Origin of the sequence: Urbifossiella limnaea (genome assembly GCF_007747215.1) — a bacterium.
In the GTDB taxonomy this organism is placed as follows: domain Bacteria; phylum Planctomycetota; class Planctomycetia; order Gemmatales; family Gemmataceae; genus Urbifossiella; species Urbifossiella limnaea.
This window is the reverse complement of sequence record NZ_CP036273.1, coordinates 6,821,692-6,879,232: the sequence shown is the minus strand read 5'-3', so window position 1 is coordinate 6,879,232 and position 57,541 is coordinate 6,821,692. Positions and strand designations below refer to the sequence as shown.

Sequence of the window (57,541 nt, the reverse complement as noted above, 5' to 3'; positions counted from 1 at the left end):
CGGGGGGTAGTACCGCGGCGGCGATGTGGTTCCCGGCCTCGGTGCGGGATACGGCCCCCCGGAACCCCGCGGCTGCTGCGCGACGACCGGGGTGACGAGCAGGGCCACGAGCAACGAGGTGCCAGACCAGAACCGCGTCATCACCGCCTCCGTGCGTGGAACCCCGTCTCGCCCGCGGGTCCCGGCCTCCTGCCGGGACCCCGCACGGGCGCGTCACCAGTTCTCGAACACCGGGGCGACCCGGGTGCCCTCGCCGACTTCGAGCTGGCGGGCGACGACGATGACCTCGGTGCCCGTCAACTCCCGCGTCACCTGCCGGCCGCCGGCCGGGGTCACCGCGGCCACCTTGACGAGCGTGCCGTCGTTCACCTGCACCGCGACCGGCACGCCCTTCGTCACCCCGTCCTCGACGACCAGGATGTACGATTGCCCGGCCTTCCCGTAGACGGCGCCGGACGGGAGGAGGAAGGCGTCGGCGAAGTTCTCGAGGTCGAGCCGAACGGTCGCCGTCATCCCCGGCACGAGCCGCGTGTAGCGGCCGTCCGGCCCCCAGTCCGGCACGACGGCGTCGCCCGGCTGCCAGCCCACCCGCCGGGGCTGCCCCCCCGCCGCGGCGAGCCCGGCCATCCGGTCGAACGGGACCATCAGGGCGAGACCGGGGCCGACCGCCGCCCGGGTCCGGGCCGTTTGAACCTCGGCCGGGGAAGCGTTGAACACGTCAACTTCGACGCGCATGGTCTTATCGGCCGGGTCGATGAACGGGCTGAACCGGGTGACGGACCCGCGGGCCGTCACCCCCGGAAGCTGGGTAAACTCGACCAGCGCTTGCGTGTTGTTCGACACGTAAGGGGCGGAATTGTCCGGGAGCTTCATGACCACCGTCACCAGGTCCGTCCGGGCCACGGTCATGAGCGGCTCGCTCCCGCCGGAGACGTACTTCCCGGGGTCGGCGGTGCGGGCCACGATCACGCCGTCGAACGGGGCGTGGAGGCGCGCGTACCCGAGTTGGATGGCGGCCGCGTCTCGGTCCTTCCGGGCGACATCGACAAGCGACCGCTTCAGGTCCACGTCCGCCGCCGCCTTCTCGAGACTCGCGGCCTTCCCCGACACGTCCACCTTCGCCTTCTCGACATCCGCCTCGGCGGCCTCGACCGCCCGCTCGGCGGCGTGGTAGTCGAGCTCGACGGAATCGACCCGGGCCTTGACCACCGAGTTCCGGGCGAACAGTTCGGCCACCTGGTCGAAGTCGGTCTTCCGGGCCGCCCGCAGGTCATGCGCGCGGGCGACGTCCACCTGCTTCTGCCGGACGGAAACTTTCGCCGCGTCCACGGCCGACCGTGCGACCTTCAACTCCCCCTCGGCGGCGGCCACCTCGCGCTCCCGCTGGTCGATCACCGCGGCCTTCAGCTCGACCGCCTGCCGCAAGTCCGGCACGTCCACCTCGACCAGCACCTCGCCCGCCCGGACCGGCTCGCCGATGTTCTTGGCGACGTACCGGACCTCACCGGATACCCGGGTTCGCAGGCCGGCCAGGTAGTACGGCTCGACCGTGGCGAACTGCTGCGTCGTGATGCGGAAGCCCGGGTCCCGCTTCGGGCGGACGACCTTCACCGACCGCGGCCCGGCGGCCGGCCGGTCGCCGTGCCCGCTGGCCTTCGGGTCGCCGGCGACGACCGGGTTGGGGAGGAACCCGGTGAGGACCGCCCCGCCGGCCAGCGCCCCGCCCAGCCCGATGGTCACGAGGAGCGCGGTGACCAGCCGCCGGCGGGTGCGGCCGGACACATGCTGAGCTGGGTGCGCGTGCCCGTGCCCGTGCCCGTGCGGGCTGTGCAACTCGACAGGGCCGGCTGGGGCCGGCGCCGGACTCGGCACGTCGAAGCTCACGCGGTCGGTCCCGTTGGGCGAATCGGTCGGGGTCATGTCTCCGTCTCCGGCGGCGTTAGCCGTGGTGATGGCCGTGGCCGGGATGGTCGTGGTGGGGCGGGGCGTGGTGGCCGTCGTGGTGAGCCGCGGGGTGGTGCTTATCGCGGATCAGCAGAGTGTACAGGATCGGCACCACGAACAGCGTCAGCGCCGTGGCCGACACCAGCCCGCCGACCACCGTCCGGGCCAGCGGGGTCAGCGCCTCGCTCCCCCGGCCGAGCCCGATCGCCATCGGCAGCAGGTCGAGGAACGTCGCCAGGAACGTCATCAGGATCGGCTTGAACCGGATGACGGCGGACTGGGTGATGGCCTCGCGGACGGTCCGCCCCTGCTTGCGGAGTTGGTTGGCGAAGTCCATCAGGAGCACGCCCTGGGAGACGATGATCCCGACGAGGAAGATCACCCCCATCTCGGACTGGATGTTCAGCGTGGTGCCCGTCGTCCACAGCGTCACCAGCACCCCGATCAGCCCGAGCGGGACGGTCGCCATGATGATGAGCGGCATCACGAACGACCGCATCAGCGGCACCATCAGCAGGTAGACCAGCAGCGACGCCAGGCCCAGCCCGACGCCGAGGCTGGCGAACGACTCCCTCATCCGGGCGTACTCGCCCTTCAGCTCCACCTTCATCCCCTTCGGCAGCTCCAGCCCCTCCAGCCGCTTGCTGATGTCGGCCGCGACGCCGCCGATGTCGCGGTTTTCGGTGTTCACCTGCACGTCCACCACCCGCTTCAGCCCGTCGTGGTTGAACTCGACCGGCTGGGTGGTGGACCGGATGGTGATGAGGGTGCTCAGCCGGACCGGCGTCTTGCCGCCCTGGTTGGTCCCGGTGGCGACGACGTTCTGCAGGTCCTCGATCTTGAAGTACGGGTTGTCGGGGTACTGGACGGCGACGAAGTACTGGTTGCCGCTCTTCGGGTCGATCCAGAAGTTGCGGGTCAGGGCGATGCTGCTGTTCATCGCCGTCACCACCTGCATCACCACGTCCTTCGCCGCGAGCCCGACGGCCGCGGCCCGCTCGCGGTTCACCTCCAGCACCAGGTACGGGGAGTCGTTCCGCTGGAGGACCCGGACGTCGGCCGCCCCGGGCACGTCCTTCACCAGGGTCTTGATCTTCGCGGCCACGCCGAACTTCTCGTCCGGGCTGCCGCCCATCACCTGGATGTCGATCGGGGACGACGCCCCGAAGTTCAGGGCGGCGGACACCATCCCGCCGGTGTCGAAGCTGAACTCCAGGTCGGAGAACAGCGGGTCGTCGGCGAGCCGCCGGCGGAGGCGGACGGCGTACTCCTGGGCGCTGGCCGACCGCTCGGGCGTGAGTTGGAGGCGGATCACCGCGTCCTGCTGCCCGGCGTTCAGCGAGTACGCGGCCGACCAGTCGTTGTTCAGCCCGATCTCGGACACCACCATCGACAGCTCGTGCGGCGGGATGACCTCGGCGATGGCGGCTTCCACCTCGGCGATCCGCCGCTCGGTGGCGTCCAGCCGGAGGTTCGACGGCCCCCGCACCTGGAGGCTGATCTGCCCGGCGTCCACGGCCGGGAAGAACTCCTGGCCGATGAACTTCGCCAGCCCGAGCGACCCGGCGAACACCAGCCCGATCCCCACCAGCACGAACAGCCGGTGCCGCAGCGCCACGTCGAGAACCCCGCCGTAGAGCCGGGCGGTGCCGTCGAGGACGGCGTTGATTCGGCCGTAGGCCCGGGCGAACAGCCCCGGCGGGCGGTCCGGCGGGGAGTGGCCGCCGGGGTTGTGGTTGTGGTGGCCGTGTCCGTGCCCGCGGAGCATCTTCGAGCACAGGGCCGGCACGAACGTCCACGACAGCACGAACGACGCGAGCATGGCGAACGCCACGGCCATCGTGAGCGGCTTGAACAGGAACCCGCTCACGCCCGGCGTGAGCGCGACCGGGGCCAGCACGATGATGAGGGCCAGCGTGGCGACGACGACGGGGAGCGTGAGTTCGTTGCAGGCGTCGTCGGCGGCCTGGGCGGGGGTCTTCCCCATGCCGAGGTGGCGGTGGGTGTTCTCCAGCACCACGATGGCGTTGTCCACCAGCGGGCCGATCGCCAGGAACAGCCCGCCGAGGGTCATCACGTTGATCGTCTGGCCGCTGGTCTGGAGCCCGATGATGGCCCCGAGGATCGCGAGCGGCAGCGACATGGACGCGATCAGCGTCATCTTCCAGTCGCCGAGGAAGACGAGGATCATGATCGAGACGAGGATGGCGCCGATGATCCCCTCGTGGACCAGGCTCTCGATCGCGTTGCGGACGTAAGCCGACTGGTCGATGACGTACTCCAGCTTCGTCCCCTCGGGGAGCTCGGACTCGACCATCCCCGGGAGCGCCGCCCGCACCCCGTCGGCGACGGCGAGGCTGCTCGACCCGGACTGCCGGTAGATCGGCACGAACACCTGCTGCTTGCCGTTCACCCGCACCCGCGACTTCTGGATCACCGCGTCGTCCACCGCCTCGCCCACGTCGCGGAGGTAGATCTGCCGCCCCGGCTCGAACACGATGGGGAGGTCGTTCAGCTCGTCCACCGTGCGGACCATCATGTTGGTGTCGAGCGACACCTGGTTGTCACCGAAGTACGCCGTGCCGGGGGACACCATCATGTTGCCGCGGTCGAGGGCGTTCACCACGTCCACGGCCGACAGCCGGCGGTGTTCGAGCTTTTTCGGGTCGAGGTAGATCATCACCCGCCGGTCCTTGCCGCCGACGACCACCGGGGCGACGGCCCCGGGGATGGCGCCGAGGCGGTTGCGCACCTCGACCCGGGCGAGGTCCTTCACCTCCTGCTCGGCCATCCTGTCGTTGCTGACGGTGAGGATGCCGAGCGGCAGGGTGCCGGTCGGGTCGAACGGGAGGACGACGGGGGGGAGGGTGTTGGTCGGCAGGTACGGGCGGGCGGCGTCGGCGAGCGTGCTGCTCATCGTGATCGCCGTGTTCGGGTCCACGTCCTCGCGGAAGTAGAGCTTGACGACGCTCACCCCGGACACGGACCGCGACTCGACGTTCTTCACCCCCGGCGACTGGTTCACCCACCGCTCGATGCGGTCGGTGAGTGTCCGCTCGATGGAGCGGGCGGGCATCCCGTTGTAGTACGTGAGCACCTGGACGGCCGGCACCTTGAACGCCGGCAGGATGTCCACCGGGATGGACACGAGGGCGACCGCCCCGAGGACCATGATGAACAGGGCGAAGACGACGACCCCGTACACGTTGCCGAGGGCGAGCTTGACCAACCCCATCCGGGAGTCCTCGTGTTCGGGCGGGAGCGGGATCGGGTCAGGGGGTGATCGCGGGCGGGGCCGGCGGGTCGGGTCGCGGGAGTTCGGTGAAGACGGCCATCACCTGCCCACGACACCGGGGCCACCCCTCGCGGGTGTACCGGCGGAGCTCCGCCGGCCGGCACTCGTCGCTCCGCCCGCAGGCGTCACAGCGCAGCAGGCGACGGCGTGGAGCAGGGTATCCGCTGGCGAGAGACCTCATGGGCTCGTCACCCCCGGCCGCCCCGGCTCGTCCAGGTGGAACGGCGGGAGGTCATTCGGCCCCTTGAGTACGGCGGTCGTGAGTCGGGCGTGAGCCGGGTCGGCGTACCGCCCGCCGAGCCGGTCCTCCCCGACCCCACCCGGCTGCCACACCACCGTCACGACGTAATTCCCGGCCGGCGCACCGCCGGGAAGCTCCGCGGTCGGCAGCCCGAACGACCCGTCGTCCCGGACGACGGCCCGCGGCCGCGGGCCGGCCCTGCCGGACGGGTCGTGCGCGGGGTGGAACACGACCACCGCCCCCGCGGCCGGCCGGCCGTTGACGAACACGTGGCCGCGGACCGGGTACTCCGGCCGGGGGCCTGGGGCGCTCCCGGGGGGGTAGACGCATCCGGCCACCCCGACCGCGGTGGTGAGCAACAGCAGGCTCGGAAGCCGGCGCATGGGAGACCTCACCGGCCGACCCTAGCAGTGTCCGTGCCGGGGCCGGGGATTCGTCCTGCAGTAGCGAGAGGCCTTGAAAACCTGCGACCCACGTCGCTGGCGGAGTGGGGCAACCCGCGCTCGGTTAAGCCTGCTTGGCGGAAAACTCACCGCCGAGGGGGGAAAAGCCGCCGCGCGGGCGGATAATCCGCCGGCGCATGTGCAGTACTTAACCACCGACATGGACGGCTTTTTGGTCATTACCCGGGGGGCAAGATCCCGAGGTCCCGGAGCTTCAGACGAAGGGTCGAGCGGTTGATCCCGAGGAGTTCGCTGGCCTGCCCTTGGTGCCCGTTGGTGTGGCGGAGCGCGCGGGTGAGGAGCTCCCGTTCCACCACCGCCATGACCCGCGCGTACACGTCGTTACCCCCGTCCCGAAGGTACGTCTCGATCGAGCCGATCAAGTCTGGGGGCGCGTCCCGCGACGTGGGCAACGCCCCGGCAAGTACATCCGGTGCCGGCGGGAACGGCCCGCCGGCCGGACCGAGGCTGGGCAGGTCGGCCGGGAATACGGTCTGACCGGCGGCCTGGTAGACCGCCATCTGGACCTCGTTCTGAAGCTGCCGGACGTTCCCCGGCCAGTCGTGCCGCTGGAGCAGGTCCAGGGCCTCCGGGGAAAAGTCGCGGACGTCGCGGCCCGCCGCCCGGGCGTGGCGGAACAGGAAGTGGTGGGCCAGCTCCGGGATGTCCGCCCGCCGGTCGCGCAGCGGCGGCACCCGGACGGTGGCCACCTTGAGCCGGTAGTACAGGTCGCCCCGGAACCGGCCGGCGGCGATAAGTTGCTCCAGGTCCTGGTTCGTGGCGGCCAGCACCCGGACCCGGGTGCGGATGGGCTGGCTCCCGCCGACCCGCTCGAACGTCTGGTCCTGCAGCAGCCGGAGGATCTTCGCCTGCGCCGGGAGCGGCATGTCCCCGATCTCGTCCAGCAGGATCGTGCCGTCGCCGCACTGCTCGAACCGGCCGACCCGCCGGTGGTCGGCCCCGGTGAAGGCCCCCCGCTCGTGGCCGAACAGCTCGCTCTCGACCAGGGCGTCGGGGAGGGCCGCGCAGTTGATCGCCAGGAACGGCCGGTCGGCCCGCGTCGAGTGCTGGTAGAGCGCGCGGGCGACCAGCTCCTTGCCGGTCCCGGACTCGCCGAGGATCAGGACGTTCGCGTCCTGCGGGGCGAGCCGGCCGATGAGCTTACACATCTCCTGCACGACCGGGGTGCGGCCGACGATCCGGTCGGCGGCCGGGTCGTCCGGGAGGGCCGCCGGCTCGTGCATCAGCCGGGCTGCGTCGAACGCCCGGCCGAGCAGCCCGCTCACCTGCTCCAGGTCGAGCGGCTTGGTCAGGTAGTCGAACGCCCCCCGCTTCATCGCCTCGATCGCCGTGTCGGACGTGCCGTGGGCGGTGATGAACACGACCGGCCGCCGCGGGTCGGCGGCGCGGACCCGCTCGAACAGGTCGAGCCCGGACCCGTCGGGGAGTTGCAGGTCGAGCACGACCACGTCCGGCCGGTCCCGCTCGAACCGCGCCCACCCCTCGGCCACCGACCCGGCGGTGACCACCTCGACCGCGGGGTCGGTGAACACCCGGCGGAAGGAGTGGCAGATGATCGGCTCGTCGTCAACGACCAGCAGCTTCGGCACGAGCCTCCTCCGCGGCCGGCAGGGTGAGTGTGAAGCACGCCCCGCCGCCGGGCCGGTTGACCCCCGTCAGGGTTCCCCCGTGGTCCCGGGCGACCCGCCGGGCGACGGTCAACCCGAGCCCGGTGCCGGTCGGCTTGGTGGTGGCGAACGGGGTGAACAGCCGGTCCGCGACCGCCGGGTCGATGCCCCGGCCGGTGTCGGTCACGGTCACCCGCGGGGCGGAGCCCGGCCCGACGCCCACCCCGACGGCGACCTCGCCGCCCGGCGGGGTGGCGTCAATCGCGTTGTACAGCAGGTTGGTCAGCACGGATAGCACCTGGTCGCGGTCCACCGCCGCCGGCGCGGGCGCGGCCGGCAGGTCGAGCCGGACGACGAGCTGCTTCCGCTCGGCCCGGCTCGCCGCGACTGCGGCGGCCTCGCCGACCAGGGCGCGGAGGTCGTGAGCGTGGCGGTCCGGGGGCGGCGTCCGGGCGTAGTCGATCAGGTCCTGCACCGTCCGCTCCATGCGGACGATCTCCTGGCGGATCAGGCGGAGGTCTTCCCCGTCGAGGGGGGTAGGGTTCCGGGGGCGGAGGGCCGCCTCGACCAGGAACTTGATCCCGGTGAGCGGGTTGCGGACCTCGTGTGCGACCCCGGCGGCGAGCTGCCCGACGGCGGCGAGCTGCTCGGCCCGGAGCAGCTCCCGCTCCTGGTCCTGGAGCCGCCCGCACACCTCCTTGACCCGCCCGACCACCCGGTCCAGCCGCTCGTCCAGGTCGCCGAAGTGGTGGGGGAGCTCGACCGTCATCTCCCCCACGTCCTGGCCGAGGTGCGCCTGGACCGCCTGCACCCGCACCGACAGCCGGGCGACCCGGCGGGTCACCCCGCGGGCGGTGGCGAACCCGCTGAGCACCCCGCCGAGGGCGCCCGCCAGGCCGAGGCCGACCAGCACGCGGCCGGCCCACGTCGCCTGCGCCTCGCTCCGCTCGACGCTCCGGTCCATCCGCTCCCGTTGCCGGTCGGCGAGTTCGCGGCAGGGGACGAGCAACCCCTGGACCGGATGGGCGTCGGCCCAGCGGATGAAGTCGTCCCCCGCCCGCGGGGCCGCCCCGGGGCGGTCGTCCATCCCGAGCCCGGCCTCGTACTCCCGGTAGCCCCGCCCGATCGCCTCCAACAGTTCGAGGTCGTCGGGGTGGCACTCGTGGCGGGCGTCGGCGAGGGCGGCGGCGACCAGGCGGCGGTCCTCGGCCACCTGCCACCGGCGGGCGGGAGACGGGTCGGCGGCGAACATGACGGCGTGGAACCGGAGTTGCCGCAGCCAGACCTGAAGTTCGCCGGCCGCCTCCATCCGGGCCGCGTCGTGCCGGACTGTACGGGCGAGGTCGGTCTGAAGGCGGTTGATGGCGATCGTGCTGCCCAGGCACGCGGCCGCGAGCAGCCCGCCGAGGGCGACGAGCGGCCCGGAGTAGCGGCTGAGAAGGAACTGCCTCATCCGCAGGTTTCCCGACGAACTCCGAGTCTCGTAGACATCGGGTTTATTGTACCCGACCCACGCAGCTATCGGCGCAGGGATCCAAGGACGTGCTTACCCGTCGACCGGGACGACGGCCTCGATCCCGGCGGCCACCTCCCACAGGTCGTCGAGCGGCTGCGTGTGGGCGATTTTGCCTTGCACTCTTGTCACGTCGAGGCCTTCGCCCGGTCGGTCACGGCGCCCCGATGCCGCCGGCCGGGGTCGGAGCGGTGTGTGGGGTGTGCGGCGATGACACAGGTGTGTCACCGCCAGCGGTACCGTGCGGGCCGGCGTCGTCGGCCGTGCGGTACAGCATCCAGTAGACGACCGGGACCAGGACCAGGGTAAACGCGGTCGAGACGACGAGGCCGAAGATCAGCGCCCACGCCAGCCCGCTGAACACCGGGTCGAGGGTGATCGGCCACGCCCCGAGCATCGCCGCCCCGGCGGTCAGCAGGATCGGCCGGAGCCGGACCGCTCCGCTCTCGACGAGCGCGTCCCGCAGCGACCCCCCGCGGTCCCGGACGTGCTGCACGAAGTCGAGCAGCAGGATCGCGTTCCGGTCGGCGATCCCGGCGAGGGCGATCATCCCGATCATCCCGGTGGCGGTGAAGTAGACCGGGTTCGCGTGCCCCCCGACGGTCGTGCCGGTCACCACGTTCAGCAGCCAGAACCCGGGCATGATCCCGATCACGGTCAGCGGGATCGAGATCATCTGCACCAGCGGGATGAGGTAGCTGCCGGTCTGGTAGACCATCAGGATGTAGATCAGCAGCAGCGCGCCGGCGAACGCGAGCCCGAGGTCGCGGAACACGTCGAGCGTGATCTTCCACTCGCCCTCCCCGGCCCACGCCACCTCGGCGCCGTTCGGGGTGGGGTGGTCGCGGAGCTGGAACATCAGCCCGATCACCGCCTCGCCGGGGGTGCGGCCGGCCGTCTCGGCGGTCACGAACGCCACCCGCTGCATGTTCTTCCGGTAGATCGTCGCCTCGGCCGCGGCCTCCTCGAACCGGCCGAGTTCGCCGAGCCGCACGATCTCCCCCGCCGGGGTCTTCACCCCGAGGCGCTCGAGCTGGCCGAGCCGGGCGCGGTCGGCCTGCGGGAGCCGGAGCACGATCACCAGCGGGTTCAACTCCCGCGGCAGGTGCCCGGTGCCGGCGCGGAAGTCTTTCGGGTCGCCCTCCCCGGGCGGCATCCCAGCCAGCGCGATCCGCAGGGTGTTGGCGATCTGCTCGGCCGTCACCCCGGTCAGCGACGCCTTCTCCCGGTCCACCTGGAAGACGAACCGCGGCCGCTCGGCCTCGAACGTGTCGTCCACGTCCACCACCCCGGCCTCCGTCTCGAACAGCCCGCGGACGTGCTTCGCATCGGCCCGGAGCTGGGCGAGGGTCTGGTCCGGCTTCGGGTACACCTCGGCGACGAGGGTGCTCAGCACCGGCGGGCCGGGGGGCACCTCGACGATCTTCAGCCGCGCCTGGTGCCGCCGGGCCACGGCTTCGAGCCGGTCGCGGACGCGGAGGACGACGGCGTGGCTCTGGGCCTCCCGCTCCTCCTTCGGGATCAGGTTCACCCGCAGGTCGCCGCGGTTCGGCTCCCGGCGGAGGTAGTAGTGCCGGACCATCCCGTTGAAGTCCATCGGCGACGCGGTGCCGGCGTAGCTCAGCAGCTCGGCCACCTCGGGGGCGGTCCGCAGGTCGTCGGCCAGGTCCTTGAGGGCGGCGTCGGTCTGCTCGGCGGTGCTCCCCTCCGGCAGGTCGATGAGGACGAGGAACTCGTTCTTGTTGTCGAACGGGAGCATCTTCAGCGGCACGAGCCCGAGGGCCGGGAGGACGACCGACCCGGCGAGCAGCAGTCCAGTGAACCCGATCAGCCCCCAGGCGGCGGCGCGGGAGTTCAGGAACGGGGTGAGCACGGCGCGGTAGGCGCGGTAGGTGAGCGTGCGGTGCGGGTCGGTCGGCTCGTGCCCGCCCTTGCCGTACACGCCCTTCAGGACGTGGTAACTGAGCCACGGGGTGACGGTGAACGCCACCACCATCGACATCAGCATGGCGACCGGGACGTTCAGCGCCATCGGCCGCATGTACGGCCCCATCATCCCGGTGATGAACAGCATCGGGAGGAACGACACCATCACCACCAGGGTGGCCACGATGATCGGCGGGCGGACCTCGTTGACCGCCTCCAGCACGGCCTCGCGCGGCGGCTTCCGCCGGAGCCCGAAGTGGCGGAAGATGTTCTCCACGTCCACGATCGGGTCGTCCACCACCAGCCCGAGAGCGAGGATCAGGGCGAACAGGGTGACCCGGTTGATCGAGTACCCGGCCAGGTAGTTGACGAGCAGCGTGAGGGCGAACGTGAGCGGCACCGCGGTGACGACGATGACCGCCTCGCGCCAGCCGAGGGCGTACATGATGAGGGCCGCGACGATGACGATCGCCAGCCCGAGTTCGCGGACCAGCTCGCTCACCTTCTCGTCGGCCGTCTCGCCGTAGTTCCGGGTGACGCGGGCCTCGACGTCGTGCGGGATGACCGTCGCCCGCAGTTCGGCCAGCCGGGCCTCGATCGCGTGGGCGACGGCGACGGCGTTGCTCCCCTTCCGCCGGGCGACGCCGACGGTGACCGCCGGGAAGTCGGACCCGGTCGCGGCCTCGGGCGGGGCGCGGGCGGCGCCGGGGCCGAACGCGATGCGGGTGTACCCGGTCGGCTCCTCCGGGCCGTCGGCCACCTCGGCCACCTCCTTGAGGTAGACCGGCTTCCCGGCGAACACCCCGACGACGAGCGTTTCCAGCTCGCGGGCCGACTGGAGGTACGGGCCGCTGTCCACCGCGACCTCCCGGCTACCGGCCCGCAGCTCGCCGGCCCGGAGGCCGACGTTCGCCCCGCGGAGGACGCGGTCCACGTCCAGCGGGGTGACCTGGCGGGAGGCCATCCGCTCCGGGTCGAGCGTGATCCGCAGCTGCCGCCGGCGGCCGCCGACCACCTCGGTCCGGCCGGTGTCGGGCACGCCCTGGAGCGCGACCTCGACCTGCTCGGCCACCCGCCGCAGGGCGAAGTCGTCGGCCGTCTTCCCCCACAGGGTGACGGCGACGAACGGCACGTCGTCGATCTCGACCGGCTTGACCACCCACCCCGTAACCCCGGGCGGGACCACGTCGGTGTGCATCATGATCTTGTTGTGCAGCTTGACCAGCGACCCCTCGCGGCTCTCCCCGACGTGGAACCGGACGGTCACGACGGCCTCGCCGGGGCGGGACATCGAGTACACGTACTCGACCCCGTCGATCTGGTAGAGGAGCCGCTCCAGCTTGGACGAGACGAGCTGCTCGACCTCCTCGGCGCTGGCCCCGGGCATGCGGACGAACACGTCCGCCATCGGGACGACGATCTGGGGCTCCTCCTCCCGCGGGGTCAGCGCGAGGGCGGCGACGCCGCCGGCCAGCATGACCAGGACGAGGAGGACGGACAGGTTTCCGGTGAGGAACGCCTCGACCACCCGGGAGACGAACCCGCCGTCGGTGCGGTCGGTGCTCATGGCGGACTCCGGGGGTGGTTACTTGGAAGGGAGCGCGACCCGGTCGCCCGCGGTCAGGCCGGAGAGGATTTCGGTCGCGTCCACCCCGCCCCGCTTCCGCTCCTGGCCGACGCGGACAAAGCGGCGGCCGAGGGTGCCGTCCGCCCCGGCGACCTCGACCAGGTCGAGTTGCCCGATCCGGCGCACCGCCGCCGACGGCACCCACAGCCGGTCGGCGGTCCCGGTCCCGATTTCGACCCGGCCGAACATCCCGGGGAGGAGCGTCTTGCCGGCCGGGGGTGGCGGAAGGGTCAGCTTGACGAGGACCGACCGGGTCGCCTGCTGGGCGAGGGGCACGACCTCGCGGACGGTGCCGATGACGTGAAGGTCGGGAGCCTGGACGTAGACGGGTAGCGACTGCCCGACGGCGACCGCCTTGGCCAAACTCTCGGGGATGTTGGCGTGGAGTTCGAGGTCGGCCGGGTCGTAGATCACGAGCAAGGTTTTCCCCGGGGAGGCCAGGTCGCCCGGCTCGACGAGCCGTTCAGAAACCAGCCCGGGCCCGGACGCGGTGAGCTTCGTGTAGGTGAGCTGGACGGCCAGCCGGGCGATCACCTCCCGCCCCCGCCCGGCCTGGGCCTCGGCCACCCGGAACGCGCCCTCGACCTTGCCGAACTCGTCGTCACTGACGGCCCCGCTCGCCCGCGCCTTTTTCGCCCGCTCGAAGTCGGCCCGGCGGGTCACCAGGTCCGCGTCGGCGGCCGTCAGGGCGGCCAGCGCCTCCCGCTGCTGGGCGGCCAGCTCGCGGTCGTCGAGCGTGACGAGGGGGGCGCCGGTCTGGACCCGGTCGCCGGGGCGGGCCTTCACCTCCAGCACCCCGGCGAGGAGCTGGCTCGCCACCTCCGTCCGCTTCTTCGGCTGGACGCTGCCGACGGCCGCCTCGGTCTGCGGCTCGGTCACCCGCTCGGCGGCGACGAGCGTGCGGCCGGCGGCCGAGGCCCGGGGCGCGGGCACCTCGCCGGGCCGGACCTTGTCCCGAAACGCCCCGCCCATCCAGGCGAGGAACAGGACGAGCCCGGCCACCCCGGCGGCGGCCGAGGCGAGTGAGCCGAGCGTGGACCGCCACCGCCCGGCCGCGGGCGGGGGCGTCGGCGCGGGGTGTGGGATGGTCACGGCGTCCTCTCGTCCGGGGTCGGGTCGGGCGTCGTCGGGGGCGTGCGTTCGGGCCGCGACCGCGGCTCGCACGCGCCGCCCATTCAGGTGGGCACGCCGGCCTTCGGCAGCACCCAGACCTGGAGGACGACCCAGAGCACGAAGATACCGAGCAGAACGAGAAGCTCCACGGCTCGACTCGCGGTTGGGGAAGCCCCGCTCGGGGCGGGGCCGGTCGGTTGTTCGGACACGTGCGGCACCTCCTACGGCTGCTTCCGTGCCGGAGCCGGGGCGGCGGGCAGCGGGTGGTTCTTCATCACCTCGGCGTGGCCGTTCTCGATGAACTTCGTCACGACCAGGGCGTGCGCCTGGATCAGCTTGGCGACGTACGGGTCGGCCGAGGTCTCGGTCACCTTCGCCCCCTTCGGGGTCCGCTCGACCGTCATCGTGATCTTGTCGTAATGCCGGAAGATCTCGGCGAACAGCGGGTCGCGGTAGTGGACGCCGTTCCCGGTCTTCACCCGCGCGTGCATCGCGGACACGTGCTCGCGGATCTTGCCGGCGACGGCCGGGTCGTCCGACTCGGTGAGCGTCACGACCCCGCCGTTGACGTCCTTGACGGTCCGGCGGATGTCCTTGCGGTGTTCGAGCAGGTAGTGGAACCCGTCGCGGTCGGCGGCGAAGGCCGGGTCGCCGGCCTTCCCCTTGCCCGCCTGCGGGCCCTTCCCGGCAGGCGGTCCCTTGCCGGGCGGCTGGGCGGCGGCCGGCCCGCCGGCGGTCGCCATCAGCACCCCGGCGGCGAGGGCCAGGAGGGCTGCGAAGCATCGTCGGGCGCTCATGTGCGTCTCCGGGTGGGAAGTCGGCATCAGGTGCGGTCGGGGATCAGGAGCAGGGCCAACCCGCCGGCCGCGGACAGGACCGCAAGCGCCGGGGCTACGGCGATCGCGAGGACGGCCCCGAGCACGGCGAGCCCCCCGGCGGCGACGCAGAGGCGGCGGTGGGCGAGGCGGCGGGCGTCGCGGGGCGGGGTGACGGAGCAGGTGAGGTTCGGGTTCGACACGGCCGGGGTCTCCTACGCGGGTTCGGCACGGCGGCGGGATGGTGGCGTAGCCGGAACGGGTTCGTCTGAAGGTTCGATCCGCGGCGGCGCGGAAAGTTACGCGCCGCCGCCCGGAATAATTCCGTGTAACCTCTCGGGGAGGCCGCGGATCATACCCAGGACCGCCCGCCGGGCGGGTGGGGTTCCGTCACACGGAGGGGTTGGGCGATGAAGCGACTGGCGTGCGCGGGGGTTCTGGCGGCGTTCGCGTTCGGCGGGGTGCTGTGGGCCGCCGACCACACGACCGACAGCCTGGACGTGGTGAAGACGAACGTGACGGCCGGGAAGGCGGTGATCGTGGACGTGCGGGAGGCCGGCGAGTGGGGCGACGGGCACCTGAAGGGGGCCAAGCACGTCGCCCTGTCGAACCTCAAGGCGGGCGTGCCGGCCGAGAAGCTCCGGGCCACCCTCCCGCCCGGCTCGATCGTCTACCTCCACTGTGCGTCCGGCCGGCGGTGCCTGGCCGCGGCCGACCTGTTGAAGGGGAAGGGGTACGACGTCCGCCCCCTGCGGGACGGGTTCGACGGGCTGGTGAAGGCCGGGTTCGAGCCGGCGAAGTGACGCGGCCGTAATCTACCGCGGGGTGGTATCCCACCGCCCCGCCCACCCGGCCCCGCCGATGACCGACCCGCCGGCTCGTCCCGACGACCCCGACCTGCCCCTGCTGCTGAAGGCCCGGGGTGGGGATTTCGCCGCGTTCGAGGCCCTCGTCGGCCGGCTCCAGAACCGGGTGTACGGGCTCGCCTACCGGATGCTCGGGGAGCCGCACGACGCCGAGGACGTGGCCCAGCAGACGTTCCTCAGCCTGGTCGAGCACCTGAAGGAGTTCCGCGGCGAGTCGGCCGTCGCCGGGTGGGTGCTGCGGATCGCGGCCAACCACGCGCTCAAGCACCTCCGCAAGCGGCGGGGGCTGCCGACCGTCCCGCTGACCGACCCGGCGGGTTCGGACGAGGGCTACGCCGAGGTTCCGCACCCGGACTTCATCGCCGACTGGCGGGCCGACCCGGCCGACCTGGCCGAGCGGCACGAGGTGCGGGCGGCCGTCGACCGGGCGCTCGCCGGGCTGGACGACAAGTACCGGGCGGTGTTCGTGCTCCGCGACATCGAGGGGTTCTCGGTCCGGGAGGCGGCCGACCTGCTCGGGATCTCGGAGGCGAACGTGAAGGTCCGCCTCCTCCGCGCCCGGCTCGCCCTCCGGGAGATTCTGACCCGGACGTTCGGCGACGCCGCCACCCGGGTGACGCCCGACCACCGCCACGGCTGACCCGCGGGGCTGCGATGAGCTGCGAGGAACTGCTGAAGGCCCTGAACGAGTACGTGGACGCCGAGGACGCCCTCGCCGTCTACCGCGAGTTCGCCGACCATTTGGCCGGGTGCAACCCGTGCCAGCTGGTGGTGGACAACATCCGCAAGACGATCCGCCTCTACAAGGCCGGGGAGCCGTACCCGATGCCGGCGGCGTTCTCGGACCGGATGCGGGACGCCCTCCGGGCGAAGTGGGCCGAGGCGTTCCCCGCCGCCGGTCAGTGAGCCGGGACGTAGGCGAACCCGCGGGCCTGGAGGTTCACCACTGCGGTCACGGCCGACGCGGCGACGGTCACGCCCGGCCGGACGGTCGCCGGGTCGTACCCCTTCCGGGCGAGCGACTGCCCGCACACCAGCACCCGCACCCCGTTCCCGGTCAGCGACCCCAGTAGCTTCTCCGCCGGGTGCGGGTGGCCGACCGCCACACGGTACGCCGGATCGGTGAGCGCGACGGCGGCCGCGTCCCCGTGGAGGACGATCACGACCTCCAGGTCGGACGCCTTCAGCCCGGACGCGACGGCGAGGTTGAGCAGCGTCGCCGCCCGCTCCAGCCCCGGCGGCGGCTTGGCCGGGTCCTTACCCGCGGCGGTCACGTCGAACACCACCTTCGTGCCCTTCACCGGCGGCTCGGCCGCACCCGGGAGCGGTACCACCGCCCCGTATCCGGGGATCGCGGGCGTGAGTGACGCGGGCCGCCCCGGCGGGGCGGGCGCGGCGTCCTTCGCCCGGGTGAAGACGACCAGGTAGTTCTCCTTCAGCACGTCCTTTACCTCGCCCTCTTTCACGAACCCGGCCGACGCGATCTCCCGCTCGAACACGCCCTGCCCGGCCCGGACGTGCTTGAGCACCCAGTCCGTGCTCTTGCCCGGCTCGCGGACGAAGTCGATCACCACCAGCTTCCCGCCCGGCCGGACCGCCCGGTGGAGCGACGCCAGCGTGCGCTCGGGGAACTCGAAGTGGTGGTAGGTGTCGCACACGAACGCCACGTCCACCGACGCCGGCGGCAGGTCCACCGAGTCGGCCGCGCACAGCACCGGGGTGACGTTCCGCAGCCCGGCCTCGCGGCTCGTCTTCTGGACGTGTTCGAGGAACTTCGGGGCGATGTCCACGGCGAACACCTGCCCGGTCGGGCCGACCGCGTTCGCGAACAGCCGGGTGAACAGGCCGGTCCCGGCGCCGACGTCGGCGACGACCATCCCCGGCCTGAGCCCGACCGCGGCCACGACCTTCTCCCGGGCGACGTAGACCTCGCGGCTCTCGCCCTCGAACTTGGTCTGGAACCCCTTGACGTCCGGTTCCTTGAACGGGTCGTTGATCCCGGGGGCGACACTTCGCTCCTGGGCGAAGGCCGTGCAAGCGGCCGCGAACAGGGCGGCGGACAGAATTATTCGACGGCGGGTCATTGGGAGGCTCGCTGCGGGGTGGGGCACCGGATGGCGGCGACCACGTGGGGTGATGTCGGGCCGGCGACACGGCGCATTATGCACCGAATGCGGCCGCTCTGGCATCCGGGCAGGGGCCGCGACCGGATTCCCGCGGTGGAGAGTTCAGACCAAAGGGGGCCTGTGCATGCCGATAGCGTGGTGGAAGGATGCAGCCCAGGTTCAACACATCTTGAACCACTGACCCGGCAGCGGATTTCATACGTTGATGGCCCGCATGCGGCGATGACAGAGGTGCCGGTCGAGGCGGCGGCGGGTCGGCCGAGCCGTCCCCGGCGACCCGGGCGGTGCCGGCGACCGACCCGGGGCACGGGCCGGTCCGGCACAACCTGGAGGTACAGCTGCGGGGTACCCGGGGGTGGGTCGGACAGCGGCAACGGCGCTCCTCCTGGGCCTTTGCCGCAAGTGTGCGTGACGGCGAGCCCTGCCCGGTTCAACGGCTAGCCCGGCCGGCACTGCGGCGCGATCGACGCACCAACTCCTCGACCAGTTCCTCCGCATCCCGGCCGGCGTCGCTCGCGGCGAGGAACGCCCGCACGTCGCGCCGCACGGCGGCGCAGTGCCGCGCGGCGTCGAGGTCGAGCCCGGCGACGGCCGCACCAGCGCGGCGAGGGTCGCGGCGGTCAGCACGGCTCACAGGTGTGGGCCTCCGCCGTCGAGGCCGCGGTCGCCCAGTCGAGCGACTTCTCGATCACGGCCCGACGATCGCTGAGCCGCGCCGCCACGAGGTGCATCCCCGACTTGTTGTAAACGATACGCTCGGGCTGGATGGGGTACTCGAACTCGTCGGCGGCGAGCTTAACCCGCACCTCGCCGCCCTTGTACCGGCGGGTCAGCACCGTCCCGACCCCCGGTAGCCGCGGGTCGAGGACGGCCGCGATCGGCGCCGTTCGGGCGGCGGCCTCGGGCTACTCCCGAGGCGCCGTGAGGCGGAGGTCGGCGTCGCGGGGCAGCTCCGCGGCCCGGGCTCTCGCGCGTTCGGTCAGGTCGCCCCCGGCGCAGGCACTGTTCGACGAGACCACCGCGGTGGACGCCGACGCCGCCGACGAGGAGGTCCCCGAACGGCTGGGCGAGTATCGCCTCCTGGGGCTGCTCGGTCGGGGCGGGATGGGGGCGGTGTACCGGGCGGTCCACGCCCGGCTCGGCCGTGAGGTGGCGCTGAACGTGCTGCCGCCGGACCGCGCGGCGGACGCGGCCGCCGTCGCCCGGTTCCACCGGGAGGTCGCCGCCATCGGCCGGCTCGACCACCCGAACGTCGTCCGGGCGACCGACGCGGGCGAGGCGGCCGGGCGGGTGTGCCTGGTGATGGACCTCGTGCGCGGGGCCGACGCCGGCCGGCTGGTGCGGGCGTGCGGCCCGCTGCCGGTCGCCGACGCCAGCGAGGTCGCCCGCCAGGCCGCCGCCGGCCTCCAGCACCTGGCCGGCCACGGCATCGTCCACCGGGACGTGAAGCCGTCGAACCTCATGGTCGGGCCGCGGGGCGAGGTGAAGGTGCTCGACCTCGGCCTGGCGCTGGCCGACGCCGGCGGGGCGTCGGGCGCCGGCCGCCGCGCCCTCGTCGGCACCTACGACTACCTCGCCCCCGAGCAGGCCGGCCCCGACCGGCGGGTGGACGCCCGGGCCGACGTGTACGCGCTCGGCTGCACGCTGTACCACCTCCTCGCCGGCCGCCCCCCGTTCGCCGGCCCGGCCCACGCCACGGTACGCGACAAACTCCTGGCCCACGCCGCCGCCCCCGTTCCCGAGATCCACGAGGCGCGGCCCGAGGTGCCGGCCGGGCTGGCGGGCGTGCTGCGGCGGATGCTGGCGAAGGACCCGGCCGACCGGTACGCCTCCCCCGCCGACGCCGGGGAGGCGCTGGCGCCGTTCTGCGCGGGGAGCGACCTGCCGGCGCTGCTCGACACGGCCTGCCCCGGCCTGTGGGACTTCGTCCCGCCGCTCGCCCCGGGTGACACGCCGATGCCGGAGACGATCTCACTCGCCGTCCGTCGCCCGGCACGCCGCCGGGTCGCGGCCGTGGCCGTGGTCGCGGCCACGGTCGTCGCCGCCGTCGCGGGGGTGGTCGCGTCGAGGCCCAGGAAGCAGGCCGACCGCCCATCCGCGCAGGTGGACGCCCCCGCTGTCGTCGCCCCGGTCGCTCCCGACCCCGCGGAGGGCCAGGAGCCCGGCCCGGCGGCGGACCGGAAGCCGGCCGTGTACCCGGTGGCGCTGCTCGGGTTCGAGGAGCGCGGGGCCGGCGCCCGCGACCTCGGGCCGAAGGTGTCGGACCTCCTGTTCGCCCGGCTCGCCGCCAAGCCCGGGGTCGTGCTCGTGGACCGGGGCGACCCGAAGAAGGTTCTCGACGAGCAGGCGATCGGGCTGTCGGGGGCGGTCAAGCGCGACGAGGCGGCCGGGGTGGGGCGGCTGACCGGGGCCAAGCTCCTCGTCACCGGGTCGGTGGTCCACGCCGACCGGCGGCTCACCCTGGTCGCCAAGGTGATCGGCACCGAGACCGGGCGGGTGGCCGGGGCGGCGGCGGTCGGGAGCCGGGGGGCGACCCGCCCGGCCCGGCAGTCGCCGGCGAGGCGACGGCGAGCCTGAGGTCGGCCAGGGCGTTGGCCTGGTGCCCGTGCAAGGTGGGCAGGAGGTCGCGGACGGTGGTCCGCCAGTCGTGTACGATGGACGACGCACTCATGGACTCCTCCGGTAACGGCGTGTAGTAACGTCACGTTACGGCAGGATCCCGGAGCCCACGGGTGTCTCACCCGAGGCACGCCGAATAAGTGTCGGGCCGCCAGCCCCCGGGGGAGCGGGTCGCGGCGAAGCACGCGGGGTGAGGGGGCGAACCACCCACGGAGAAGGCCGATCGAGGCCGACCACCACGGACCACTGTCGGAGACGCCCCATGACCCCCACCCGCCGCGGGTTCTTCCTCGCCGGGCTCGGCCAGCTCGCCCTGGCGCACCTCGCCGACGCCGCGCCGGTCGCCCACCACCCGGCGAAGGCGCGGCGCGTCATCCAGGTCGTGCTCAACGGTGGCATGAGCCAGCTCGACACGTTCGACTACAAGCCCGAGGTCGAGCGGCGGCACGGGCAGACCGTGGACATCGGCCTCAAGGCGACCGCGACCGGCACCCCCGGGCCGCTCATGAAGTCGCCGTTCAAGTGGAAGCAGCACGGGCAATGCGGTCGCTGGGTGACCGACGTGTTCCCGCACCTCGCCGGGTGCGTGGACGACCTGGGCTTCCTCATGGCGCTGGCGTCGCGGTCGAGCGTTCACGGGCCGGCCAGCTACCTCCAGACCACCGGCTTCCTCCTCCCCGGGTTCCCCGCCGCCGGGTCGTGGGTCAGCTACGCCCTCGGCCGCCTCACCGACGACCTCCCCACGTTCGTCGTGCTGCCGGACGCCCGCGGCCTGCCGTACAACGGCAGCGGCAACTTTTCCGCCGGCTTCCTCCCCGCGGTCCACCAGGGCACCGTCGTCCGCCCCGGCGGGCCGACCCCGATCCCCGACCTGGCCGCGGCGCCGGGCGCGCGGTTCGTTACGCCCGACGCCAGCGCCGACGGGTTGCACCTGCTGCGCGCCATGAACGACCGCTACGCCGCCGACCGGCCCGGTGACAGTCGGCTGTCAGCACGGGTGGAAGGCTACGAGCTGGCGGCGCGGATGCAGCTCGCCGCCCCCGAAGCGTTCGACCTGGCGCGCGAACCCGCCCGGCTGCACGCCCGCTACGGCACCGACCGGCCGGCGGCCGGGGGCGCGTTCGCGCGCAACTGCCTGCTCGCGCGCCGGCTCGTCGAGCGCGGGGTGCGGTTCGTGCAGGTGTGGAGCGGGGCCGGCGGGCCGTCGAACAACTGGGACAACCACACCAGCATCCCCGCCGAGTTGCCGCCGGTCGCCCGGCAGGTCGATCAGCCGGTCGCGGCGCTGCTCCAGGATTTGAAGGCGCGCGGGCTGTGGGCGGACACGGTCGTCGTGTTTACGACCGAGTTCGGGCGGATGCCGGTGACGCAGGGCGGCGTCGGCCGCGACCACAACGGCGGCACGTCGGTGACGTGGCTCGCCGGCGCCGGCGTGAAAGGCGGCACGGCCTACGGCGCGAGCGACGACTTCTCCCACCTCGCCGCGGCCGACAAGACGACGGCCCACGACCTGTACGCGACGCTGCTCCACCTGCTGGGGGTCGACCACGAGCGGCTGACGGTGCGGCACAACGGCATCGACCGCCGGCTGACCGACGTGCACGGGCACGTCGTGCGGGCGATCTTGAACTGACGCGACCGCTGGCGGCTTCGCGTCGCCCAGCGCAAAGCCGCAAGCGGCAACACGGGTCACGGCACCCACACCATGCTCGACGGGCTCGTCTGCCGCACCGGCTCGCCGTGCGGGGTCAGCCGGCCGGACTGCGCGTCGATGCGGAACACGACCACGTTCCCGCCCGGCATGTTGGCGCACAGCAGCCACCGGCCGTCCGGCGTCGCCAGCAGGTTCTGCGGCCCCTTCCCCAGACTCGGCTCGATCGCCACCAGCGACAGCCTGCCGTCGTCGCCCACCTTGTACGCGGCGATGCTGTCGTGGCCGCGGTTGGTGGCGTACAGGAACCGGCCGTCGGGCGTCACCTTCACGTCGGCGCAGTAGCTCGTCCCCTTGAACTCGCCGGGCAGCGTCGGGATCGTCTGCTTCTCCGTGAGGGAGCCGGTGGCGGCGGCGTAGTCGAACACCGTCACCGAGTTCAGCAGCTCGTTCACGACGTAGACGTGCTTCGCGTTCGGGTGGAAGGTGAGGTGCCGCGGGCCGGCGCCGGCCGGCGACTTGGCGAACGGCGGGTCGTTCGGCGTCAGCTTCCCCGCGGCGGCGTCGAGCTTGTAGCAGAGCACCTTGTCGATGCCGAGGTCCGCGGCGAAGGCGTACTTGTTGTCGGGGCTCACGACGATGCAGTGGGCGTTCGGCCCCTTCTGCCGCTGCGGGTTGACGCTCGACCCCGCGTGCTGGTGGAACGACGCCGGCGGCCCGAGCGAGCCGTCGGCCGCGAGCGGGTACGACGCCACGCTGCCGGTCAGGTAGTTGGCCACGAGGGCCGTCCTGCCGGTCTTGTCCACGTCGAGGTAGCACGACGCGGTGCCGCGGGTCGTCTGCCGGTTCAGCGGCTTCAACTCGCCCGAGCGGCCGACCAGCGCGAACGCCGCGACCTCCTCGTGGTCCTTGCCGCCGAACGTCTTCGCGTGGATCGACAGGAGCGTCTTCCTGTCCGGCGTCAGGGCCAGGTAGAACGGGTTCTCGACGCCGCCGGTGCGGCGCAGGGCGGTGAGCTTGCCGGCGGCCGTGTCGAACGTGTAGGCGTGGATGCCGCCCTTGTCGCCGGGGGCGAACGCGGTCACGAACACGACCGGGTCGGCGGCGCGGGCGCCGCCGCCGGCGACGAGCGCGAGGGAGAGAAGGAAGCGCGTCATCGGGATGGGCTCCTGGGTTTTCGCCGCGAGCGGCGAAGTCCCAGTCTCGGCCCCGCGGCGGGCCGCGTCAACGGGCGCGGTCGCGGGCCCACTCCTCGGCCAGCCGGGCGAACAGGAACTCGTCGCCCCACCCGCCCTTGAACCAGACGTTGCGGACGAAGTGCGCCTCGCGGCGGAACCCGAGCCGCTCGAAGAGGGCGGCGGCCGGGCGGTTCCGGGCGTCCGTGGTGGCGACGACGCGGTGCTTCCCGAGCGCGCCGAACAGGTAGTCGAGCACGGCCCGCAGCGCCTCGGCCGCGTACCCGCGGCCCTGGTGAGCCGGGTCGAGCGTGACCCCGAGTTCCGCCTGCCGGTCGTCGAGGAAGTGGAGCCCGCAGTCGCCGACCACCCCGCCGTCCGTCGTGATCGCGAGCTGGAGCCACGTGCCGGGCGTGTCCGGGACGACACCCAGCTGGGCGGCGACGAGGCGGGCGGCGTCCGCGGGTGAGAACGCCTCCCACGACTGGTAGCGTGCCACGTCCGGCAGCGACCGGTACCCGGCGATCGGGCCGGCGTCGGCCGGCGCCAGCGGGCGCAGCACGAGCCGGTCGGTCCGCAGGACGGGCCCGGTCAGCATGCTCAGTCCTCCGGCAGCCCGACCAGTTCCTCGGGCGTCAGCCCGGGCATCGCCACCGTCCGGCCCTGGTCGCGCACGAGCACCGACCACGACCCGTCGGCCGCGTCCACCCGGTAGGCCGCGTCCGCCGGGCCGGCCGCGGCGGCGCGGACGAGGCGCTGCACCGCCTCGTTCGCGTCGCGGCGGTCGCGGTTCCGCTCGGCCAGCAGTTCGGCCAGGCGCTGGTCGGCGTCCGGTGCGCCGGCGTCGGCCGCGCGGCGGAGGTAGCGGATGGCCCCGTCGCGGTCGCGCGCCCCGCCGACGCCGGCGTCCAGCATCCCCGCCAAGGCGACGGGCGCGAACGGGTCGCCGGCGTCGGCGGCGCGGCGGTACAGTTCCCGCGCCGCGGCCGGGTCGCGCGGCACGCCGCGCCCCTCGGCGTGCTGGAACGCCAGCATCCGCAGCCCCTCCGGGTGCCCCGCTTCGGCCGCGGCGCCGAAGTAGTTCGCGGCGGCGTCCGGGGCGTCGTGGCCGAACATGAGGATGAGGCCGAGCGCCACCCGCGCCTCGGCCGACGCCATCTCGTGCGCCGCGTGTTCGAGTTCGGCGCGGACGCGGACGATGTCGCGCTCGGCCTCGTCCACGCCGGCCTGCCACGCCTGGAAGAACCAGTACGCGGCCAGGCCCACGTCGTCGGGCGTGGGGGCGCCGTCGAGGTGGAAGTGACCGAGCAACCGCATCGCGGTCGGGTCGCCGGCCTTCGCCAGCCCGGCGGCGGTGGCGCGGGCGGCGCGCAGGTCGCCGGCCTCGGCGGCTCGCACGGCGTCGTCGATCGTCGGCATGAACGGCCCTTTGCGGTCGGGCGGCTATTCTAGTCCGGCATGGGTGCCGCCGCCCCTTCGCGCTGGTTGTTCTCCCCCGCCGCCGACCTGCTGGCGTTCGGCGGCAGCGCCGCGCTGTCGTTCGCGCTGCTGGCCGTCGGCTGGCGCCTCGGCCTGCTCGACGGCGACAAGGCCGACACGCCCGAGTGGGCGTGGGTGGCCGCGGTTCTGCTCGTCGACGTGGCCCACGTCTGGAGCACGCTGTTCCGCGTGTACCTCGACCCGGCCGAGTTCCGCCGCCGGCCCGGCACGTACCTGCTGGTGCCGGCCGCGGGGCTGGTCGGCGGCGTCGCCCTGTACGACGCCGGGCCGGCGGTGTTCTGGCGGTGCCTGGCGTACCTCGCGGTGTTCCACTTCGTCCGCCAGCAGTACGGGTGGGTGATGCTGTACCGGGCGAAGCTCGGCGAGCGGACGTGGCGCGGGCTCGACGCGGCGGCGATCTACCTGGCGACGGTGTACCCGCTGGTGTACTGGCACGCCCACCTGCCGCGGCGGTTCGCGTGGTTCCTCCGCGGCGATTTCGCCGAGCTGCCCGCCGTCTGTGCCGAGGTGCTGGAGCCGGTCTACTGGCTGACGCTGGCGGCGTACTTCGCCCGCAGCGCGTGGGGCGGCTTCGCCAACCCCGGCAAGGACGTGGTGGTGCTGACGACGGCCGCGTGCTGGTACGTCGGCGTGGTGTGGTTCGACTCCGACTACGCCTTCACGGTGACGAACGTGGTCATCCACGGGGTGCCGTACTTCGTGCTCGTGTACTGGTACCGCTGGGGCCGGGGCGAATCGCGGCCGCGCGGCTGGCACCTGCGCACGGCGGCGGCGTTCGTGGCGGTGGTGTGGGTGCTGGCGTTCGCCGAGGAGCTGCTGTGGGACCGGCTGGTGTGGCACGACCGCGACTGGCTGTTCGGGGACGGCTGGGACGCGCGGCAGTGGCGGTGGCTCGCCGTACCGCTGTTGGCCCTCCCGCAGCTGACGCACTACCTGCTGGACGGCCTGGTGTGGCGCCGCCGCGGCAACCCGGGGTTCACGCTCGCGGGCCGCTGAGCGACCGGGTATAACCAGGCAAGAAATTCGCTTCCCGCCGCCGCGCAGCCCGCTACCCGGGGCGCGAGTCCGGCGGCCGACCCCGCCCGAATCGGGCCCCGGGGGGCCGCGACGGCATCTTGATTGCCTTTCACCTGTCGGTCGGTCGCACTGCACGGAGAGTTTCGCCACACGAATAACCCCACGAGGCCGGCGATGGACGCACCTCCCGACCGCGGCCGCGTCCGCGTGCTGCTCGTCGCCCCGACCCGGGCCGTGCGCGACGCCCTGGCCGGCGACCCACACCTCGCGGTGACCGAAACGGCCGACCCCGGCGACGCCCGCGCCCGCCTCGCCGCCGGCGGGTTCGACCTGGTTCTGGCGCACGCCGCGACCGACGGCGTGGCCCTGGCGCACGCCGCGCACGTCCGCCGCCGGCCCGTCCCGGCCGCGGTCGTCGCCGACGCCCCGGACGTACGCACCGCCGTCGCCGCCGTCCGCGCCGGCGCCGCCGACTTCTTCGTGCTCCCGGACGATGCCGAGAAGCTGCGGGCGTTCGCGGCCGCGGTTGCCGCCACGGCCGGGGCCGACCCGTTCCGCGGGATCGTCAGCCGGCACCCGAAGATGCTCGAACTCTTCGAGCTGATCCGCGACGTCGGCCCGACCGCGGCGACCGTGCTCATCCAGGGCGAGACCGGCACCGGGAAGGAAGAAGCCGCCCGGGCCGTTCACGCGGCGTCCACCGGGCGCGGCGGGCCGTTCGTCGCCGTGCACTGCGCCGCGATCCCGGAGACGCTGCTGGAGAGCGAGCTGTTCGGCCACGAGAAGGGCGCCTTCACCGGCGCCGACCGGCAGCGCGTCGGCAAGTTCGAGCTGGCCGACGGCGGCACCCTGTTCCTCGACGAGATCGGCGACGTGCCGCCCCTCATGCAGGTGAAGCTGCTGCGGGTGCTGCAGGAGCGGCGGTTCGAGCGCGTCGGCGGCACCGAGTCGGTGCGCGTGGACGTGCGGGTGGTGGCGGCGACGAACCAGTCGCTGCGGAAGCTGGTGCGCGCCGGGCGGTTTCGGGAAGACCTGTACTACCGGCTCAACGTGGTGCGGCTCGACCTGCCGCCGCTGCGGGCGCGGGCCGAGGACATCCCCGCCCTGGTGGAGCACTTCTGCCGCAAGTACGCCCGGCCGAACGCGCCGCCGAAGGCCGCCTCGCCCGCGGCGCTGGACCAGCTGGCGCGCTACCCGTGGCCGGGGAACGTCCGCGAGCTGGAGAACGCGGTCGAGCGCGCCTGCGTGGTCCACGCCGGCGCGACGATCGAGCCGGCGCACCTGCCGCCGGAAGTGACCCGGGCGGCGACGGGGCCGGTGCCGGTGCGGGTGGACCTGGCGAAGCCGCTCAAGGACGTGCTGCGGGACGTGACGGCGCGGATCGAGAAGCGGTACATCCGGCGGGCGCTGCGGAAGACGCGCGGGCACGTCGGCCGGGCCGCGAAGCTGTGCGGGTACTGCCGCCGCAGCCTGACCGCGAAGATCGCCGAGTACCACATCGACCGCCGGGCGTTCGCGGGGAGTCGGTAGCGGCGGAGCCCCGGGCCGCCCAGTTCGTACAATTCACCGGTACGTCGGTCGGCCCCACGAACGCACCCGGTGTCGCGTGCCCCCACCCCCGAGCCCGACCGCCCGCAAGCGCGTCGCCGTCCTCGGGTCCACCGGGTCGATCGGCGTCAGCACGCTCGACGTGGCCCGGCACCTCCCCGACCGGCTGGAGGTCGTCGGCCTCGCCGCCCACACGAACGCCGCTCAGCTCGCCGAGCAGTGCCGCGCGTTCCGCCCGCGCTACGCCGTACTCTGTGACCCCGCGGCTTTTACGGCCGCCGTGCGGTCGGACTTCCCGCGGGAAACGGAACTGCTCGGCGGCCCCGACGGCGTGGCGAAGCTGGCGACCGCGGCGGACGTGGACGTGGTGGTGTCCGCGGTCGTCGGCGCGGCCGGGCTGCACGGCACCTGGGCAGCCCTCGACGCCGGCAAGGACGTGGCGCTGGCGAACAAGGAGACGCTGGTCGTCGCCGGCCCGCTGGTGACGGAGCTCGCCGCCCGCCGCGGCGCCCGGCTGCTGCCGGTCGACAGCGAGCACTCGGCCGTGTTCCAGGCGCTGACCGGGTACACCGCCGCCGACGTGACGCGCGTCGTCCTCACCGGCAGCGGCGGCCCGTTCCGCGGCAAGACGGCGGCGGAGCTGGAAGCCGCGACGCCCGCGCAGGCGCTGCGGCACCCGACGTGGAAGATGGGGCCGAAGATCACCATCGACAGCGCCACGCTGATGAACAAGGCGCTCGAGGTGATCGAGGCCCGCTGGCTGTTCGACCTGCGGCCCGAGCAGATCGACGTGATCGTGCATCCGGAATCGATCGTGCATTCGTTCGTGGAGTTCGCCGACGGCTCGGTGCTGGGCCAGCTGTCGCCGCCGGACATGCGGCTGCCGATCCAGTTCGCGCTGCTGTACCCCGACCGCGTGCCGGGGCCGGCGAAGCGGCTGGACTGGAAGGCGCTGTCCGGGTTAAGGTTCGAGCCGCCGGACCGAACCACGTTCCGGGCGCTGGACCTCGGCTTCGAGGTGGCGGCCCGCGGCGGCACCACCGGCGCCGTGCTGAACGCGGCGAACGAGGTGGCGGTCGGCCGGTTCCTGGCGGGGACGCTGCCGTTCCTGGGGATCGCGGCGTGCTGCCGGGCGGTGCTGGACGCCCACGACTTCGACGCGGCCCCGCCGCTGGACCGGCTGCTGGCCCTCGACCGCTGGGCGCGGGCGGAGGCGGCGCGGTGGCAGGGTTAAGAAAAGAGGATTAACCACAGAGTCACAGCGGGCACAGAGCGAAGACGGAAAGCCGAGACAAACCATGTTTGGAATCAATCTCGGTTTTCTGTTCGGGCTCTGGCTTCTGTCTTCCCTCTGTGTCCTCTGTGGCTCTGTGGTTAATTTTCTTCCTCACCGTCAACCATCCCGATGAGCGATATCCCGATCGACCCGAGCACCGGCCAGCCGGACCACCACGCCGAGGTGGTCGAGGCCAAGTCCTGGCTCCGCCAGAACGCCGCGTCGCTGCTCATCACCGCCGCCGTCGTCGGCTTCGTCCTGTGGAAGCTCGACCCGGTGGACACCCTGAAGGTCGTGTTCGGCCTCGGGTTCATCATCTTCATCCACGAGCTCGGTCACTTCCTCGCCGCCAAGTGGAGCGACGTCCACGTCAAGACGTTCAGCATCGGGTTCGGCCCGGCCGTGCCGTTCTGCTCGTACAGGTGGGGCGAGACGACGTACATGCTCGGCATCATCCCGCTCGGCGGGTACGTCAGCATGGTCGGCGAGGGGACCGGCGAGAGCACGCCCGACGGCGACCCGGACGACGACGACAACGACCCGCGGAGCTTCAAGAACAAGCCCGTCGGCAGCCGGATGCTCATCATCTCGGCCGGCGTCATCATGAACTTCATCCTCGGCATCGGCTGCTTCGTCGCCGCCTACCTGCACGGCGTGGCCGAGCAGCCGGCGACCGCCGGGGTGGTCGAGAGCGGCAGCGCCGCCTGGCGCGCCGGCATCCGCACCGGCGACGACATCACCCGCATCGGCGGCCGCGAGCACCCGTTCTTCAACGACATCCGCCCCATCGTCACCAGCACCCTCAAGGACGAGCAGCTGCCGGTCACGATCACCAGCCGCGGCGCGACGAAGGAGCTGACCACGGTGCCGGTGCGCGACGAGGGCGCGCTGTACCCGCAGCTCGGCATCGTGCCGCCGCTCCGCCTCGGCCTCGCCGACTCGCGGAAGCGCGGCTTCACCCCCGTGTACCCCGGCACGCCCGCCGCGCAGGCGAAGGACGCCGGCGGCCGCGGCTTCGAGCCCGGCGACAAGGTCGTCGCCGCCACCGACCCCGCCACCGGCGCCGTGACGGCGTTCAAGCCCGACGAGCACGACCCGGCCCGCGGCGACTACGACGACTTCTACCGCCGCATGGTGGACCAGGCCGACAAGCCGGTGACGGTGCGCGTGGCCCGCAAGGACGGCAGCACCGCCGACCTGACGGTGGCCCCGGCGCTGCGGCACGACCTGGGCATCCGCTTCCAGATGGGGAAGGTGGCGGCGGTGCGGCGCGGCGGGCCGGCCGACGGGCAGGTGACCGCGGCCCCGCCGGGGAACCCCGCGGCGCCGGCCGACGTGATCGCCGCCGTCGGCGTGACCGACCCGGCCGGCAAGCGGACGTGGTTCGCCAGCGCCGCCCCGCCCGAGGCCGCCAAGGGCGACGCCGTCCAGCCGCTCGACCCGGTGCGGCTGCCGGCGCAACTCGCCGCGTGGGCCGCGGCGTACCCCGCCGCCGAGCGGAGCAACCAGACGGTGACGGTGGTCGTGCTCCGCGAGGACGGCGCCGACCACCGGGCCAAGCGGCACGCGCTGGCGCTGAAGTACGACGACTCGTTCCGGTACGACCGCGAGGTGGTGAACCTGTTGAACTCGCCGCTGCCCCTCGGCGGGCTCGGGCTGGCCTACTGGGTGGACGCCGTCGCCGCCGACGTGACCGGCCCGGCCGCGGGCAAGGTGCAGGCCGGCGACGTGGTGACGGCCGTGCGCGTGAAGGGGGCCGACGGGTCGGAAGGCAAGTGGCGCGACGTGAAGCCGCACCAGTGGGCCGCGATCGACGCGGTGTTCCAGGCGGCCCCGTCGCACGAGATCGACCTGAGGCTGAAGCGCGGCGACGCCGAGGTCGAGACCGGGTTCTTCGCCGCCGTCGCCGAGCCGGGCCAGGGCCTGCCCGAGCGCGGCTTCCTGTTCGAGTTCGAGGAGCGGCTGCAGAAGGCCGACAGCGTGACGGAGGCGATCCGCCTCGGCTGGTTCCGCACCGGCCGGTTCGTGCTGACGGTGTACCAGAGCCTGTACGGCATGGTCTTCGGCCAGATCAGCGCGAAGACGCTGAGCGGCCCGCTGACCATCGCCACCGTGTCCTACCGGCTCGCCGGCGAGGACTTCTGGCAGCTGCTGCTGTTCATCGGCATGATCTCGGTGAACCTGGCGGTGGTGAACTTCCTGCCGATCCCGGTGCTCGACGGCGGGCACATGCTGTTCCTCATCTACGAGAAGCTGACCGGCCGCCCGGTGCCGGAGAAGCTGTTCGCCGCCCTCATGTGGGGCGGGCTGGTGATGATCCTGCTGCTGTTCGTGTTCGTGATCTGGAACGACATCGTGCGGCTGTTCTTCTGACGCGAGCGAGGCGAGCGGCCGGCGTCAGCCGGCCGCTCTTCCACCCAACGGGAGGTCGATCATGGTTCGCGTACTGGCGGTGGCCCTGGCGACGGCGGTGGCGGTCGGGGTGGCGGGCTCGTCGGCCCAGGAGCCGGCTCCGAAGTCGGAGAAGAAGGAGACGAAGCTGACCGGCACGCTGGTGTGCGCGGCGTGCGCGCTGAACGAGACGAAGACGTGCGTCAACGCCCTCCAGGTGAAGGGCGACGGCAAGGCGGTGGTGACGTACTACCTGAGCGACAAGGGGAACCGCGAGGCGTTCCACGGCGAGGTGTGCGGCGGCGGCAAGCTCGAGGGCGTGACCGTGTACGGCACCGTCGGCGAGAAGGACGGCAAGAAGACGATCGTGCCGACCAAGCTCGAAGTGCCGAAGAAGCAGTGACCGCGCGGCGAGCCGAGCCCCGTGAGGGGCCGGGTGACGTGAAGCTCACCCGGCCCCTCACGGGGCTCGGCTCGCTTCTTCCCTTTCACCCCAGAGGCCGCACCCGTGACCCGCTTCCCGGCCGCCCTCGTCCTCGCGCTCGTCCCCGCCCTCCTGGCCGCCGACTGGCCGCAGTTCCTCGGCCCCACCCGCGACAACCAGTCGCCCGAAAAGATCGCCCCCTGGACCGGCACGCCCAAGACGCTGTGGAAGCAGCCGGTCGGCGAGTCGCACAGCTCGCCGGTCGTGGCCAACGGGCTCGTCTACGCCTTCTACCAGCCGAAGGGCAAGGACGCCGACGCGCTCGCCGCGTTCGACGCCGCCACCGGCGAGAAGAAGTGGGAGCAGAGCTACGCCCGCGCCGCGTTCAGCCCGCCGTTCGGCAACGGCCCCCGCGGCACCCCGGCAATCGTGGACGGCAAGGCGTACACCCTCGGCGGCACCGGCGTGCTGGCGTGCTGGGACGCGGCCGACGGCAAGGTGCTGTGGCAGGTGGACACGCTCAAGGAGTACAAGGCGCCGAACCTGAGCTTCGGCGTCAGCGGGTCGCCGCTCGTCAGTGGCGGGAAGGTGTTCGTGAACGTCGGCGGCAAGGGCGCCGGCGTGGCCGCGTTCGACGCCGCCACCGGCAAGCTGGCGTGGAAGGCCACCGACGACAAGGCCAGCTATTCGTCGCCGGTCGTCGCCGACGTGGGTGGCGCGAAGCAGGTCGTGTTCCTGACCGCGGCCGGGCTGGCGGGGTTCGACCCCGACACCGGCAAGGAGGGCTGGCGCTACCCGTTCCGCGACCTGCTCCAGGAGAGCGCCACGTCGCCGCTGGTCAAGAACGGCGTCGTCTACGGCAGTTCCGTGACGCTCGGCAGCGTGGCCCTCAAGCTCGGCGGCGCCGCCCCGACGAAGGCGTGGGCGGCGCCGCAGCTGAACTGCTACTTCTCGACGCCGGCGTTCGGCAAGGACGGCGAGACGTTGTTCATGCTCAACGGCAAGCTGAGCATCAACCCGAAGATCACGCTGCGGGCGGTGGACGCGGCCACGGGTCAGGTGCGGTGGGAGAAGCCGGACGTGGGCAAGTACCACGCCGCGCTCGTGGTCGGCTCCGACGGCAACGTGCTGATGCTCGACGACGGCGGCTCGCTGTCGGTGTTCAGCGGCGAGCGGGCGGCGTTCCGCGAGCTGTGCCGGGCGAAGGTGTGCGGGCCGACGTGGGCGCACCCGGCGCTGGCCGACGGCCGGGTCTTCCTGCGCGACGAGACCGAACTGGTGTGCGTGTCGATCCGCTAACCCGGGTGCCGCCGTGGTCGCCGTCGGGCTCGTCCTCGCCGCCGCGCTGGTGCTGTTCGGCGCCGGCACCGCCCTCCGCCAGCGGCGGGCGATGGCGCGCCTCCGCACGGAGCGCTACCTGCCGAGCGACGACCGCGCGTACCTCCGCGGCCAGGTCCGCCGCCGCGTCGCCACCGGCACGGTGCTGGTGATGATCGGCGGGCTCATCGCCGTCTACTACCTGTCCGGCATGGACGCGCGGGTGGACGAGATCGCGCGGAAGGACCGCAGCGGCGTGCCGATCCCCGACGACGAGGACCGGGCCGACAAGGACTTCACGCGGACGGTGGCCGCGTACTGGGTCGGCATCCTGGGGCTGGTGTTCGTGGCCGGGTGCCTCGCCGTCTTCGACTTCTGGGCGACGCGCCGCTACTGGATGTCCCAGTACCGGCTGCTGAAGGCGGACCACGAGGCGAAGCTGCAGCGCGACCTGGCCGTTCACCGGCAGGCGAAGGAGAACGACCGGATGAACCGGATGAACCGCGGCGGCCGCCCGCCCGGCCCCGCGGACGAGACGGACGAGGAGCCGCCGGTCTGATTCCGCCGCTTGCGGCGTAGCGGCGTGAGGTCGCTACGCCGCAAGCGGCTAACCACTATCGACTGGCCGCGAAATCCCCCGGCAGCCGCCGCCAGGCGCTGTGGATGTGGTTCGCCGGGTTCTTCGCCGAGTCGGCCTGCACGTTCAGGAACTCCACCACGAACTCCGGCGCGTACACCCGGTACGTGTACGGCTGCCCCACCTCCGCCGAGCCGGTGTAGGCGAAGTGCATCGCCCCCGGCGGCGTCTTCGCGGCGCGGTCGGCCTCGGCCGCGGCCAGGTCCGCCGGCATCCGGTCGGTGTACGCCCGCAGCAGCGCCGCGAGCGCCTTCTGCTGCGCGGCGTCGAGCTTGTCGGCGGCGACCCCCTTCGGCGCGCCCACGTCCGCGGTCGGGCTGTTCTCCTTGATCTCCCACCCCTCCACGCCCTTCGGCGTCGGCTGCTTCGCCACCTTGTCCTGGTCCGGCGTCAGCGACTTGATGAGCGCCCGCGCGTGGTCCTCGATCGCCGGCAGCGTCCGCAGCCCCTTGCGGTCGCCGGCCTTCACCTCGGCCGGGTTGGCGCCGAACATCAGCGGCGTCGCCGACACCACGGCCCCCTTGTCGAGGGTGTAGTTGACGGACATGTGGTGCCCCTCGAATCGCCAGCCCCACGCGCCGGCGGTGCCGGGCTCGCCGAACACGGTGACGAAGTACCACCCGGGGTTGCGGACCATCGCCCCCTTCGCGCCTTCGAGGTCGGCGAGGATGCCTTCGAGGCTCATGATGGTGGTGGCCTGCTTGAACCCGTCGGCGGACAGGCCGGTCTTGAGCAGGTCGAGCGCCGCGGCCTTCTGGGCGGGCGTCATGGTTTCGAGGCGGACGCCGACGCGGTTGGGTTGCCGCTCCTTGGTCTGCTGCGGGGTGAAGAACCACGCCAGCCGAGCCTTGCTGTCGAACGGCAGGTTGGCGGCCTTCTGCTGGTCGGGGGTGAGGGTGCCGAGGAAGGCCTTGGCGGCGGCGGTCATCTTCGGCGCGGTGGCCGGGGCGGGCTGGCCGACGAGGGCGAAGGCGACGAACCCGACGGCGGCGGCGGCCGGGAGGGCGTGGCGGAGGCGCATGGGAGGGGCTCCGGGGGGCGGGCGGTCTGAGCGAAGGATACGCCGCCGGCGGCCGGCGGAGAAGGGGTTATCCGAGGCGGTCGAGGTCGCGCAGCCGGCGGTCGGCGTCGAACACCGGGGCCGGCAGCGCGTCGGCGAGCCGGATCGCCTCATCCTCGCTCAGGTCGGCTTTCGCCGTGCCGTGGCCGCGGAACACCGGCAGCCCCTTCTTCAGCGCCACGATCTCCCGGCGGGTGCGCCCCTTCGGGCTGTCCGGCCACCGGCCGATCCGCTCGTGGAAGTCGAAGAACACCGGCACCACCTCCCGCACGTACTTCCAGTACCCGGGGTTGTCCGTCTGCACCACGAACAGCCCGCCGGGAATCAGGGCGCGATGCACGGCCGCAAGGAAGTTCGGCGTGACGAGCCGGCGGTGAACCTGGGCCGGGTCGTAGAAGGGCTGCGGGTGGTAGCAGTGGATTTCGGCCACCGAGTGCGGCTCGACGTAGCGCTCGACCAACTCCAGGCCGCCGAGCACCGCGAACCGCACGTTCGCCAGCGCCCGCTGGTTGCCGCGCTTGCGGGCGTAGCGCACGACCACCGGCAGAATGTCGGTGCCGAGGTGGTCGTGGTCGGGGCGGGTGAGGGCGGAGCCGATGAGGAAGCGGCCGTTGCCGCAGCCCACGTCGAGTACGACGGGGGCGTCGCGGCCGAACAGCTCGCGCCAGTTCAGCCGGCCGTCGGCGGGCATGGCCTTGAGGGCGGTCTGCGTCCACTTCGTGGGCTCGGCGATGCGGCCGGGGAAGGCGACGCCGAACTCGCGCTCCACGTCGCCGGGCCGCGGCTGCTCGGGGGGGTGCATGGGGATAGGGTACGGGTTACGGCGCCACCCCCATCGTCCGCCGGATGAAGCCCAGCTGCAGCCGCAGGAAGTGCGGGCTGCCGATGCCGTGCCGCGCCCGCGGATAAATCATCAGCTCGAAGTCCTTCCCCGCCTGCTGCAAGGCGTCCGCCAGCTTCATCGTGTTCTGGGCGTGAACGTTGTCGTCCATCAGGCCGTGGACGAGCAGCAGCTTGCCGTGCAGGTTCTTCGCGGCGCCCACCACCGAGCTCGCCGCGTACCCCTTGGGGTTCTCCTTCGGCGTCAGCATGTAGCGCTCGGTGTAGATCGTGTCGTACAGCCCCCAGTCGGTCACCGGGCCGGACGCGATGCCGGCCGAGAACGTCTTCGAGTGCGTCAGCGCGAACGCCGTCATGAACCCGCCGTAGCTGTGCCCGCTGATGCCGACGCGCGACCGGTCGATCCACCCGCCGCGCTTCCCGAGCCAGTCCAGCGCCGCTTCTAAATCCTTCAGCTCCTGCACGCCGAGCTGCTTGTACGCGCTCCACGCCGCCTTCATCCCCTGGCCGCTGGCCGAGCGCGGGTCCACGCGGAAGATCACCACGCCGGTCGCGGCGAGCGCCTGGTCCATGATGCGGCCGCCGCCCCAGCCCTCCTTCACCGTCGGGGCGTGCGGGCCGGCGTACGTGAACACCCACACCGGGTACTTCTTCGCCGCGTCGAAGTCGGGCGGGAACACCAGCGTGCCGTTCAGCTTGAACCCGTCCGGCATGGGGACGGTCACCGCCTCGAACTTGCCCCATCGGTACTGCTCGCGCTCGTACACGGGGTTCGTGTCCACCGTGCGCACGCGGCCCTTCCCCGCCTCGCTCACGTACACCTGCGTCGGCGTGGCGTCGTCGGTGGTGCGGTCGAGGAACAGGTTCCCCTTCGGCGCCAGCGTGATGGTGTGGTTCCCGCCCGAGTCCGTCAGGCGCTCGAGCTTCGTGCCGTAGAGCGCGGCGCGGTACAGGTGGAGCCGCGTGGGGCCGTCCTTCGTGCCGGTGACGTACACCGCGTCGGGGTCGATCCGCAGCACCTCGCGCACTTCCCAGTCGCCGGCGGTCACGGCGGCCTTCAGCTTCCCGTCCGCGGCGTAGTGGTACAGGTGGCGGAAGCCGGTGCGGTCGCTGGCGAACAGGAACGAGCCGTCGGGCAGGAAGCGCGGCGCGCCGGGCTCGTCCACCCAGGCGCCGGTGGTGTCGCGGAACAGCTTGACCGGCGGGCCGCCCGCGTCCTTCCACACCACGAAGTCGAGCCACGTCTGGGTGCGGTTCTGGAGGTAGGCGTACACGTCTTTCCCACCCGGCATCCAGCCGACCCGCGCCACGAGCGTGTCGGCCGGCGGGTAGCCGGTCAGGTCGAGGAAGGCGGGTCGGCCGCCGGCGGCGCTCGCCACGCCGATCGTGACCAGCGGGTTGGGGTCGCCCGGCTTCGGGTACGGGTACGACTCCAGCTTGCCGTTCGCGTCCTGCACGTCCACCAGGTGGAATCGCTTCACCGGCGTGTCGTCGAAGCGGAGGAAGGCGATCTTCTCGCTGTCGGGGCTCCACCAGAAGGCGCGGCTGCTGCGGTTGAACAGCTCCTCGAAGTACACCCAGTCGGCCTTGCCGTTCAGCACGTCGGCCTTGCCGCCGTCGTCGGTCAGTTGCGTCTCGTCCTTGCCGTCGGCGGCGGCGACGAACAGGTTCCCCTTGCGGACGAACGCCACGCGCTTGCCGTCCGGCGACGGCGTGCTGAGGTCGCCGCGGCCGTCCACCTTCGCGGGCGGCCCCTTCGCGGGCGGCCCCTTCTTCGGCGCGTCCGACTTCGCGGCGGGTTCGGAGCGGCCGGTGCGGGCGTGAACCTTTAGCGTCGCGCCGCCCTTCGTTTGCAGGAAGTGCTCGCCGTCGTCGAGCCACTGGATCCCGCTCGCCGGGTTGCCGGCGAGGCCGAACGTGAACCCGCCGCCGCCGCCGACCAGCATCTCTTCGGTGATCGTCTTGAGCGCCTTGCGGCTCTCGGGCAGCGGCCTCGGCGCGCCGGTGAGCACCGGCGGCAGCTTCAGCACCCGCAGCACGGGAAAGTCGGCGCCGGGCCGCAACTCGCCGTCGAACAGGTTCCACGCGGCGAGGCCGTCCTCGGCCTCCGGTTCGAGGAGGTACGCGGCGAGCGTGCCGAGCGGCTGAGCCGTGCGGACCACGAGCGCGCCCGCGGGAACGGTCCGCGCCTCGGTCCGCTTCGTGACGGTCAGCGTCCGCAGTTTGTGCCCCTGGAACGCCTTCGCCGCCTCCTCGACGCGGTCGAGCCGGTACGCCTCCACGTCGAGCAACACGTCCTCGCGCAGCTCCTCGACGGCGACGCCGTGCCGGCGCAGCGTGGCCGCCGCGTCGGCGCACTTCGGCGACACCACGTAAGCCGCCGGCCGCGCCACCGCGTGCGCCGCCTCGGTGCGGGCGACGTGCGACAGCGCGATGTCCTTAGGGGCGTCCTGGTCGAAGCCGGGAACGGAGAGCGGGTCGGCGTGGGCGACCGTCTTCGTCCGCAGCGGCACGACGGCGGTCGCGGCCGGGGTGCGCGTCGTGACGCGCGTCACGTCGTCCTTCTTCGCCGCGGCCGTCTCGAAGACGCCCTTCACGAACGCGCCGCTGGCCGTCACGCGGTCGCGGTACGGGGCGTAGCTGTACGACTCGCTCAGCACGCCGATGCGGTTCCGCAGCGCGACGGACTGGATGCCGTAGCGCGGCAGTGCCGGGTACGTCTCCCAGCGGGTGCGGTCGGCGGCGAAGTTGCCGTAGGGGCCGGTGTCGAAGCCGGTGGCGGCCTTCACGCGCTTGCCCGCCTCCGGCAGCAGGGTGGCGTGCGCCCAGCGTGACAGGTCGCTGTCACAGGTCGGGTAGCGCGGGCCGTCGTGCGTGAGCGTCCAGCGGTGCTTGCTGCCGTTGGTGGTGTGGCAGTCCACGACGACGAGCGGGTCCCAGTCGGTCATCAGCTTGACGAGCGCCCGCACCTCGGGGGTTTCGAGCTTCACGAAGTCGCGGTTCAGGTCGAACCCCTGGGCGTTCTCGCGGCTGCCGACGCCGCCCGGCGGGTTCGGCTCGTTCGGCCGGTTCTTCGGGTCGATCTTCTCGTTGCCGTCGGCGTTCAGCACCGGCACCAGCAGCACCACCAGGTCCTTGAGCAGCGGCGCGTCCTTGCCGGCGGCGAGGTCGCGGGCCAGGGCGCAGAGGGCGTCCTTGCCGTCGATCTCGCCGGCGTGGATGTTGGCGAACGCGAGCACGACCAGCTTGCCGCTCTTGGCCGCCTCGGCGGGCGAACTCACGGGCGGGTCGGCGAGCACCCACAGCGGCAGCGGCCGGCCTTCGTGGCTGGTGCCGAACGTGGACGCTTTCAGCCGCGGCGACAGCTTCGCCAGCTGCTCGCCGAACGCGACCACGTCGGCGTGTCGGGTGGCGGCGGCGAAGTCGGCGCGCTCGGCGGGGGTGCGCGGCTCCTGGGCCGCGGCGGGGGCGGCGACGAGCAACAGCAGCGCGAGGGCGGCGCGGGGCACGACAGCTCCGGGGTGTGCGGGGGGAGGGTGCGGGGATTGTAGGTATCTTCCGCCGCTCGCGGCGTAGCGCCGCGGCGCTACGCCGCGAGCGGCGGACCTGACGGATTCCCGATTCGCCCGCAAGAACCGGGGCGCGGCGCGTCCCCCACGCCGGTACACTTCCCGCACCATCCCGGAGCCCGCCCGTGACCGACGACGACCGCTGGGCCGCCCTCGCAAGCCGCGACCCCGCCGCCGACGCGGCGTTCGTCTACTCCGTCCGCACCACCGGCGTGTACTGCCGGCCGAGCTGCCCCGCCCGCCGGCCGAACCGCGCCAACGTCCGCTTCCACGACACCGCCGTCGCCGCCGAGCGCGCCGGCTTCCGCGCCTGCAAGCGCTGCGGCCCCGCGGCCGGGCACGGCGCCGCGGTCGCGGAAGCGTGCCGCCGCCTCGCCGCCGACGAGCCGCCCGACCTCGCTGCACTGGCCGACGCCGCCGGCCTCAGCCGGTTCCACTTCCACCGCGTGTTCAAGAGTGTCGTCGGCGTCACCCCGAAGGCGTACGCCGCCGCCGAGCGCGGCCGGCGGGCGCGGGAGCAACTCGCCGCCGGCGCGAGCGTCACCGCCGCCGCGGCCGGGTTCGGCTCCGCGAGCCGCTTCTACGCCGCGGCGCCGGCCGCGCTCGGCATGGCGCCGGCGGCCTACCGTGCCGGCGGCCGCGGCGAGGTGATCCGCTTCGCCGTCGGCGACTCGTCGCTCGGCCGCGTGCTGGTCGCGGCGACCGCCGTGGGCGTGTGCGCCGTCTTCCTCGGTGACGACGCGGACGAGTTGACTGCCGAGCTGCGCCGCCGCTTCCCGAAGGCCGACGTTCAACCCGCGGACGCGGCGTTCGGCGCCACGGTGGCGAACGTGGTGGCGCTGGTGGAGGCGCCGGCGGCGGCGTTCGACCTGCCGCTCGACCTGCGCGGCACGGCGTTCCAGGTGCGCGTGTGGGAGGCGCTGCGCCGCATCCCCGCCGGCACCACCACGACGTACGCGAAGCTCGCCGAGCAGCTGGGGCAGCCGACCGCGGCGCGGGCGGTGGCGCGGGCGTGCGCCACGAACCACGTGTCCGTGGCGGTGCCGTGTCACCGCGTGGTCGGCGCCACCGGCGCGCTGACCGGCTACCGCTGGGGCGTGGCGCGGAAGGCCGAGCTGCTGAAGCGCGAGGCCGCCGGGGGCCGCTAGCCCGCCGCCGCGGGGCGTGGTACACTTCCCCTACCCGCCCCCGCCCCCCTCACGACCACGCTCCATGCCCCGCCTCGCGGCCGCCCTCGTGCTCGCCCTCCTGCCGGCCGCGGCGCGCGCCGACGACGCCTTCGAGTCGAAGGTCCGCCCCGTGCTCGCCGAGCACTGCTACGCGTGCCACTCCGCGGCCGCGAAGAAGGCCAAGGGCGGCCTCACCCTCGACACCCCCGACGGCATCCGCAAGGGCGGCGACTCCGGCCCCGCCGTCGTGCCAAAGGACGCGACGAGCCTGCTGCTGAAGGCCGTCGAGTACCACCCGGACGCGCCGGCGATGCCGCCCAAGGGGAAGTTGCCGGACCGCGCCGTGGCCGACCTGCGGTCGTGGGTGAAGGCCGGGGCCGTGCTCCCCGAAGGTCGCGCGGCGCAGGCCGGACCCACGACCCGCGACCCGGCCGCGGCGAAACAGTTCTGGTCGTTCCGCCCACTCCGCGAGCAACCGCTGCCGGCGGTGTCGCGGCCCGACTGGCCGGCCCGCCGGCACGACCACTTCGTGCTGGCGAAGCTCGACACACTGATGCTCCGCCCCGCCGCGCCCGCCGACCGCCGCACGCTCGTTCGCCGTGTGTACTTTGACCTCATCGGCCTGCCGCCGACCTTCGAGCAGGTGGAAGCGTTCGTCGCCGACGGCCGGCCCGACGCTTACGAGCGCCTGGTGGACGGGCTCCTGGCGTCGCCGCGGTTCGGCGAGAAGTGGGCGCGGCACTGGCTCGACGTGGCCCGCTACGCCGAGGACCACTCGACCAGCGAATCGACGTGCAAGCCGCCGCGGTTCCCGTTCCGCTACCGCGACTGGGTCGTCGCCGCGCTCAACGCCGACCTGCCGTTCGACGACTTCGTCCGCCGCCAGCTCGCCGCCGACCTGCTGCCGGGGCTCGCGCCCGAAGAGCTGGCGGCGCTCGGGTTCCTCGGCCTGTCGCCGGTGTACCACAAGGAGCCGAAGCTGGCCGAGGACGTGATCGCCGGCATCGTCGCCGACGAGTGGGACGAGCGGGTGGACGCCGTCACCCGCGGGTTCCTCGGCCTCACGGTGGCGTGCGCCCGCTGCCACGACCACAAGTTCGACCCCGTTTCGAGCGAGGACTACTACGCGCTCGCCGGCGTGATGGCGAGCACGCAGCTGGCCGAGCGGCCGCTCATCGCCGACCCCGACGCCGTCACCGAGGAGCTGGCCGCCGTTCGGCTCGGGCTCATGGAGTCGGGGATGCGGGCGGGGTACGCCCGGGAGCTGCGCGGCACGGCGGCGAAGGAGGGCCGCGACCCGGCGCCGTTCGACCGCGACGCCAGGAAGTACGACGCCGAGATGGCGGCGCTGAAGGAGCGCGAGAAGAAGCTGTACACCGGGCCGGTCACGCCGGCGGTGCGCGACGCGGGGACGTGGGTGACGGCCGACGGCGGCGCGTGGACCAGCCTGACCTACAAGGCCGGCGTGCCGCGCGACCTGCCGGTGTTCGTCCGCGGCAACCCGATGAAACCCGGCCCGGCGCCGGTGCCGCGGCGGTTCCTGCGGGTGCTGTCGGCGGGCGAGCCGGCGCCGTTCCGCAGCGGCAGCGGCCGCCGCGAACTGGCCGAGGCGATCGTGACCGACGCCCGCGGCCTGACGGCCCGGGTGTTCGTCAACCGCGTGTGGGGCTGGGTGGTCGGCCGGCCGCTCGTCGCCACGCCGAGCAACTTCGGCGCGCTCGGCGAGCCGCCGTCGCACCCCGAGCTGCTGGACGATCTGGCGGCGCGGTTCGTGGCGAGCGGCTGGTCGGTGAAGTGGCTCGTGCGCGAGCTGGTGCTGTCGGCGGCGTACCGGCAGGCGAGCCGGGCGGACGACGAATCGGCCGCCCGCGACGCGGACAACCGCTGGCTGTGGCGCGGCCACCGGAAGCGGCTCGAAGTCGAGGGCTGGCGCGACGCGATGCTCCAGGTGAGCGGCCGGCTCGACCTGCGCGGCGGCGGCCCGTCGGACGACCTCGACGGCCCGTTCGCGGTCCGCCGCACGGTGTACGGGAAGGTGAGCCGGCAGCGCGCCGCCGACGTCCACCGCCTGTTCGACCTCCCCGACCCGAAGGCCCACGGCGAGCGCCGCGAGCCGACGGTCACGCCGCTGCAACAGCTGTACTTCCTGAACAGCCCGTTCGTCCGCGGCGCCGCGGTCGGGGTGGCCCGGCTGGCGGCGCGCGACGCTTCTTCGCCGCGCGACGTAATGCGGCAGCTGTACCGCCGCGTGCTGCTCCGCGGCCCGACCGCGGCCGAGACGGCGGCGGGGCTGGCGCTGGCGGGCGAGCCGGCGGCGTGGGACGTGCTCGCGCAGGCGCTGCTGGTGAGCAACGAGTTCCTGTTCCTGGACTGACGGACTCTCATGGTGTTACCCGCCGTCACCCGCCGCGCCGCCCTCCGCCAGCTCGGCGGCAGCGTCGGCCTCCTCGGCCTGTCCAGCTTCCTCGGCGGCTCCGTCGCCGCCGCGCCGCGGGCGCCGCACCACAAGCCGCGGGCGACGCGGCTCATCGTGCTGTTCATGGCCGGCGGGCCGAGCCACCTCGACACGTTCGACCCCAAGCCCGCCATCGCCCGCCACGCCGGCCAGCGCCCGCCCGCCGCCGACCTCCGCACCGAGCGCGTCACCAGCGGGCTGATGCCGTCGCCGTTCGCGTTCCGCCCCGGCGGCCGCTGCGGGCTCCCCGTCAGCGACCTGCTGCCGAACCTGCGCGCCTGCGCCGACGACCTGTGCGTGCTCCGCGCCGTCCACGCCATCAACCCGAACCACTCGCCGGCCGCGAACTTCCTCGCCACCGGCCGCACCGACGCGGTTCACCCCGGCGTCGGCGCGTGGGTGAGCTACGGCCTCGGCGCCGAGACCGACGACCTGCCGGGGTTCGTGTCGTTCGGCAACGGCTTCGGGCAGGCCGGGTTCGAGCGCACCGGCTACCTGCCGGGCCAGTTCCAGGCCACGCGCGTCGGCACGCAGTCGGCCGACCCCGAGCGGATGATCCGCCACCTCCGCAACCCCGACCTCACGCCCGACCGCCAGCGCCGCCAGCTCGACGCCGTCCAGGAGATGAACCGCGCCCACGCCGCCGCGGCCGGCGCCGACCCGCAGCTGGAGGCGCGGGTGCGGGCGATGGAGACCGCCTTCCGGATGCAGGCCGCCGCCGGCGACGCCTTCGACGCCCGCCGCGAGCCGGCGCGGGTGCGCGAGATGTACGGCCCCGGCGAGTTCGCCGCCGGGTGCCTGCTGGCGCGGCGGCTCGTCGAGCGCGGCGTGCGGGTGGTGCAGGTGTCCAACGGCGGCTGGGACCACCACGCGCGGATCAACACCGAGCTGCAGAAGAAGTGCGGCGAGATCGACCGCCCGGTGGCGGCGCTGCTCCGCGACCTGAAGCAGCGCGGCCTGCTGGACGAGACGCTGGTGCTGTGGGGCGGCGAGTTCGGCCGCACGCCGGTGAGCGAGGCCGGCGACGGCCGCGACCACAACCACTACGGCTTCACGCTGTGCCTGGCCGGCGGCGGGGTGAAGGGCGGGTACGCCCACGGCGCCACGGACGAGTTCGGCTTCCGCGCGGTGGACGGCCGGGTGAGCGTCCACGACCTGCACGCGACGATCCTGCACCTGATGGGCCTGGACCACGAGAAGCTGACGTACCGCCACAGCGGCCGCGACTTCCGGCTGACGGACGTGGCCGGCGAGGTGATCCGCCCGATCCTGGCGTGAGGACGTGCCCGTGACCCGCCTGACCGTGCTGTACGGCCACCCCACCGACCCGGCGGCGTTCGACCGCTACTACCACGACGTGCACGTGCCGCTGGCGCGGCGGATGCGCGGGCTGCTGGGCTGGACGATCGGCAAGTGCGAGTCGGCGACGCCGGGCGAGCGGCCGCCGTACTACCTGATCGTGGGCCTATACGCCGCCTCCCGCGCCGACCTGGACGCGATCCTCGCATCGCCCGAGGGGCAGGCGGCCATCGCCGACGTGCCGAACTTCGCCACCGGCGGCGTCACCTTCCTGTTCAACGACGAGGACGTACTGATCCCGTACTCGCTCGGCGGGTGACGCTTGGTGCGTCAATCTTCTTGCGTCTGGTCAGCGCGAACGTCGCACGATCTGCACGCCGCGCACTTGATACTCCAACTCCTTCAGCCCCGGCCGGCCGCTCGACGACCCGCCCACGTCCAGCGACCGCAGCCGCGGCAGTGTCCGCAGCGCCGGCACACTCGCGTCGGTGATCCCTCGCTCCGTCCCGAGCCCGAGCCGTGACAGGTTGGGGGCGGTCGCCGCCAGGAACGTCACAAAGTCGTCACCAAGCCCGAGGTGCGATGTGCTCAGCCCCGTGAGGCGCGGCCCCCGCGCCGCCACGAACCGGCGCAGCCCGGCCTCGGTGTACGACACCCGTCCCGATGACGCGCCGGTACCCACCGCCAGACTGGCGAGCCGCGGCGCGGCGGCGAGTGCGTCGAGGCCGGCGTCGGTGACCCCGGGGCCGGTCGTCACTCCCAGCGTCTCCAGGCGCGGCAGCGTGGCGACCGCGGCCAGCCCGGCATCGGTCACGGCCGGGGACAGCAGTTGCAAATTGCGGAGCGTGCGAATTCGTGTGAGGGATCGTAGCCCTGTGTCGGTGCCGCGGAACAGCACGGCGGACTCCAGCGCCGGGAACCGCGACAACACTTCCGCCTCCTCGTCGGAGCCGTACTCGCCGGGCTGGAACTGCCGGAGTCGCGGCAGTCGGGCCAGCGGTAGGAGTTCCGGCCGGACCCCGCCCTCGCGCCGGCGCATCCCGAGCGACAGGTATTCGAGCGTGTGAATGCGGCTGACCTGCTCTGCCGCCTCGGCCCCGTCGAGCTGCACCACCAGGCGGACCAGCCGCGGGCGGAGGGTGAACGGGCGAAGCGACGCGGCGGACAGCGGCGGTCGGTTCTGCACCCACAGGTCGCGGAGGCGCGGCAGGGCGGACAACCGGGCGAACCCGGCGTCGGTCAGGCCGGGGCCGCCGACGATGAGTCGCTCGAGTCGGTGCATCCGCGCCAGTGTCGCCGCCCCGGTGTCGCTGAGGCCGGTGAGTGTGCCGACCGCGCGCAAAGCGGGGAACGCCTGCAGCACCGCCGCCACGTCGTCGCCGAACCCGGCTTCCGTCATCCCGCGGTTCAGGAACAGTTCTTCGAGGTGCGGCACGGCCGCGAGCTCGGCCACGCGCGCTGCGGCGAACGACGGCGGCGCCCCGTCGCGCATGTGCCAGGGTTCGTCCGGGATGGCGCGGACGTCGACCGACACCCGGCGGAGGTGCCGGAGCCGGCCGAGGCGGGCGAGAAGCCCCGGCGGCGTGGTGGGGTCGATGACCACCCACAGGGCGTAGCCGAAGTCCGGGTCCGGGAGGCGGTCAATCTGCTCCGCGGTGACGGGGTGACCCAGATTAATGGTGTGGAGCCGTCGGTGTAGGTCGGGCACGTCGCCGCTGGCTTCACGGTCGCGGCGGGTGAGCCCGCCGCCGACGGCGCGGACGGCGGCCTCGACCGCGTCAACCTCGGCCGCTGTCGCGGCGCGGAGTTCGGGGAGGCGCGGTGCATCGGGCGAACGCGGTGCGTCGGCGCCCAGGCGCAACAGCCCGCCACCGACCACGGCCAACAGTGTGAGCAGAGCGATGCGAGCGGGCATGAGGATCATCCCGGAGAGATGTAAGAATGACGCCGGCCGCCCGCCATCATACCACGGCGTACGTCTGTGAGTTGGGGCTGGGGAGCGGCCACGGGCGGGGTGGCCGAAATCGGGACGGCACGCGCGAATACGCGCCACCGCCCTTGATTAGTGAACGGGCGTTCCGTATGCTGCCTGATGAGGTGTCGGGTGGGGTTCAAGCCTGAGTTCGATGCGGCCCGGAACCGCGCAACAAGAGTGGCCGGTCAACCCCGCCTCGACCCGTGGGTCCCAACGCGAGCCACGCCGGCCTCCTTCAGGAGGCGTCGGGGGTGCCGGTCGTCCGGGCGACTGGCCGCAGGAGCAACCCTGCAAGCCCCTGGCAAACGTGTGCGGCCCGGAGGGCGCGTCTGTGCCGAAACCCGACACCCCGCCGCCGGCGGCCGTTCGACCGCGTTCCCGCGCGGCCGGCGGCCGCCGGTTGGCGTTCGCCGCTGGACTCGGCCCCGCGCCGGCGATAGCTTCACCTCACCTCTCCGCCCCACACCCCCGGACCGCCACGATGACCCGCCCGGCCGTCGCGCTCGCCGTCGCCCTCGCGGCGGCCGCGCTCCCGTCCGCCGCCCAGGACCGCACCAAGGACACGCCCCCGGTCGCCACCCAGCACGCGGTCACCCTCGGCGGCAAGAAGGTCGAGTACGCCGCGACCGCCGGCACGCTCGTCCTCAAGGACGAGGACGGCAAGGCGCAGGCGAGCGTCTTCTACGTCGCCTACACGAAGCCCGGCGCCGACCCGGCCACGCGGCCGCTCACGTTCTGCTTCAACGGCGGGCCGGGGTCGTCATCGGTGTGGCTCCACATGGGCGCGTTCGGCCCCAAGCGCGTCGCGCTGACGGACGACGGCCAGCCCACGCCGCCGCCCGCGAAGCTGGTCGAGAACGAGGGCTCGCTCGTGGACCTGACGGACCTGGTGTTCATCGACCCCGTCAGCACCGGGTTCAGCCGCGCCGCCGACGAGAAGAACGCCAAGCAGTTCCACGGCGTGCAGGAAGACTTGACCTCCGTCGGCGAGTTCATCCGCCTCTACGTCACGCGGAACAACCGCTGGGGCTCCCCCAAGTACCTCGCCGGCGAGAGTTATGGCACCACCCGCGCCGCGGCCCTGGCGAACCACATGCAGTCGAAGCTCGGCATGCGGCTGAACGGCGTCGTGCTGGTGTCGGCGGTGCTGAACTTCGGTACCATCCGCTTCGACGAGGGGAACGACCTGCCGTTCCCGCTGTACCTGCCGGGTTACACCGCCACCGCGTGGTACCACAAGAAGCTCGCCCCCGAGTTGCAGACGAGCCTGACCAAGACGCTCGCCGAGGCGGAAGCGTTCGCCGCCGGCGAGTACCAGCAGGCGCTGTTCAAGGGGGCGGAGCTGACGGACGCGGAGCGGAAGACGATCGCGGCGAAGGTGGCGCGGTTCACCGGGTTGAGCGAGGAGTTCGTGCTGCGGAACGACCTGCGGGTCGAGGGGCAGCGGTTCATGCGCGAGCTGCTCCGCGACCGCGGCCGCACCGTCGGCCGGTTCGACAGCCGCTACCTCGGCCGCGACAGCACCGACGCCGGCGAGCGACCGGAGTACGACCCCAGCTACGCCGCCGTGCAGGGCACGTACACCGAAGGGCTGAACAGCTATCTCCGCGGCGAGCTGAAGTACGAGAGCGACCTGCCGTACGAGATTCTCACGGGGCGCGTGCAGCCGTGGAACTACGGCACGGCCAGTAACCGGTACCTGAACGTGGCGCCGGCGCTGCGGACCGCGATGGCGCAGAACCCCGACCTGCGCGTGCTGGTGGCGAACGGGTACTACGACCTCGCGACGCCGTACGCGGCGACGAAGTACACGATGAGTCACCTGGCGAACGACCGCGGGTTGTTGGGGCGTGTGACGATGACGTACTACGAGGCCGGGCACATGATGTACGTCCACCGGCCGTCGCTGGTGAAGCTGCGGGCGGACGTGGCGGCGTTCCTTCAAAAGGGATGAGGGATGAGGGATGAGGGATGAAGCCAGAACCGGTCGGCTTCCGTCCCTCGTCCCTCATCCCTCATCCCTCATCCTTCCCGAGGTTCCCGTGACTTCCCTCCGCCTCCTCGCCCCGCTCGCACTCCTGACCGCGGGCCTGTCGTTCGTCCCCGTCCCGCCACCGGCCGCCGCCCAGCCGCCGACGTTCGCCGCCTTCGCCGACGACTACTACGCCGCCCTGTTCGCCTGGGATCCCAACCAGGCGACCTACGCCGGCGTACACGACTTCGACACCAAGCTCGCCGACTTCTCGGCCGACAACATCGCCCATCGCGTGGACACGCTCAAGCGCCTCCAGGCGCGGCTCGACACGCTTCGGGGTGGCAAGCTCACCGCGGCCGACAGCATCGACGCCGACGCGCTCGACCACGCCGTCCGCGCCGAGCTGCTCGACACCGAAGTGATCGGCGAGTGGAAGCGGAACCCGGTGCCGTACCTCGGCAAGCCGGCCGAGGGGATCGACCTGCTGATGAAGCGCAGCTTCGCCCCGCCGGCCGACCGCCTCCGCGCCGTCATCGGCCGGCTGAAGGCCACGCCGCCGCTCCTCGCCGCGATGAAGGCGAACGTACAGAACCCGCCGAAGGAGTTCGCCGACCTGGGCCTCATCGTGGCGAAGGGGTCGGTCGGCTTCTTCCGCACCGACCTGCCGACGTGGGCCAAGACCGCCGCCGGCAACGACAAGCAGCTGCTCGCCGAGTTCGAGGCCGCCAACCGCCCCGTCGCCGACGGCTTCGACGCCGCGGCCAAGTGGATCGAGACGGACCTGCTGCCGCGGGCGAAGGGGAACTACGCCATCGGCGCCGACGCGTTCATGAAGAAACTCGCCTACGAGGAGATGCTCGACATCCCGCTCGACCGGCTGCTGGCGATCGGCGAGGCGAACCTGAAGAAGGACCAGGAGGCGTTCGCCGCGACGGCCAAGCTCATCGACCCGAAGAAGACGCCGCAGGAGGTGCTGGCGTCGCTGACCGAGGACCACCCGAAGCCCGAAGACCTGGTGGCCGCCACGCGCGGCACCATCGAGCGCACGCGGAAGTTCCTGCTCGACAAGGGCATCGTGACGGTGCCGTCGGAGGTGCGGCCGACGATCGCCGAGACGCCGGCGTTCATGCGCACCGGCGGGTTCGCGTCGATGGACACGCCGGGGGCGTTCGAGACGAAGGCGACGGAGGCCTTCTACTACGTGACGCCGCCGGAGGTGGAGTGGGACGTGAAGCGGAAGGTCGAGCACATGCGGCAGTTCAACAAGACCTCACTCGACATCATCACCATCCACGAGGCGTACCCGGGGCACTACCTGCAGTTCCTGTTCGCGCGGCAGTACCCGACGAAGGTGCGGAAGCTGTACACGTGCGGCACGAACGTGGAGGGGTGGGCGCACTACGCGGAGCAGATGTGCGTGGAGGAGGGGTACGGCGCCGGCGACCCGAAGGTGCGGCTGGCGATGCTGCACGAGGCGCTGTGGCGCGACTGCCGGTACGTCACGGGGATCAAGCTCCACACCGCGGGGTGGACGGTGGAGCAGGGGAAGCAGTTCTTCATGACGGAGGGGTACGTCGAGGGCGAGGGGGCGTTCCAGGAGGCGCGGCGCGGCACGTACAACCCGACGTACCTGTACTACACCCTGGGGAAGCTGCAGATCTACAAGCTGCGGGAGGACTACCAGAAGGCGAAGGGGGTGGCGTTCACGCTGCGGGCGTTCCACGACGAGTTCGTGCGCCAGGGCGGCCTGCCGATCAAGCTGATCCGCCGCATCATGCTGCCGGGCGACACGGGGCCGACGCTGTGACTTGGGACCGAGGGACGGAGGGACAGTGGGACTCAGGGACCGGGAGACCTCCGCTTGTCCCTGAGTCCCACGGCCCCTCCGTCCCTAAATCCCGCCGAGCAGCCCCCGCGCCGCCAACTCCGCGAGCACCGCGGCGACGCCGTCCTCCACCGACCGCGCCGACATGTCCAGCGTCAGCTCCGGGCTCGTCGGCGGCTCGTAGGGGTCGTCGATGCCGGTGAAGCCCGCCGCCTTCCCGGCCGCGACCGCCGCCCGCGCCTGGCGGTACAGCCCCTTCGGGTCGCGCCGCTCGCACGCCTCCAGCGGCGTGCTCACGTACACCTCGACGAACGGTAGCCCCGCGGCCTGGTGCGCCGCCCGCGCCGCGTCGCGGTCCTTCCGGTACGGGCTGATGAAGCTCGTCAGCGCCAGCAGCCCCGCGTCGGCGAACAACTTCGCCACCTCGCCGATGCGGCGGACGTTCTCCTCGCGGTCGGCGGCGCCGAACCCCAGGCCGAACCGACCGGCCGCGTCGGGGCCGTAGCCGCGCGTGTCGGTCAGGATCTTCGGGCTGGCGTTCAGGCCGAAGCGGACGTTGTCGCCGTCGAGGACGTAGGCGGCGTGACCGCGGTGGATCAGGGCGTGCTCGACGGCCGTGGCGAGGGTGCTCTTGCCGGAGCCGCTCAGGCCGGTGAACCACACGGTGGCGCCGGTCTGCTTCAGCAGCGCGACGCGGTCGGCGCGGCTGACCGTACCGGGGTGGTGGAAGACCTGCGGGGCGGGGAGTTCGGACATGCGGCTAACCTACAGCGCCGCCAGCACCGCGGCGTACCGGTCGCCGTGCGCCGTCAGCTCGAAGCGGCGGCGGTTCTCGTCCACCGCCGTGATGACGATTCGCAGCTGCTCCGCCGGCAGCGTCGGCTCCACCTTGTCGGCCCACTCGACGACGCACACGCCGTCGCCGGCGAAGTACTCGTCCACGCCGAGGTCGGCGAACTCGCGCGGGCCGGACAGGCGGTAGGCGTCGAAGTGGTACACCGGCAGCCGGGCCGGGTACTCCTGGATCAGCACGAACGTCGGCGAGGTGACCGCCGCCGGGTTCCGCACGCCGAGGCCTCCGGCGATGGCACGCGTGAGGTGCGTCTTGCCGGCGCCGAGCGGCCCGACCAGCGCCACCACGGCGCCGCGGAACAGGAGCGCGCCGAGCCGGCGGCCGAACGCCTCGGTGGCGGCGAGGTCGGGGATGTCGAGGGTCATGAATGACGAATGACGAATGACGAATGACGAATGACGAACCCGGGGATTCGTCATTCGTCATTCGTCATTCGTCATTTCCGAATGCGGTTGCGCTTGGCCGTGACGTAGCGCAGGTAGGCGTGCATGAACTCGTCCAGGTCGCCGTCCAGCACCTTCATCACCGCCGGGTTTTTCACGTCGATGCCGTCGCGCTCATCGCGGACCAGCGTGTACGGCTGCATCACGTAGCTGCGGATCTGCGACCCGAACGCGATCTCGCCCTTCGCGTCGTACCGCTGGGCGATGTCGCCCATCCGCTTTTGCTCCTCGATGGCGTACAGCCGCGACTTCAGCAGCGCCAGGGCGTTGGCGTAGTTCTTCGGCTGGCTCCGCTCCGTCCGGCTCTCGCCGCGCACCTCCACGCCCTTGTACTGGTAGATCAGCCGGACGCCCGACTGCGTCTTGTTCTGGTGCTGCCCGCCGGGGCCGCCGGAGCAGAACGTCTGCATCTCCAGCGCCTTCTCGTTCACCTCGATCTTGATGGTGTCGTCCAGCTCGGGCAGCACGTCCACCGCGGCGAACGAGGTCTGGCGCGTGTCGCCGGACCCGAACGGGCTGATGCGCACGAGCCGGTGGACGCCGATCTCGCTCTGCATGTACCCGTACGCGTACGGGCCGCTGATCTTGAACGTGACGCTCATGATCCCGGCTTCCTGGTTCGGCTCCAGGTCTTGCTCCTCCACGTCGAAGTCGTGGTCCTTCGCCCACCGGATGTACATGCGGTACAGCATCTCGGCCCAGTCGCAGGCCTCGGTGCCGCCGGCCCCCGGCTTGATGGTGACGACGGCGTTGGCCGAGTCGGTCTTGCCGCTCATCATCGCCTGCAGCTCGAACGCCGTGTACTTCCCCTCCGCCGCCACGAGCGCGGGTTCGAGTTCGGCCTCGAACGCGGCGTCCTCCTCGGCCAGCTCGGCCATCGCCTGCAGGTCGTCGGCCGCGGCGGTGAGCGCCTCGTATGGCTTCAGCAGGCTGTTCGCCACCTTCAGCTGCTGGATGGTGCTCTTGGCCTTCTCCTGGTTGTCCCAGAAGCCGGGTTCGCCCTGTTTCGCTTCGAGCTCGTCGCGGACTTTCGTTTTTCCAGCGACATCAAAGAGAGTCCCGGAGCTGGGTGAGGCGGGCGCAGAGCTCGTCGGTGCGGCGGCGGAGGTCGGGGTTCATGGGTGCGTCCTTCCACGGAATCGGGGGCGCGGGCCGCCCACCGGGTTGGAGAGTAGCATAGGGGGCACGGGTTCGGGGACCAAAGACCGGAGAGCGCACATGGGCCGCTTGGCGGGCAAGGTGGCGGTGGTGACCGGCGGCGGATCGGGCGTCGGCAGGGCGACGGCGCTGCTGTTCCTGAAGGAAGGCGCGAAGGTGGTGATCGCCGGCCGCGACCCGGCGAAGCTCGCGGCCGTGGCCGCGGAGGCGAACGCTGGCGACGCCCTCCGCACCGTCCCCGCCGACGTGAGCAAGGCCGCCGACTGCGCGAACCTCATCGGCGCCGCCACCGCCGCGTTCGGCCGCGTGGACATTCTCGTCAACAACGCCGGCACGAACATCAAGGACCGCACCATCCGCGAGCTGACGCCGGAGAGCTGGGAGATGATGATCGGCGCCAACCTGCACGGCGCCTTCTACTGCACGAAGGCCGTGCTGGACCAGATGTTCGCCCGCAAGGACGGCGTGATCGTGAACGTGGTGTCGGTGGCCGGGAAGCGCGCCAACCCGCTCGGCGGCGCCGCCTACGTGGCGGGGAAGTTCGGCATGGGCGGGTTCGGCATGGTGCTGAGCAACGAGGAGAAGGACAGCGGCGTGCGCGTCAGCAACGTGTACCCCGGCGAGATCGACACGCCGATCCTGGCGGCGCGGCCGCGGCCGGTGACGGAGGAGCAGCGGGCGCTGATCCTGAAGCCGGAGGACGTGGCCGACGCGGTGCTGTTCGTGGCGACGCTGCCGCCGCGGGTGTCGGTGCCGGAGCTGGTGATTAAACCCACCGCACAGATGTACTGGTGACGTGAAACGCGAAAGCCCACCCGCCGCGGCGGGTGGGCTTTCTCTCTCGCGCGTCACCTTCCCGAGTTACCCCTCGACGACCTCGATCGTCACGCACGACACGTTGTCCCGCGAGTTCTGGTCGAGCGCCAGCTGGCCGAGCCCGTCGGCGAGTTGCTGCATGTCGGCCGCCTCGCTCACCACCGCCGCGAGCTGCTCGTCGGGCACCACGCCGGTCAGGCCATCGGTGCAAAGGAGGAACCGGTCGCCGTCCTGAACCGGCACCACGGTCACCTCCGGGCCGTCGCCCACCTCCTTGCTGCCGAGGTACTTCCACAGCACGTTCTTGAACCGGTGGTCCTTCGCCTCCGCCGGCGAGATCGTCTTGGCCTCCACCAGCGCCTGCGCCAGGGAGTGGTCCACCGTCAGCTGCTGAATCTTCCCCTTGCGGACGAGGTACGCCCGGCTGTCGCCGACGCCGGCGACGAACAGCTCCCCGCCCTTGCGCCACACCGCCATGACGACGGTGGTGCCCATGTTCTTCATGTCCTTGTCGAGGGCGCCCATCGCCATGATTTCTTCGTTGGCCTGGACGATGGCCCGGCGGGCGACGGCCTTGACGAACTCGTGGTTCAGCGTCGGGGTCAGGTTCTTGCGGACCTCGCGCGGCACGATGTCGACGGCCCGCTTGCTGGCGACCTCGCCGGCCGCCTGGCCGCCCATCCCGTCGGCGACGATGGCGACCGTCAGGTCGGGGAACTGCTTGACGTCGAGCGAGTCCTCGTTGTTCTCCCGGTAGTTGCCGAGGAGGCTGCACTTGCCGATGTTCAGCGTGAACGCCATTAGACCGGTCCCCAGGCCCCGGGCGGCGACGGGGCGATCGGCCACACGTCCGCGGGTGTTAACTTCAACTTACATCGCGTGCCGGCGGCGTGCAACGCGCCCGGAGCGAATCCGCTGCCGCGGCCCACCGGTTAGGGTCGGCTTCCCCGGCAGTCGCCGGCCGGGTACACTCCCCGCCCTAACCAGGGAGGGTTTGCGATGCCGGCCGAGCGGGTGGTCCTCGTCCACGACTGGCTCACCGGGCTCCGCGGCGGCGAGAAGTGCCTCGAACCGCTGGCCCGGCGCTGGCCCGACGCGCGCCTCCTCACCCTACTCCACAAGCGCGGCAGCGTGCCGCCGGCGATCGAGCAGTTGCGCATCTCGCCCAGCCGGCTCAACCGGCTTCCCCGGGTCGATCGGTACTACCGCTACCTCCTCCCGCTGATGCCGTTCGCCGCCGGCTGGAAGGTGACCGACGCGGACCTGGTGGTGAGCCTGAGCCACTGCGTGGCCAAGAGCGCCCGGCCGCCGGCGGGGGTGCCGCACGTGTGCTACTGCTTCACGCCGATGCGCTACGCCTGGCACATGCAGGGCTCGTACTTCCGCGCCGCGGGCCTCGCCGGGAAGCTGAAGGCCGCCGCCGTGGACGCGCTGATGGGCCGCATCCGCCGCTGGGACCGCCGCACCGCCGACCGGGTGACACACTTCGTCGCCATCAGCCGCACGGTGCAGACCCGCATCCGCGAGTGCTACGGCCGCGACAGTGTGGTGATCTACCCGCCGGTGGACACCGACTACTACACGCCGGCGCCGGTGCCGCGCGAGGACTTCTACCTCGTGGTGTCGGCGCTGGCCCCGTACAAGCGCTTCGACCTGGCCATCGAGGCGTGCGCGACGCTCGGCAAGAAGCTGGTGGTGATCGGCTCCGGGCAGGACGCGAAGAAGTTGCAGGCGAAGGCGGCGCCGGGCATCACGTTCCTCGGCTGGCAGGCGGACGACGTGATCCGCGACCACCTGCGGCGGGCGAAGGCGCTGCTGTTCCCGGGCGAGGAGGACTTCGGCATCGTGCCGCTGGAGGCGCAGGCGTGCGGCTGCCCGGTGATCGCCTTCGGCCGCGGCGGCGCCACCGAGACCGTCCGCGCCGGCGGCCCGGACCCGACGGGTGTGCTGTTCGACGAGCAGACGGCGGACGCGCTGGCGGCGGCGATCGAGACGTTCGAGGGGAACGCGGACCGGTTCGACCCGCGGGCGGCGCGGCGCAACGCGCTGCTGTTCCGCAAGGACCGTTTCGAGGCGGAACTGTTCGGCTACCTGGACGCCCTCACCGACGGCGCGCCGGCGCGCCGGGCGGCGTAGCTCCAAGATCGGTTGCCGCTTGCGGCTTCGCGGTGGGCAGCGCGAAGCCGCAAGCGGCAACCGCAGCGACTCGCCGCCCCCGCCCGCGGCGCCTACACTCCCCGGGTTCACCCGTCGCCCGGAGGCACGCCATGACACGGATGCTCGTCGCCGCTCTTGTCGCCGCCCTCGCCGCCACCGCGGCGCGGGCGCACTTCGCGTTCATCCTCCCGGAGGCCGACGGCGCCGCCGCGAAGGTCGTGTTCAGCGACTCGCTCGAACCCGACACCAAGGTCAACCTCGACAAGCTCGCCGCGACCAAGCTCACCGCCCGCGCCGGCGGCAAGGACACGCCGCTGGAGTGGAAGAAGGCCGACGGCTTCCTGGCCGTGAAACTCCCCGGCGGCGGCCCGCGCGTGGTGTTCGGCGTCACCGAGTACGGCGTGCTCCAGAAGGGCGACGCGGCGCCGTTCCGCCTGTGCTACTACCCCAAGGCGCTGGTGCTGGGCGCGAGCGCGGCGCCGGTCGGCGGGCCGCTGGTGGTGGAGGTGGTGCCGCACGGGGCGGCGGGGAAGACGCGCTTCCAGGTGCTGTACAAGGGGAAGGCCGCGGCCGACGCCGAGGCGACGGTGCTGGCCCCCGGCGGCGACAAGAAGCAACTCAAGACCGACAAGGACGGGTTCACGCCGGAGTTCGCGCCGACCGGCCGCTACGGCGTGTTCGCCCGGGTGACCGACGCCAGCCCCGGCGAGTACGCCGGCAAGGCGTACACCGAGACCCGCCACTACGCCACGCTCGTGACGGACGTGAAGTGAGATCCGGGTTCCGCCGCTCGCGGCGTTGCAGCGCCGCCAGCGGCGTATCGATTACACCAGCCCGGTGGCTTCCGCGAGCCGGTACGCAGCCGCGGCCCACACCGCAAGAACAACCAGCCCCGCCGTGCCGACCCACCCGGCCCGGCGGCCGCTGAACAGCCCGTGGAACGGGTACACCAGCCCGCGCACCAGCCCCGGGAACGACCCGCACACGCACCCGAGCACGCCCCACCACGCCGCCAGCACGCCGGCCGACAGGAACCCCACTCCCAGCACCTCGCGCACGGGCGACACCCCGGGGAACGCCGCCAGCACCCCGTCGAGCTTCGTCCGCACCTCCGGGAACTTCTCGCGCACCTCCCGGTCGGGCATCCGCACCTGCGTCGGCCGGCCCCACGACGACAGCACCGTCGGCCGCCCGGCCGCGTTCCACCGCTCGTACATGTCGGTGTTGTGAACTTCGTCCACCGTCCCGATGATGATCCCGATCGGGAGGGCAAACACGCTGGCCACCACCGTCACCGACACGATCACCACCGGCGGGTACAGCAGCCACTTCCGCCCGCCGTCGAGCGCCACGCCCTTGTCGGCGGCGCACGCGATGCCGGCGCGGGACAGGATGTAGCTCACGACCAGGCACAGCGGGAACAGCGGGAACGCGATCACGCCCAGCGCGAACGTGCCGAACGACAGGTACGGCAGCCGCCAGTCCTCGGGGCCGCGCCAGACGGCGGTGCGCGCCGCGCCGAAGCGCGACTTCAGGAACTGCCCGAAGGTCACGGCCGCGGCCCCCACCTGTGCCGTCACGGGCACCCGGCCGGGTGGCAGCCACTGCGTCGGCGGGCCGAGCCGCCGCAGCACGACTTCGAGCACCAGCAACTCGACCGGCCGTGCCGCCCCGCGGAGCTCGTTCTCGACGTGCTCGCGGATGTCCGCTTCGATTTCCGCCGAGTTCACGTCGGGCACGCCGAGCAGCGCCCGGCGCACCTGCGCGAGGTAGTCGTCGAGTCGGGCCTCCGCCGCGGCGGTCAGGCCCAGGGTGTGTTCGGCCGTCATCGCAGTTGCTCCGCGGAGGAAACCGCCTCGATTCCGTCGCGCACCGCCGCCCACGCCGCCCGCATCTTCGGCAACAGTTGCCGGCCGCGGTCCGTCAGCTGGTAGTACTTCCGCGCCGGCCCCTCGGCCGACTCGACCAGCGTCGTCTCGACCAGCCCGTCCTTCTTGAACCGGCTGAGGATCGGGTAGATGGTCCCTTCGCCGGTCACCAGCCCGTCCACGACGGAGAGCGTCTTGGCGAGGTCGTAGCCGTACATCCGCCGGTGCCGGAGCACGGTCAGTACGCAGAGCTCTAGCAGCCCCTTGCGCATCTGCGTGGTCCAGTTGGAGAGGAAGTCGGCATCCATGCCCGAACTATACGGCAATGCCAAGTAGCTGTCAATGGGCGGAACCTGGCGAAGCGCCGGTAAGGACCAAATCCCAATGACCCACCAATGACCAAGGAAGACAGCGGGTGCTGCCCTTGGTCATTGGTGGGTCATTGGGATTTGGTCCTTCGGCGTCGTTAAGACGCGACGGGGACTTGGATCACCTTCGACGGTGCCGGGGGCGTGCGCCGCGGTCGCTTCCACCACGCGATCACGCCCTTCAGCCGCGTCGTGAAGTCGTCCCACAGCGAGTACGCGACGGGCGTTACCAGCAGCGACAGCAGCAGCGACAGCAACTGCCCGCCGAGGATCACCTTCGCCATGCTCGCGCGGGCGCCGGCGCCCGGCCCCTCGCCGGTGGCGATCGGGATCATCGCCGCCACCAGCATCACCGTCGTCATCAGGATCGGCCGCAGCCGGGCCTCGTTCGCCCGCAGGATGGCCTGGTCCCGCGGCACGCCCCGCGCCCGCAGCACGTTCGTGTAGTCCACCTGCAGGATGCCGTTCTTCTTGACGATGCCGAACAGCATGAACAGGCCGATCATCGCGTACACGTCCAGCGGCGTCCGCAGCAGCAGCAGCGACAGCAGCGCGAACGGCAGCGTCAGCGGCACCGCCAGCAGGATGGTGATGGGGTGGACGAGGCTCTCGAACTGCG

Annotated in this window: 49 protein-coding genes (2 of these 49 running past the window's edge); 21 read left to right on the top strand and 28 right to left on the bottom strand. The window is 72.5% G+C overall.

Annotated elements, in window-relative coordinates:
• The 11 genes from ETAA1_RS27950 to ETAA1_RS27905 all read right to left on the bottom strand — a co-directional run.
• Positions 1–141 carry the 5' portion of a TolC family protein gene (locus ETAA1_RS27950; protein ID WP_145243913.1) on the bottom strand. 1,506 nt of this gene lie to the left of the window's left edge, so only the first 141 of its 1,647 coding nucleotides appear in the window; its start codon is at positions 139–141; the stop codon falls past the left edge of the window.
• Positions 142–213: 72 nt separating this feature from the next.
• The gene (locus tag ETAA1_RS27945; protein WP_145243912.1) at positions 214–1,920 is read right to left on the bottom strand and encodes an efflux RND transporter periplasmic adaptor subunit; all 1,707 of its coding nucleotides are present in this window, start codon (positions 1,918–1,920) and stop codon (positions 214–216) included.
• Between the two features lie 19 nt (positions 1,921–1,939).
• Positions 1,940–5,179 (bottom strand): efflux RND transporter permease subunit, encoded by a 3,240-nt coding sequence (locus ETAA1_RS27940; protein ID WP_145243911.1) that lies wholly within the window; start codon positions 5,177–5,179, stop codon positions 1,940–1,942.
• Between the two features lie 237 nt (positions 5,180–5,416).
• Entirely contained in the window at positions 5,417–5,863 is a 447-nt protein-coding gene (locus ETAA1_RS27935) for a hypothetical protein (protein ID WP_145243910.1), read from the bottom strand.
• Positions 5,864–6,102: 239 nt separating this feature from the next.
• Complete coding sequence (locus ETAA1_RS27930) at positions 6,103–7,533, bottom strand: sigma-54-dependent transcriptional regulator (RefSeq protein ID WP_145243909.1); 1,431 nt, start codon at positions 7,531–7,533, stop codon at positions 6,103–6,105.
• On the bottom strand, positions 7,511–9,004 hold the full coding sequence (locus tag ETAA1_RS27925) for a sensor histidine kinase (RefSeq protein WP_145243908.1): 1,494 nt from the start codon (positions 9,002–9,004) through the stop codon (positions 7,511–7,513). The genes ETAA1_RS27930 and ETAA1_RS27925 overlap by 23 nt, the downstream gene beginning before the upstream one ends.
• A gap of 214 nt (positions 9,005–9,218) precedes the next feature.
• The gene (locus ETAA1_RS27920) at positions 9,219–12,557 is read right to left on the bottom strand and encodes an efflux RND transporter permease subunit (RefSeq protein ID WP_145243907.1); all 3,339 of its coding nucleotides are present in this window, start codon (positions 12,555–12,557) and stop codon (positions 9,219–9,221) included.
• Positions 12,558–12,575: 18 nt separating this feature from the next.
• Positions 12,576–13,709 (bottom strand): efflux RND transporter periplasmic adaptor subunit, encoded by a 1,134-nt coding sequence (locus ETAA1_RS27915; RefSeq protein ID WP_145243906.1) that lies wholly within the window; start codon positions 13,707–13,709, stop codon positions 12,576–12,578.
• A gap of 83 nt (positions 13,710–13,792) precedes the next feature.
• Positions 13,793–13,939: a hypothetical protein gene (locus ETAA1_RS32475; RefSeq protein WP_202920464.1), complete on the bottom strand. Its 147-nt coding sequence runs from the start codon at positions 13,937–13,939 to the stop codon at positions 13,793–13,795.
• A 12-nt stretch (positions 13,940–13,951) separates the two neighbouring features.
• Complete coding sequence (locus tag ETAA1_RS27910; protein ID WP_145243905.1) at positions 13,952–14,527, bottom strand: hypothetical protein; 576 nt, start codon at positions 14,525–14,527, stop codon at positions 13,952–13,954.
• A 26-nt stretch (positions 14,528–14,553) separates the two neighbouring features.
• On the bottom strand, positions 14,554–14,748 hold the full coding sequence (locus ETAA1_RS27905) for a hypothetical protein (RefSeq protein WP_145243904.1): 195 nt from the start codon (positions 14,746–14,748) through the stop codon (positions 14,554–14,556).
• 207 nt (positions 14,749–14,955) lie between these two features.
• On the opposite strand from ETAA1_RS27905, the gene ETAA1_RS27900 reads away from it, so the two are divergent.
• The 3 genes from ETAA1_RS27900 to ETAA1_RS27890 are packed head-to-tail and all read left to right on the top strand — an operon-like array spanning position 14,956 to position 16,317.
• Positions 14,956–15,348, top strand: coding sequence for a rhodanese-like domain-containing protein (locus ETAA1_RS27900; protein WP_145243903.1), 393 nt, complete (start codon positions 14,956–14,958; stop codon positions 15,346–15,348).
• Positions 15,349–15,406: 58 nt separating this feature from the next.
• Entirely contained in the window at positions 15,407–16,051 is a 645-nt protein-coding gene (locus tag ETAA1_RS27895) for an RNA polymerase sigma factor (protein WP_145243902.1), read from the top strand.
• Positions 16,052–16,065: 14 nt separating this feature from the next.
• On the top strand, positions 16,066–16,317 hold the full coding sequence (locus tag ETAA1_RS27890; protein ID WP_145243901.1) for an anti-sigma factor family protein: 252 nt from the start codon (positions 16,066–16,068) through the stop codon (positions 16,315–16,317).
• Here ETAA1_RS27890 and ETAA1_RS32470 read toward each other — a convergent pair.
• The 3 genes from ETAA1_RS32470 to ETAA1_RS27875 form a co-directional block, all read right to left on the bottom strand.
• Positions 16,311–17,495, bottom strand: a complete 1,185-nt coding sequence (locus tag ETAA1_RS32470; RefSeq protein ID WP_202920463.1) for a methyltransferase domain-containing protein — start codon at positions 17,493–17,495, stop codon at positions 16,311–16,313. The genes ETAA1_RS27890 and ETAA1_RS32470 overlap by 7 nt on opposite strands.
• 472 nt (positions 17,496–17,967) lie before the next feature.
• Positions 17,968–18,171: a hypothetical protein gene (locus ETAA1_RS27880; RefSeq protein ID WP_145243900.1), complete on the bottom strand. Its 204-nt coding sequence runs from the start codon at positions 18,169–18,171 to the stop codon at positions 17,968–17,970.
• On the bottom strand, positions 18,158–18,373 hold the full coding sequence (locus ETAA1_RS27875; RefSeq protein ID WP_202920462.1) for a hypothetical protein: 216 nt from the start codon (positions 18,371–18,373) through the stop codon (positions 18,158–18,160). Before ETAA1_RS27875 ends, ETAA1_RS27880 begins: the two co-directional genes overlap by 14 nt.
• Here ETAA1_RS27875 and ETAA1_RS27870 point away from each other — a divergent pair.
• Both ETAA1_RS27870 and ETAA1_RS27865 read left to right on the top strand, forming a co-directional pair.
• Entirely contained in the window at positions 18,303–20,114 is a 1,812-nt protein-coding gene (locus ETAA1_RS27870) for a protein kinase domain-containing protein (protein ID WP_145243898.1), read from the top strand. The two genes, ETAA1_RS27875 and ETAA1_RS27870, sit on opposite strands and share 71 nt — an antisense overlap.
• Before the next feature lie 304 nt (positions 20,115–20,418).
• On the top strand, positions 20,419–21,789 hold the full coding sequence (locus ETAA1_RS27865; protein ID WP_145243897.1) for a DUF1501 domain-containing protein: 1,371 nt from the start codon (positions 20,419–20,421) through the stop codon (positions 21,787–21,789).
• 56 nt (positions 21,790–21,845) lie between these two features.
• On the opposite strand, the gene ETAA1_RS27860 is transcribed toward ETAA1_RS27865, so the two are convergent.
• The 3 genes from ETAA1_RS27860 to ETAA1_RS27850 form a co-directional block, all read right to left on the bottom strand.
• A complete protein-coding gene (locus ETAA1_RS27860) occupies positions 21,846–22,964 on the bottom strand; it encodes a lactonase family protein (RefSeq protein WP_145243896.1) in 1,119 nt (372 codons plus the stop codon).
• 67 nt (positions 22,965–23,031) lie between these two features.
• Positions 23,032–23,580: a GNAT family N-acetyltransferase gene (locus ETAA1_RS27855; RefSeq protein ID WP_145243895.1), complete on the bottom strand. Its 549-nt coding sequence runs from the start codon at positions 23,578–23,580 to the stop codon at positions 23,032–23,034.
• 2 nt (positions 23,581–23,582) lie between these two features.
• On the bottom strand, positions 23,583–24,401 hold the full coding sequence (locus ETAA1_RS27850) for a tetratricopeptide repeat protein (RefSeq protein ID WP_145243894.1): 819 nt from the start codon (positions 24,399–24,401) through the stop codon (positions 23,583–23,585).
• Positions 24,402–24,440: 39 nt separating this feature from the next.
• Between ETAA1_RS27850 and ETAA1_RS27845 the strand changes: the two genes are divergently transcribed.
• The 7 genes from ETAA1_RS27845 (at position 24,441) to ETAA1_RS27815 (ending at position 33,014) form a co-directional block, all read left to right on the top strand.
• Entirely contained in the window at positions 24,441–25,478 is a 1,038-nt protein-coding gene (locus ETAA1_RS27845) for a hypothetical protein (RefSeq protein ID WP_145243893.1), read from the top strand.
• 195 nt (positions 25,479–25,673) lie between these two features.
• Positions 25,674–27,029: a sigma-54 interaction domain-containing protein gene (locus ETAA1_RS27840; protein WP_145243892.1), complete on the top strand. Its 1,356-nt coding sequence runs from the start codon at positions 25,674–25,676 to the stop codon at positions 27,027–27,029.
• Positions 27,030–27,105: 76 nt separating this feature from the next.
• A complete protein-coding gene (gene dxr, locus ETAA1_RS27835; protein WP_145243891.1) occupies positions 27,106–28,281 on the top strand; it encodes a 1-deoxy-D-xylulose-5-phosphate reductoisomerase in 1,176 nt (391 codons plus the stop codon).
• 171 nt (positions 28,282–28,452) lie between these two features.
• On the top strand, positions 28,453–30,696 hold the full coding sequence (locus ETAA1_RS27830) for a site-2 protease family protein (protein WP_145243890.1): 2,244 nt from the start codon (positions 28,453–28,455) through the stop codon (positions 30,694–30,696).
• Between the two features lie 61 nt (positions 30,697–30,757).
• Positions 30,758–31,117, top strand: a complete 360-nt coding sequence (locus ETAA1_RS27825; protein ID WP_145243889.1) for a DUF6370 family protein — start codon at positions 30,758–30,760, stop codon at positions 31,115–31,117.
• A gap of 105 nt (positions 31,118–31,222) precedes the next feature.
• A complete protein-coding gene (locus tag ETAA1_RS27820) occupies positions 31,223–32,437 on the top strand; it encodes a PQQ-binding-like beta-propeller repeat protein (protein WP_145243888.1) in 1,215 nt (404 codons plus the stop codon).
• Between the two features lie 13 nt (positions 32,438–32,450).
• Entirely contained in the window at positions 32,451–33,014 is a 564-nt protein-coding gene (locus ETAA1_RS27815) for a hypothetical protein (protein ID WP_145243887.1), read from the top strand.
• A gap of 55 nt (positions 33,015–33,069) precedes the next feature.
• On the opposite strand, the gene ETAA1_RS27810 is transcribed toward ETAA1_RS27815, so the two are convergent.
• The 3 genes from ETAA1_RS27810 to ETAA1_RS27800 form a co-directional block, all read right to left on the bottom strand.
• The gene (locus tag ETAA1_RS27810) at positions 33,070–34,113 is read right to left on the bottom strand and encodes a DUF3500 domain-containing protein (RefSeq protein ID WP_202920460.1); all 1,044 of its coding nucleotides are present in this window, start codon (positions 34,111–34,113) and stop codon (positions 33,070–33,072) included.
• A 67-nt stretch (positions 34,114–34,180) separates the two neighbouring features.
• On the bottom strand, positions 34,181–34,954 hold the full coding sequence (gene trmB, locus ETAA1_RS27805) for a tRNA (guanine(46)-N(7))-methyltransferase TrmB (RefSeq protein ID WP_145243885.1): 774 nt from the start codon (positions 34,952–34,954) through the stop codon (positions 34,181–34,183).
• A gap of 16 nt (positions 34,955–34,970) precedes the next feature.
• Entirely contained in the window at positions 34,971–38,501 is a 3,531-nt protein-coding gene (locus tag ETAA1_RS27800) for a DPP IV N-terminal domain-containing protein (RefSeq protein WP_202920459.1), read from the bottom strand.
• A gap of 185 nt (positions 38,502–38,686) precedes the next feature.
• Here ETAA1_RS27800 and ada point away from each other — a divergent pair, with 185 nt between their 5' ends.
• The 4 genes from ada (at position 38,687) to ETAA1_RS27780 (ending at position 43,803) form a co-directional block, all read left to right on the top strand.
• Positions 38,687–39,709: a bifunctional DNA-binding transcriptional regulator/O6-methylguanine-DNA methyltransferase Ada gene (gene ada / locus ETAA1_RS27795; RefSeq protein WP_202920458.1), complete on the top strand. Its 1,023-nt coding sequence runs from the start codon at positions 38,687–38,689 to the stop codon at positions 39,707–39,709.
• A gap of 64 nt (positions 39,710–39,773) precedes the next feature.
• Complete coding sequence (locus ETAA1_RS27790; protein WP_145243882.1) at positions 39,774–42,104, top strand: PSD1 and planctomycete cytochrome C domain-containing protein; 2,331 nt, start codon at positions 39,774–39,776, stop codon at positions 42,102–42,104.
• Positions 42,105–42,113: 9 nt separating this feature from the next.
• Positions 42,114–43,463: a DUF1501 domain-containing protein gene (locus ETAA1_RS27785; protein WP_145243881.1), complete on the top strand. Its 1,350-nt coding sequence runs from the start codon at positions 42,114–42,116 to the stop codon at positions 43,461–43,463.
• Between the two features lie 10 nt (positions 43,464–43,473).
• On the top strand, positions 43,474–43,803 hold the full coding sequence (locus tag ETAA1_RS27780) for an EthD family reductase (protein ID WP_145243880.1): 330 nt from the start codon (positions 43,474–43,476) through the stop codon (positions 43,801–43,803).
• A gap of 30 nt (positions 43,804–43,833) precedes the next feature.
• On the opposite strand, the gene ETAA1_RS27775 is transcribed toward ETAA1_RS27780, so the two are convergent.
• Entirely contained in the window at positions 43,834–45,399 is a 1,566-nt protein-coding gene (locus ETAA1_RS27775) for a leucine-rich repeat domain-containing protein (protein WP_145243879.1), read from the bottom strand.
• A gap of 541 nt (positions 45,400–45,940) precedes the next feature.
• Here ETAA1_RS27775 and ETAA1_RS27770 point away from each other — a divergent pair.
• Both ETAA1_RS27770 and ETAA1_RS27765 read left to right on the top strand, forming a co-directional pair.
• Positions 45,941–47,413 (top strand): S10 family peptidase, encoded by a 1,473-nt coding sequence (locus ETAA1_RS27770; protein ID WP_145243878.1) that lies wholly within the window; start codon positions 45,941–45,943, stop codon positions 47,411–47,413.
• A gap of 88 nt (positions 47,414–47,501) precedes the next feature.
• Complete coding sequence (locus ETAA1_RS27765; RefSeq protein ID WP_238389311.1) at positions 47,502–49,241, top strand: DUF885 domain-containing protein; 1,740 nt, start codon at positions 47,502–47,504, stop codon at positions 49,239–49,241.
• An 84-nt stretch (positions 49,242–49,325) separates the two neighbouring features.
• Here the strand turns inward: ETAA1_RS27765 and cysC are convergent, their stop codons facing one another.
• The 3 genes from cysC to prfB form a co-directional block, all read right to left on the bottom strand.
• Complete coding sequence (gene cysC, locus ETAA1_RS27760; RefSeq protein ID WP_145243876.1) at positions 49,326–50,015, bottom strand: adenylyl-sulfate kinase; 690 nt, start codon at positions 50,013–50,015, stop codon at positions 49,326–49,328.
• A gap of 9 nt (positions 50,016–50,024) precedes the next feature.
• Complete coding sequence (gene tsaE, locus ETAA1_RS27755; protein WP_145243875.1) at positions 50,025–50,477, bottom strand: tRNA (adenosine(37)-N6)-threonylcarbamoyltransferase complex ATPase subunit type 1 TsaE; 453 nt, start codon at positions 50,475–50,477, stop codon at positions 50,025–50,027.
• Positions 50,478–50,548: 71 nt separating this feature from the next.
• A protein-coding gene (gene prfB / locus ETAA1_RS27750; protein ID WP_145243874.1) for a peptide chain release factor 2 occupies positions 50,549–51,674 on the bottom strand; the annotation gives its coding sequence in 2 pieces (ribosomal slippage) (positions 50,549–51,604 and positions 51,606–51,674; 1,125 coding nt in all).
• A 99-nt stretch (positions 51,675–51,773) separates the two neighbouring features.
• Between prfB and ETAA1_RS27745 the strand changes: the two genes are divergently transcribed.
• Positions 51,774–52,508 (top strand): SDR family oxidoreductase, encoded by a 735-nt coding sequence (locus tag ETAA1_RS27745; protein ID WP_145243873.1) that lies wholly within the window; start codon positions 51,774–51,776, stop codon positions 52,506–52,508.
• Positions 52,509–52,574: 66 nt separating this feature from the next.
• Here ETAA1_RS27745 and ETAA1_RS27740 read toward each other — a convergent pair whose 3' ends face one another.
• A complete protein-coding gene (locus ETAA1_RS27740) occupies positions 52,575–53,330 on the bottom strand; it encodes a PP2C family protein-serine/threonine phosphatase (protein WP_145243872.1) in 756 nt (251 codons plus the stop codon).
• 198 nt (positions 53,331–53,528) lie between these two features.
• Between ETAA1_RS27740 and ETAA1_RS27735 the strand changes: the two genes are divergently transcribed.
• Positions 53,529–54,665: a glycosyltransferase gene (locus ETAA1_RS27735; protein WP_145243871.1), complete on the top strand. Its 1,137-nt coding sequence runs from the start codon at positions 53,529–53,531 to the stop codon at positions 54,663–54,665.
• A gap of 131 nt (positions 54,666–54,796) precedes the next feature.
• Positions 54,797–55,459, top strand: a complete 663-nt coding sequence (locus ETAA1_RS27730; RefSeq protein WP_145243870.1) for a DUF4198 domain-containing protein — start codon at positions 54,797–54,799, stop codon at positions 55,457–55,459.
• Between the two features lie 51 nt (positions 55,460–55,510).
• Here ETAA1_RS27730 and ETAA1_RS27725 read toward each other — a convergent pair whose 3' ends face one another.
• From ETAA1_RS27725 to ETAA1_RS27715, 3 genes are all read right to left on the bottom strand, one after another.
• Entirely contained in the window at positions 55,511–56,515 is a 1,005-nt protein-coding gene (locus tag ETAA1_RS27725; protein WP_145243869.1) for an HAAS signaling domain-containing protein, read from the bottom strand.
• Positions 56,512–56,862 carry a PadR family transcriptional regulator gene (locus ETAA1_RS27720; RefSeq protein WP_145243868.1) on the bottom strand — a complete coding sequence of 117 codons (351 nt, stop codon included), beginning with the start codon at positions 56,860–56,862 and terminating at the stop codon, positions 56,512–56,514. Before ETAA1_RS27720 ends, ETAA1_RS27725 begins: the two co-directional genes overlap by 4 nt.
• 158 nt (positions 56,863–57,020) lie before the next feature.
• On the bottom strand, positions 57,021–57,541 hold the end of the coding sequence (locus ETAA1_RS27715; RefSeq protein WP_145243867.1) for an efflux RND transporter permease subunit. It continues 2,638 nt past the right edge of the window; the window shows 521 of its 3,159 coding nt (coding positions 2,639–3,159); its start codon lies off the right edge, out of view; the stop codon is at positions 57,021–57,023.

Bases quoted from the DNA above. Each gene is read 5' to 3' on its own strand.
- ETAA1_RS27945 (WP_145243912.1), bottom strand. From the start codon at position 1,920: ATGACCCCGACCGATTCGCCCAACGGGACCGACCGCGTGAGCTTCGAC.
- ETAA1_RS27940 (WP_145243911.1), bottom strand. From the start codon at position 5,179: ATGGGGTTGGTCAAGCTCGCCCTCGGCAACGTGTACGGGGTCGTCGTC.
- ETAA1_RS27935 (WP_145243910.1), bottom strand. From the start codon at position 5,863: ATGCGCCGGCTTCCGAGCCTGCTGTTGCTCACCACCGCGGTCGGGGTG.
- ETAA1_RS27925 (WP_145243908.1), bottom strand. From the start codon at position 9,004: ATGAGGCAGTTCCTTCTCAGCCGCTACTCCGGGCCGCTCGTCGCCCTC.
- ETAA1_RS27920 (WP_145243907.1), bottom strand. From the start codon at position 12,557: ATGAGCACCGACCGCACCGACGGCGGGTTCGTCTCCCGGGTGGTCGAG.
- ETAA1_RS27910 (WP_145243905.1), bottom strand. From the start codon at position 14,527: ATGAGCGCCCGACGATGCTTCGCAGCCCTCCTGGCCCTCGCCGCCGGG.
- ETAA1_RS27900 (WP_145243903.1), top strand. From the start codon at position 14,956: ATGAAGCGACTGGCGTGCGCGGGGGTTCTGGCGGCGTTCGCGTTCGGC.
- ETAA1_RS27895 (WP_145243902.1), top strand. From the start codon at position 15,407: ATGACCGACCCGCCGGCTCGTCCCGACGACCCCGACCTGCCCCTGCTG.
- ETAA1_RS27890 (WP_145243901.1), top strand. From the start codon at position 16,066: ATGAGCTGCGAGGAACTGCTGAAGGCCCTGAACGAGTACGTGGACGCC.
- ETAA1_RS32470 (WP_202920463.1), bottom strand. From the start codon at position 17,495: ATGACCCGCCGTCGAATAATTCTGTCCGCCGCCCTGTTCGCGGCCGCT.
- ETAA1_RS27870 (WP_145243898.1), top strand. From the start codon at position 18,303: ATGGGGTACTCGAACTCGTCGGCGGCGAGCTTAACCCGCACCTCGCCG.
- ETAA1_RS27865 (WP_145243897.1), top strand. From the start codon at position 20,419: ATGACCCCCACCCGCCGCGGGTTCTTCCTCGCCGGGCTCGGCCAGCTC.
- ETAA1_RS27860 (WP_145243896.1), bottom strand. From the start codon at position 22,964: ATGACGCGCTTCCTTCTCTCCCTCGCGCTCGTCGCCGGCGGCGGCGCC.
- ETAA1_RS27855 (WP_145243895.1), bottom strand. From the start codon at position 23,580: ATGCTGACCGGGCCCGTCCTGCGGACCGACCGGCTCGTGCTGCGCCCG.
- ETAA1_RS27850 (WP_145243894.1), bottom strand. From the start codon at position 24,401: ATGCCGACGATCGACGACGCCGTGCGAGCCGCCGAGGCCGGCGACCTG.
- ETAA1_RS27845 (WP_145243893.1), top strand. From the start codon at position 24,441: ATGGGTGCCGCCGCCCCTTCGCGCTGGTTGTTCTCCCCCGCCGCCGAC.
- ETAA1_RS27840 (WP_145243892.1), top strand. From the start codon at position 25,674: ATGGACGCACCTCCCGACCGCGGCCGCGTCCGCGTGCTGCTCGTCGCC.
- ETAA1_RS27830 (WP_145243890.1), top strand. From the start codon at position 28,453: ATGAGCGATATCCCGATCGACCCGAGCACCGGCCAGCCGGACCACCAC.
- ETAA1_RS27825 (WP_145243889.1), top strand. From the start codon at position 30,758: ATGGTTCGCGTACTGGCGGTGGCCCTGGCGACGGCGGTGGCGGTCGGG.
- ETAA1_RS27810 (WP_202920460.1), bottom strand. From the start codon at position 34,113: ATGCGCCTCCGCCACGCCCTCCCGGCCGCCGCCGCCGTCGGGTTCGTC.
- trmB (WP_145243885.1), bottom strand. From the start codon at position 34,954: ATGCACCCCCCCGAGCAGCCGCGGCCCGGCGACGTGGAGCGCGAGTTC.
- ETAA1_RS27790 (WP_145243882.1), top strand. From the start codon at position 39,774: ATGCCCCGCCTCGCGGCCGCCCTCGTGCTCGCCCTCCTGCCGGCCGCG.
- ETAA1_RS27785 (WP_145243881.1), top strand. From the start codon at position 42,114: ATGGTGTTACCCGCCGTCACCCGCCGCGCCGCCCTCCGCCAGCTCGGC.
- ETAA1_RS27775 (WP_145243879.1), bottom strand. From the start codon at position 45,399: ATGCCCGCTCGCATCGCTCTGCTCACACTGTTGGCCGTGGTCGGTGGC.
- ETAA1_RS27770 (WP_145243878.1), top strand. From the start codon at position 45,941: ATGACCCGCCCGGCCGTCGCGCTCGCCGTCGCCCTCGCGGCGGCCGCG.
- cysC (WP_145243876.1), bottom strand. From the start codon at position 50,015: ATGTCCGAACTCCCCGCCCCGCAGGTCTTCCACCACCCCGGTACGGTC.
- tsaE (WP_145243875.1), bottom strand. From the start codon at position 50,477: ATGACCCTCGACATCCCCGACCTCGCCGCCACCGAGGCGTTCGGCCGC.
- ETAA1_RS27745 (WP_145243873.1), top strand. From the start codon at position 51,774: ATGGGCCGCTTGGCGGGCAAGGTGGCGGTGGTGACCGGCGGCGGATCG.
- ETAA1_RS27740 (WP_145243872.1), bottom strand. From the start codon at position 53,330: ATGGCGTTCACGCTGAACATCGGCAAGTGCAGCCTCCTCGGCAACTAC.
- ETAA1_RS27735 (WP_145243871.1), top strand. From the start codon at position 53,529: ATGCCGGCCGAGCGGGTGGTCCTCGTCCACGACTGGCTCACCGGGCTC.
- ETAA1_RS27730 (WP_145243870.1), top strand. From the start codon at position 54,797: ATGACACGGATGCTCGTCGCCGCTCTTGTCGCCGCCCTCGCCGCCACC.
- ETAA1_RS27725 (WP_145243869.1), bottom strand. From the start codon at position 56,515: ATGACGGCCGAACACACCCTGGGCCTGACCGCCGCGGCGGAGGCCCGA.
- ETAA1_RS27720 (WP_145243868.1), bottom strand. From the start codon at position 56,862: ATGGATGCCGACTTCCTCTCCAACTGGACCACGCAGATGCGCAAGGGG.